The organism is Hamadaea tsunoensis DSM 44101 (assembly GCF_000428945.1).
GTDB lineage: Bacteria > Actinomycetota > Actinomycetes > Mycobacteriales > Micromonosporaceae > Hamadaea > Hamadaea tsunoensis.
Genome location: NZ_AUAX01000026.1, coordinates 1 through 57,671, shown reverse-complemented (window position 1 = coordinate 57,671; position 57,671 = coordinate 1). Strand labels below are relative to the sequence as shown.

The window sequence follows — 57,671 nt, the reverse complement described above, 5'->3', positions numbered from 1 at the left end:
TGACGGCGTACCACGGACAGGGCGACCGGGTCGCCGGCGTCGGCGGCGGCGAACAGCAGCGGGGTCAGCTCGTTCACCCGGTCCCCGGCCAGTTCGCCGAAGTGCAGCGCCAGGCCGACCGCTTCCACCGTGGGCAGCCCGAAGTGCCCGGCGACCGAGGTCTGCAGGGCCGTGGCCGGTCCGCGGCGGTCCTCGCCGCGCGCGGCGTGCCACAGCGTCAGGCTGGCCAGATGGTGCCCGCCGCCCCAGTCGCCGGTGATCGGCCCGAGGGCGGGAAAGCGCGCGGTCTGCCCGGCCGCGTTGCGCCCGACGCAGTTGATGCCCGCGCCGCAGACGACCGCGATCGCGTCCGGCTCGTCGGTGCCGGCCCGCATCAGCGCGAACGTGTCGTTGTCCACGCGGTGCTCGGCGGCCCACCCGGCCTCGGCCGCCGCGGCCATCAGGATGTCCACCTCGACCGGAAGGTCCGCCCCGGCGAGGTAGACCTCCGCCCGGGTCAGCTCCAGATCGGCCGGCAGGCCCGCCTGGGCGCGGGCCTGCCGGATGAGGCCGTCGAGCAGCGCGATCGAGCCCGGCACGCCGAGCAGGTGGGGCGACGACGCCGGACCGCGCACGCTCGCCAGGACGGCGCCGTCGGCGTCGGCGAGCACCACGTCGGTCTTCGAGTTGCCGCCGTCCGCGGCGACCAGGATCGCCGCGCTCACGGCAGGAACGCCTTGTTCGCCGCGAGCAGGCGGTCCGCGAGCCCTGCCGCGACGTCGCCCTGGCCGGTGGTCGGGTGGGCCAGCAGCGCGCGGTAGACCCGCTCACGCCCGCCGTGCAGGGCCGCCTCCAGAGCCAGTTCCTCGTACGCGCTGACGTGTGCGATCAGACCCCGGATCGCAGGGTCGAGATACCCGGCGGGCGCCGGGTGCGGCCCGGTCGCGTCGACGTCGGCGCAGACCTCGATGACCGCGTCGTCCGGCAGGAACGGGAAGGTGCCCCGGTTGCGGACGTTGACCGAGTGGTAGCCCGGCTCGCCGTACAGCGACCGGAGCAGGCCCACGGCCGCCTCGGAGTAGAACGCCCCGCCCCGCTTGCCCAGCAGTTCCGGCTTCGTGTCCTGGGTCGGGTCCGCGTAGATCTCCAGCAGCTGCCGCTCGATGTCCGCGACGGCCTGACCTCGGGTGGGCGTACCGCGCTCCTCGGCGACGACCTCGTCGTGGCAGTAGAAGTACCGCAGGTAGTAGGACGGGATCGCCTGCTGGGACAGGAGGATCGCCGGCGGCAGCACCACCCCGGCGGCCAGCTCCTCGACGTGCTTGTCCAGCATCTCCGGCAGGTGGTCGACGCCGTTCACGCGTACGCCGCGCTCCCAGGTCAGGTGGTTGAGGCCGACGTGGTCGAGGCGTACCTGCTCGGGCTGGACCCCCAGTTCGGCGGCGAACCGGCGCTGGAACCCGATCGCCACGTTGCACAGCCCGATCGCGCGGTGCCCGGCGTCCAGCAGGGCCCGGGTCATGATGCCGACCGGGTTGGTGAAGTTGATGATCCAGGCGTCCGGCTTCGCGAGACGGCGTACCTGCTCGGCGATGTCCAGCACGACCGGCACCGTACGCATCGCCTTGGCGAGACCGCCCGCGCCGGTGGTCTCCTGGCCGATCCGGCCGAACTCCAGCGGGAAGGTCTCGTCGCTGATCCGCGCGGCCTGGCCGCCCACCCGCAACTGGATGAGGACCACGTCCGCGCCGTCGAGGCCCTCGGCGAGCGTCGAGGTCCAGGTGACCAGGCCGGAACCGCCGTAGCGGCCGAAGATCCGGGCGGAGAACCCGCCCACGACCGCCAGCCGCTGCGCCGCCGGGTCGATCAGCGCCAGCTCGGACACGGGCAGTCCGAGCCGGGCGATGCCGTCGACCAGCTCCGGTGTGTAGGTCGAAGCTCCGCCGACCACTGCGATTTTCATGGCTAACCCTTTACTCCGGTGAGCGTCACGCCCTGAACGAAAGCCTTCTGGGCGAGGAAGAACAGCGTGATCACGGGCACCATCGTGATCAGGGTGGCGGCGCTGACGAGGTGCCATTCGACGTGGTGCAGGGAGCGGAACGAGGCCAGCGCCAGCGAGATCGTCCAGTGATCGTCGTTCTCGCTCGTGTACAGCAGCGGCCCGTAGTAGTCGTTCCACGCGAAGAAGAAGCTGAACATCGCCGTCGCGGCGATGCCCGGCCGGGCCATGGGCAGCACGACGCGCAGCAGGGTCCGCCATTCCCCGCACCCGTCCATCCGGGCGGCGTCGAGATAGTCGTCCGGGATGGTCACCAGGAACTGGCGCAGCAGGAAGATCGAGAACGCGTCCCCGCACAGCATCGGCAGGATCAGCGGCCAGAGCGTACCGGTGAGGTGGGCGCTGGCCCAGAGCATGTAGAGCGGCACGGTCGTCACCTGCGCCGGCAGCATCATCATGCAGATGATCAGCGTCATCGTCAGGCCCCGGCCCCGCCAGCGCAGCTTCGCCAGCCCGTACGCGGCCGGGATGCTCGACAGCAGCATGAACCCGGTCGACAGGCAGGCGTACAGGACGGTGTTCCCGAGGTACTTGAGCAGCGGCGTCTTGGCGAAGACGGCCGCGTAGTTCTCCGGATGCCAGCTGTGCGGCCAGAGATCCGAGGTGAAGGTCTGGTCGCTGGTCATGAAGGACGTCAACAGGAGGAACAGCACCGGCGCCAGGAACATGAACGCCAGCGCGATCGCGATGGCGTGCCGGGCGACGAACACGAGGAACCGCTTCGGCTGCGTACGCTGCGTGTTCACCGGTCACCGCCGATGAACGTCCGGAAGCGCTTGAGCAGGACCACCGTCACCGTCATCGAGACCACGAACAGGACGACGGCCATGACGTTCGCGTACCCGAAGAGGTTGTAGCGGAAGCCCTCGGTGTAGAGCCACATGGGGTAGGTGAGCATGGAGTTCTCCGGATAGCCGAAGGTGCCGGAGACGCCGCCACCGCCGGTGACCTGATTGGACGCGACGCTCGCGGCCACCGCGGCCTGGGTGAAGTACTGCAGGGTGCCGATGACGCCGGTGATCGCGGCGAAGACGATGACCGGGTTGATCGCCGGCAGGGTGACGTAGCGGAAGCGCTGGAACGCGTTCGCCCCGTCGAGCGCGGCCGCCTCGTGCTGCTCGACCGGTACGTCCAGCAGCGCGGCCACGAAGATGATCATCAGGTCGCCGACGCCCCAGAGGGCCAGCAGCACCAGCGCAGGCTTGGCCCAGGCCGGATCGTTGAACCACCGCGGCCCGTCGATGCCCAGCGTACGCAGGAAAGCGTCCACCGGCCCGGTCTGCGGCTTGAGCAGCAGGACGAAGGCGATGGTGGAGGTGACCGGCGGGGCGAGGGCGGGCAGGTAGAACAGCACGCGGTAGAGGCCGCGGGCGCGCTTCATCGCGTTGAGCAGCATCGCGGTGAGCAGCGCGGCGAGCATGCGGGCCGGGACCATGACGACCGTCAGCCACAGGGTGTTGTATGCGGCCTGCCCCACCAGCGGGTCCGAGAACAGGTACTTCCAGTTGTCGAGGCCGACGAACTCGGGCGGGTTGAGCAGTGAGAAGCGGGTGAAGGAGAAGTACACGGCGGCCGCGAGGGGATAGCCCAGGAAGACCGCCAGCCCGATCAGGGCGGGCGCCATGAAGGACAGCACGACGAGGCGGGAGCGCCAGGAGCGGTGGCGCGAGCCCCGCCGGAGGACCGGGCGTACGCGGTCCCCCGTCAAGGTGATCGAGGACATGGCTCAGCCGGCCAGCTTGATGAGCTGGTTGACCTGCTTGTCGACATCGGACAGTCCGGCGGCCAGGTCGGTCTTCTTGCCGGACTGGTAGGAGTCCAGGAACGTCTGGAACGTCTCCTGGTACGCCGGCCCGACCGCGCTCGGCGGCGTCGTGCCGCTCTGCGGGTTGGCGAAGATGTCGAGGAACGTCTTGAACTCGGGGTCGGCGGTCAGATCCGGCGACGTCAGCGCCGAGGTGACCGTCGGGACGTTCCGGATGCCGTTGGACAGCTTGACCTGCGCCTGCGTGTCCATCGTCAGGTACTTCACGAGCGCCCAGGCGGCCTCGGGATTCTTCGCCGTACGCGACACCCCGATGACGTTGCCCGTGATGTAACCGGCGCCGTACCGGCTCGCGTCGCTGACCGGCAGCGGAGCCACGCCGAAGTCCAGGGTGGGCGCCTGGCCGCGAAGGAACGCCTGCGACATCCGCCATTCGCCGTCGACGGCCATCGCGACCTGGCCCTTCTGGAAAGCGTTGTCGGCCGACCATTCGTCACCCAGCGTCGCCCGGAACTTGTCCAGCTGTGCGTAGCCGTACCAGTCGACGAGATCCTTCTGCCACTTCAGCAGGGTCTGCCAGGCCGGGTCGCTGCCGACCGCCGAGGTGCCGTCGCCGTTGAGCCACTTCGCGCCCACCATGGGCCCGAAGTGCGCGGGGGAGTTCTCGTAGAAGCCCCACAGCGGCAGGAATCCGGCCCGCTGGATGGTGCCGTCCGGCTTGCGTACGGTGAGCTTCTTGGCCATGTCGGTGAGCTCGTCGAGGGTCTTCGGCGGTGCCGTGAACCCGGCGTCCGACAGCAGCTTCTTGTTGTAGTAGAAGCCGTACGCGTCCGCGAGGAACGGCATCGCGCAGCGCTTGCCCCGGAACTCCGTGTAGGAGCGGACGACGGGCGGCATGGCGTCGAGGTTCACTTTGTCCCGTTCGATGTACGGGGTGAGGTCGATCCAGCCGCCGGTGGCGCAGAACTTGCCGACGATGTCGGTGGAGTAGCTGATGGCGACGTCGGGGCCGGTCCCCGCGCCGATGGCCTGGACGACCTTCGTGTCGTCCTCGCCACCCTTGATCTTCACATGGACCTTGGGGTACTTGGCCTCGAAATCGGCGATGATCGCGTCGACCGTCTTCGCCTCGTTCTCGGTGAAGAAGTGCCACAGCTCCACGTCGCCACTGGGCTCGACACCGGGGCTGGCGACGGGGGCGGGGGCCGGGGCGGGCGTACAGGCGGCGGTCACGCTGAGCGCGACGGCCAGGCCGGTCAGCACGACCGGAAGGCGGCGCGGGGTACGCAGCATCGAAGGTGCTCCTCTCGGATGACCTTGCAGGGTTTCGGTAACGGGGGATATGAGCTGATAAAACGGGTGCACCAAGCCACGGCGCCGTCGGCGCCGTTCGTGGTGGTGTTTCTCCGGTGGGATGCGGGGGGTGTGGCGGCCTTAGGCGGCCGGCACGTTGGTGCGCAGTGCGTTGATCAAGCTGTCGCGCACTGTGCGCAGCCCGGCATCGAGCGCGCCGAGCAGGACCGCGTCATCGGTGATGCCGGTGACCGCGATCGTGATGTCGAGCGGGGTGGTGGCGGAGATGGCCGCGCGTACGCGCTGCGCCAGCTCCTCGCTGCCGGCCTGGGCGACCTCGCCCGCCAGCACGATCAGGGGTGGGTCGAGCACGCCGGCCACGGCCGCGACGCACTGCGCGACCCGGGCGGCGAGCTCGTCCAGGAAGGCCGCCGCGGTCTTGGCCGACGACGCGACGGCGGCCGCCACGACCTCGCCGGGGCTCGCCGCGGCCGCGCCCTTCGTCAGGCCGAAGCCGGCGGCGAGCTCCACGACGGCCGGGCCGCCGACGAGCTCCTGCAGGTCCCGCGGGCCCTCGCCGGCGCGGCCGACGGGGACGTAGCCGATCTCGCCGGCCCCGCCCCGGGCGCCGCGCAGCAGCGAGCCGCCGAGGTCGATGGCCAGGCCGAGGCCCTCGCCGAACCAGACGAGCGCGAAGCTGCCGCCCTCGGCCGCGACGCCCCGGCTGCGCTCCGCGATGGCCGCCAGGTTGACGTCGTTCTCGACCTCCACCGAGGCGTCCAGCCGCTCGGCCAGCCCCTCGACCAGGCCGGGCCGGGCGAAGCCGGCGACGTCGATATGCCGGATGACACCGGCGCCCGCGTCGTACGAGCCGGGGACGCCGAGGTGTACATGCGACACCTTCCCCCGCTCCAGGCCTGCCTCGTCGGCCAGCCGCTCGACCATGCCCGCGATGACGCCCAGCGGGTCGGTCTTGGACAGGTCGACAGGTTCCTGCCGGCGGGCGTGGACGGTGCCGGCCAGATCCACCAGCGCGGCGGTCAGCTCGGGCCGGTGCAGGTCGGTCGTCTCCCGGACCGACACCGCCACCGCGTACGCCGCCGCGGGATTGGCCGCGTAGATCTCGGCGTTCGGCCCCGGCCCGCCGCGGGTGTGCCCGACCACGATGGCCAGTCCGGCGTCGGTCAGTCGGCGTAGGACGTCGGATGTGGTGGGTTTGGACAAACCGGTCAGCTCGCGCAGGTCTCCCCGCGTCAGCGTGCCGCGGTCGAGCAGGTGGGCGAGGGTCGCGCTCTCGTTCATGGCGCGCAACAGTTTGGACGAACCGGCCAAACGGCCTGCGGACGGCGTCCGCGCCTGGTGGCGCAGCATGCGCGGCCCCCTCGCTCGTGGTGGACGCCGGGCTGGCGTACCCGCTTGGTGATCGTAGTGGATCGGGACTGTTAGGCAAACTGACTAACTAAAATCGGAGGGTAAACGAGCAGGAGGAAGCCGTCAAGAGGATAAACCGGACAGCTACTCGTCGTTATCCTCCGACCGTCTGGTCCGCCCTGGACTGTCTCCGCAAGACAGTGCACAGTGGAATGAGCGGAAATAGTGGACAGAGGACCGACAAAGTGGCAGCGTAGAGGCATGGCGGAAGCAGGAATCAACGCAACCGCGGCAGCCGTTCTCGGCTTGCTGCATGAAGGACCCATGACAGGCGGCCAGCTCATGGCCGCTGCGGACCGGCGCCTCGGGGCGTACTGGTCGATGACTCGCAGCCAGGTCTACCGCGAGCTGCCCGCGCTCGCCGAGCTTGGCTACGTCAAGCTGGGCAAGCCCGGACCCCGGGCGAGCCAGCCGTACGCGATCACCGCCGCCGGAAAGCGCGCGTTCAGCCGATGGCTGGGCGAGGCGCCCGGCCGCGACCTGGTGCGCAACCCCACGGCCCTGCGGGTCGCGTTCGGTGCGCAGCACGGCGCGGGTCAGCTCAAGGACCTGGTCGCCCGGGCGAACGAGTACCACAACGAGGCACTCGTGACCGCTCGCGAACAGGCGAAGGAAGCCAAGAAGGAGGGGGACGACTACGGCGCCGCGGCGCTCGACTTCGCCGTCTCCTACCACAAGGCCGCTCTCGCCTGGCTGAAGACCGCACCGGCCAAGTAGGGCCGAGCCGGTCATCCGGGTCTGTACCACCCGCGAGGGCGCCGGGGGCACACGGCGTCACATCTCGCACCCGTTTGACTAAGTAAATACGGTTAACCGCCTGGGCGGCCGGTTCCCTTTCGAGGACCGGCCGCCCACGCCGTTCCGCCCGGCGGTATCCGCGTAGTCTTTATGGACGTGACCGCCGCTGATTACGCCGACCAGTTCAAACACCTCGATGCCACGCTGCGCAACGTCGAGACGGTGCTCGACCTCGACCGGCTGCGCCGGGAGAAGGCGGATCTGGAGGAGCAGGCGTCCGCGCCGGACCTGTGGGACGACCAGGCCCATGCGCAGGTGGTGACGTCCAAGCTGTCCTACGTCGGCGGGGAGATCAGCAAGCTGGAGAAGCTGCGCTCCCGGCTCGACGACGCCCAGGTCCTGCTGGAGCTGGCCGAGGCAGAGGGCGACCCGGCCTCGCTGGCGGAGGTCGGCACCGAGCTGACCGGCCTGGCCAAGGCGATCGAGGACGTCGAGGTCCGGACCCTCCTGTCCGGCGAGTACGACTCCCGGGAGGCCCTGGTCAACATCCGGGCCGGCGCCGGCGGGGTCGACGCCGCCGACTTCGCCGAGATGCTCCTGCGCATGTACCTGCGCTGGGCCGAGCGGCACGGCTTCCCGACCGAGGTCTACGACACGTCCTACGCCGAGGAGGCAGGCCTGAAGTCTGCCACTTTCGCTGTGAAGTCGCCCTACGCGTACGGCACGCTGAGTGTCGAGGCTGGTACGCACCGCCTCGTTCGCATCAGCCCGTTTGACAACCAGGGCCGTCGTCAGACCTCCTTCGCGGGCGTCGAGGTGCTCCCGGTCGTGGAGCAGACCGACCACATCGAGATCCCCGAGAACGAGATGCGGGTCGACGTCTACCGGTCGTCCGGGCCGGGCGGGCAGTCCGTCAACACCACCGACTCCGCCGTACGCATCACGCACATCCCCACTGGCATCGTCGTGACCTGCCAGAACGAGAAGTCGCAGCTGCAGAACAAGGCGTCCGCGCTGCGCGTACTCCAGGCCCGGCTGCTGGAGCGCAAGCGGCAGGAGGAGCAGGCGAAGCTGGAGGGCCTGAAGGCCGACGCGGCCGGCTCCTGGGGCGACCAAATGCGCAACTACGTCCTGCACCCCTACCAGCTGGTCAAGGACCTGCGTACGGAGCAGGAGAGCGGCAACCCGTCCGCGGTCTTCGACGGCGAGCTCGACCAGTTCGTCGACGCCGGCATCCGCTGGCGCAAGCAGCGTCAGCTGGCGCCCGACGAGGACTGATCGGCCGGGCCGGGTGGTGGCCGCGAAGCCGCCGGCCACCACGGTCGGTAAGCGATCTGAGGCGCAGAGCACACGGTCAGCCGAACGGCCAGTTCTTACCGTGCGAAAGAGTGAAGCCCAGGCCCCGCCGCACCGGACTTGGACGGTGCACGTCGAGAAGAACCGGCTAGACTCCCGGTCGTGATTCGCCTAGAGCATGTGACCAAGACCTATCCGAAGGCGTCCCGACCCTCGCTGGACGACGTGTCGGTCTCGATCGAGAAGGGGGAGTTCGTCTTCTTCATCGGTCCGTCCGGCTCCGGCAAGTCGTCGATCATCAAGCTGTTGCTGCACGAGATGGCGCCCAACCGGGGCAAGGTCGTCGTCAACAACAAGGACGTCACCTCCATCCGCGGCTGGAGCATCTCCAAGTTCCGCCGCACCATCGGCTGCGTGTTCCAGGACTTCCGGCTGCTGCCCAACCGCACCGCGTACGAGAACGTCGCGTTCGCGCTCGAGGTCATCGGCAAGTCGAAGGCCGTGGCGCGCCGGGTCGTCCCGGAGGTCCTGGAGCTGGTCGGTCTGGGCGGCAAGGAGCACCGCTACCCCCACGAGCTGTCCGGTGGCGAGCAGCAGCGTGTGGCCGTCGCCCGCGCGTTCGTCAACCGGCCGCTGATCCTGCTGGCCGACGAGCCGACCGGAAACCTCGACCCCGACACCTCCATCGAGATCATGCGGCTGCTGGACCGGATCAACCGGACCGGCACGACCGTCGTCATGGTCACCCATGACTCCAACATCGTGAACCAGATGCGCCGCCGCGTGATCGAGATCGAAGGCGGCCGGATCGTCCGGGACCAGGCGCGTGGCGTCTACGGCTGAGCCGGCGTACCCCGCCGGGCCGACCCGTACCCGACTGATCTGAAGCCCCCTTCCTCCGGAGGAACTCCCGATGCGTGCCAAATACGTCCTGACCGAGGTCTTCGTCGGCCTGTGGCGCAACGTCACGATGACGATCGCCATGATCATCACGATGGCGGTCTCGTTGACGATGCTGGGTGCCAGCCTCATGCTCTACCTGCAGGTGGGCGACATGAAGGACTGGTACTACGACAAGGTCCAGGTCTCCGTCTTCCTCACCAGCGACATCTCCGACCAGCAGCGCGCGGACCTGAAGACCCGGCTGGAGACGGACCCCGCCGTCCAGAAGGTCTTCTGGGAGAGCAAGGAACAGGCGTACGAGCGCTTCAAGCAGCAGTTCCGCGACCTTCCCGACCTGGTGAAGTCGATCGGCCCCGACTCGCTGCCGGAGTCCTTCCGCGTCACGCTGAAGGACCCGAACCAGTCGACCGCCTTCAAGACGGCGCTGGAGAAGGCGGCCGGCCTCGACACCACCGCGACCACCGACGACGGCACCGCGGCGTCACCGTCGGCGGATCCGAGCGCCTCACCGAGCGGAGGCACCGGCACCACCACCGCGACCACGGCGGCCGGTGACACCAAACCCATCGCCGGCATCAAACAGGTGGTCGACCAGAAGAAGCTGCTGGAGAAGATCTTCAGCATCATCGGGTCGGTGCAGAGCATGGCCCTCATCGTCTCGGTGGCGATGGGTATCGCCGCCCTGCTGCTCGTCGCGAACACGATCCAGGTCGCGGCGTACAGCAAGCGGCGTGAGGTCGCGGTCATGAAGCTGGTCGGCGCGTCGAACTGGTTCATCCAGGCGCCGTTCGTGCTCGAGGCCGTGTTCGCCGCCCTGCTCGGATCGGTGCTGGCCTTCCTGGCCCTGGTCGCCGGCAAGGTCTTCCTCATGGACGGCTCGCTCAGCGACCTCAACCAGATCCTCACCCCGCTCAGCTGGGGCCGGGTCCTGCTGATGCTGCCCATCATCGCCCTCATCGGCGGTCTGATCAGCTCGATCACCGGTTGGGTGACGCTCCGGGCGTACATCAAGAAGTAATCCCCTTTGGGGCATTTCAGCCGTACAGGCGGTGCATGTCGGTAAGCTGCCGATATGCACCGCCTCGTCGGTTTGTTGGGCCCGCTTCTCCTCGCCGTCGCCCTGGTGCCCGCGCCGGCCGCCGCAGGATCGGGTGGCCTCGCCGGCGGCAGGCTGTCGGCGATCAGCCGGCCCGACGACCCGCACGACGACTACAAGCGGGCGCAAGCGCAGCTCAAGCAGGCTGGAGCCGCTCTCGACGGGGCCACCAAGAAGGCAGCGGACGCGGTCGCCCGCTATCAGGCCACCGCCGCCCGGCTGCCCGCCGCTCAGGATCGCGTCGCCCAGGCTCAGGGAGCGGTGGTCGCGGCGGGCGTACAGGCCGACACCGCCCGGCGTACCGCCGACTCGGCGACCCTGGCGCAGCACGAGGCCGAGAACACCGTCGCGCAGCGCAACGACCAGGTCGCCGCGGCCCGCGGCCGGCTCAGCTCGTTCGCGGTCGCCGCGTACACGGGAAGTGCCGTCGCGGAGTTCAACATGCTGCTGGAGGTACGCGACCCCGGCGACATGGTGCAGCGGATCGGCTACCTGCAGCGGATCACCGAGACGGAGCGGTCCGCGATCGACCGGGCGCGCGCGGCGCGGCTAGCCGCCCAGGCCGCTGCGAACTCCGCCGAGCTGGCGCGGCGCCGGGCCGTCGACGCGCAGGCCGCGGCGCGGGAGCGACTCGCCGACGCCCAGGCGGCGCAGGACGAGGCCACCGCGGCGGTGAGCGCCCTGGCCCAGCTGGTGACCGACCAGAAGGCGGCGGCCGCCGCGGCTGACGCGCAGCGGGCGGCAGTGCTCCAACAGTACAACGAGCAGAAGGCCGAGTCCGAGCGGATCGCGGCGGACCTGCGGGCCTGGGAGCGGGCGCACGCGGCCACGCCGGCCCCGGTCCTGCAGCCCGGGGCGCGGCTGCTGACACCGGTCGCGGGCTGGAAGAGCAGCGACTTCGGCATGCGTTACGACCCCTACTACCACGTCTGGCAGCTGCACGCCGGCGTCGATCTCGCGGCCGACGAAGGTACGCCGATCTACGCCGCCGCCGCCGGAACGGTCACGTACGCGGGTTGGGCCGGCGGTTACGGCAACTACACGTGCGTCCGGCACGGGCTGTATCGGGGCCGGACGATGAGCACCTGCTACGGCCACCAGTCCCGCATCCTCGTCGACGTCGGGCAGCGCGTACGCCAGGGGCAGCTCATCGGACGGGTCGGGACGACGGGCGCGTCGACGGGCGACCACCTGCACTTCGAGGTGCGCTTCGACGGGGACCCCGTCAATCCGCTGCCGTACCTGCCGTCCTGCCTCTGCTAGGGCGCGACCGGGACGCGGTCGGGGCGCGGTCGGGGCCAAACCCGTTGGGCGCGATCTTGTGCGGCGGGTAGACTTGCCCGGCTCCCACGACCGACGAAGGAGGGTGAGTCATGCCGCGCGAAAAGGGCCGCAAGGTGGTCGCGTCCAACCGCAAGGCGCGCCACGACTACGCCATCCTGGAGACGGTCGAGGCCGGCATGGTGCTGACCGGCACCGAGGTCAAGTCGCTGCGGATGGGCCGGGCGTCGCTGGTGGACGCGTTCGCCCAGGAGCGCGACGGCGAGCTGTACCTGCACCAGCTGCACATCCCCGAGTACACGCAGGGCACGTGGACCAACCATGAGCCCCGGCGTACGCGCAAGCTGCTGCTCAACCGCGGCGAACTCGACAAGCTGATCGGCAAGCTGCACGAGTCGGGCCTGACCCTGGTGCCGCTGTCGCTGTACTTCTCCGACGGCTGGGCAAAGGTCGAGCTGGGCCTGGCCCGCGGCAAGAAGTCGTACGACAAGCGGCAGGACATGGCCGAGCGCGACGCCAACAAGGAGATCCACCGCGCGCTGGGCCGCCGCAACAAGGGGATGGACTAGTACCCGACCGGCCCACGCCGCTTACCCCCGCGGGGCGGTATCGTGCGACTCGCTCATGTTCGCCCGCCGAACCCCCGGCGTGGTCGCGAGTTTGGGGAGGAACAGTCGGGTGGCCAGGCATCGCCGCGATGATGAACCCTTCGGTCCGAACACGGCCTCGACGGACGTCATGCCGGCAGTGGTCTCGTCGAGCCGGTGGAACCGCCGCAGCGCGAGCCCGCTGCTCATCACGGCCGGCGCGATCGCCCTGACCCTGGTCCTGTCGGTGGGCGCGTGGGCGCTCGCGGGCGGCGGGTCCAAGGACAACCCGCTCGTGTTCCCCTGGAGCTCCGGCAAGCCGGGCGAGATCAACGTGTCTGTGAGCATGCAGCCGACCGACGAGCCCAGCGACGAGCCCGCACCGTCGCCATCGGACTCCCTGTCGCCCTCGGCCCATCCGATCAGGAGCAGGTCGGCCTCGCCGTCGGCCACCCCGTCGGCCACGACGACCGCTGCCGCCGCGCCGAGTGCGCCGGGCGGGTCGCCGTCGACCGGAGCAGGCATGATCACCGTCGGCTGCGCGAACCAGGGCTGGTCCGACGGGCGTACCGGGTATGTCAAGGTGAACGCCGAGATCACCAACGGCGGCACCGCACCGATCGCCGTCACGGCGGCCTTCGCCTTCGACCGCCGGGTGACCCTCATCCAGGTATGGAACTCCAGCTCCAGCGTGAACGCGGCGGACCGGTTCGTGCTGGCCGGCGATCGCCAGCTGAGCGCCGGCCGGCAGGTGGACATCGGCGGCATCGTGGTCGGCACGAGCAAGATTCCCGACAGTGTCGTGGTCAACGGCCAGACTTTCAGCTGTTCGACCAGGTGAGGCAGCTGAACTGAGGGCGGCGGTCACCCAGGGTTCGCGATATCGTCCTGCCCGTGAGCGAGATTGTCCTCGATGTCGATCTGCCCCACCCGCCGGAGCGCGTGTGGCGCGCGCTGACCGATCCCGACGTGCTCGCGGGCTGGTTCATGTCGACCGATCTGGTCGCGCGGACCGGCGGGCGGCACCAGGCGTACCCGGCCGGCACGCCGGGGTTCACGGGCCCCTTCGACATCGAGGTCGATGAAGTCATCCCGGTCGAGCGGCTGGCGATGCGGTGGACCGGCGATCAGCTGCACGCCCAGGTCGTCTGGGAACTCGAGCGCACCGGCGCCGGCTGCCGCCTGCACGTCGCCCAGAGCGGCTTCCTGGGCGTGAACGGGACGGTGCGGCGACGGGAGCTGCGCCGCGCGTACGCCGAGATGTTCGAGGACCGGCTGCCCCGCGAGCTGGACCGCCTCGCTCAGCGGGAGATTCCGCGGCAGCGCGGTCCGGAGCTGATGCCCGCGGGCCGGGCGAACGCCGGCGAGCATCACATGGACAACGAGCTGCCGTCGGCCGCGTCGCCGGTACACCCCTCGGATCTGCGCGACCCCTCGGACCCCTGGGCGCTGAGCGACCCCGGCGTCTCCGCGGGGGTCGGGCTCGAGCCCGTGGGCGGCCCGATCGACGAGTCCACCACCCCGCCCGAGCACGGCGACCGCCGCCGGCGTCCGGGTGCTTTCGGTGCCCAGGAACGCGTACGCGTCGTGGCGATCGCGGTGACCGTGGCGATGGCCGTGGTGACGGTGGGCTGGCTGTGGCTGACCAGGCCGGTGCACCACGACGCTCCACCCGGGACGGCGACCTCGCCGGCCGCGACCGGTGTGGCGGGGTTCGGTGACCAGCCCGCGCTGCAGTCGCCCACGCCGGGCGCGAGCGGTTCGCTCGGGGGTGGCGTGCAGCCGTCGGGATCGGCGAACCCGGGTACCAGTGGCGACCCCGCGACCCAGACCAGCGGGAGCGCCGCTCCTTCGCCTGCCGGTTCGGCGGAAGCCACCCCCGGTACGCCGGAAGGCCAGCCCGCCCTCACCGCCGAGTACGCGACGCAGTCGTCGACGGGCCTGCTCGGCTACACGGTGGCCGTGACGGTCACCATCCACAACCGAGGTACGCAGGCCCGGCCCGACTGGAAGCTGGTGCTGACCGTGCCGTCCGGGGCCAACCTGGACTCGTTCTCCAGTTCGGTCTCGGCCAAGAAGGACGGTGGGACCGTGACGGTCACCCCCCGCGTGGGCGAGCTGGGCGCGGGCAGCGACACGGCGTTCTCGCTGACGTTCTCGGGCGGCTCGCTGCTCGGCATCGGCAGCGGCGGCGTCACCGGTTGCACGATCGACGGCGTGGCCTGCTCGAAGGCGTAGGGCTGTACCGAACGGTACACATGGGTGTACCGTTCGGTACATGAGGCTCACTGCGTCTACCGACACCCACGCCGATCCGCGTACGGCGTGGGAGGCACTGGTCGATGTCGGCACCTGGCCGCGCTGGACGGCCTCGATGACGACGGTCGAACGGCTCGACAGCGGCCCCTTGCGGGTCGGCAGCCGGGCGAGGATCAAGCAGCCCGGTTTCCCCACGCTCGTCTGGGAGGTCGACGAACTGCGCGAGGGCTCCGAGTTCACCTGGTCCACCCGATCGCCCGGCGTGCGTACGCGTGGGCGGCACGTGCTGACCGCCAATCCGGACGGGGGCACGAGGATCACCCTCGAACTGGAGCAGACGGGAGCGCTGGGGGTGGTCGTGGGCGCGCTCACGGGCGCGAAGACCCGGCGCTTCCTTCAGCTGGAAGCAGCCGGCCTGCGAGCGGCTTCCGAAGCAGCTTCCCCCGCTTCCCCGGCATCCCCCGCATCATCGGCTTCCCCGGCTTCCTCGGCCGGGGCGGCCGCGGTCGAATCCGCCGGCGTGCCCCGCCCGGCCGGCGAGGGACTGTGACCGCCGCCCGGGAGGCGCTCCTGGACCGGTGCATCGAGGTCCTGCACGCCCAGGGCTTCGGCGATCTCTCGCTGCGGGAGATCGCCGCGGCCGCCGGCACCAGCCACCGGATGCTCAACTACCACTTCGGCTCCCGGGACGGCCTGCTCGCCGCGGTCGTCGGGCGGATCGAGGCGACCCAGCGCGCCGCGCTCGCCGCGCTGACGGCCGGGGAAGGCGACGAACTGCGGGCGGGCGCGACCGCGTACTGGCGGCAGCTGAAGGAGCCGGGACTGGCCCCGGCGGAGCGGCTGTTCTTCGAGATCTACGCGCACGCGCTGCACGGTCGGGAGTGGACGGAGTCGTTCCGCGCGGCGGTGATCGGCGCGTGGGAAGCGCCGCTGGTCGAACTGCTGGGCCGGGTCGTCGGCCCCGGGGACGCGCGGGCGGCGGCGCGGCTGTCGCTGGCGGTCACCCGGGGGCTGCTCCTCGACCTGCTGCTGACGAAGGAGGACGAGGTGCTCGACGAGGCGATGGAGCTGTTCGGCCGGCTCCTCCTCGGGCGGCCCGCGTAGCGCCGCGCCGCGCTCCGTGGCGCCGCACGACACGCGGTCGTCCACATGCGATCAGTGCGGCCCGGCGCTGATAGGCTCCGCGCATACCTGCAAGATCACTGCATCGGTGCACTTCGGCGAGGTATACGCAACAGTACTCATCGATCAAACGCGCCTGGATCGGCCGGCCTGACGCCGGCTCGGCCAGGCGCCACATTGTGCGCTCATTCTACGGGGGATGATCACATTGCTCCTCAACGACGAGGAGACCTTCGCGCTGGCCGACCTGCATCGGTTGCGGCGTACGGTCGACAAGGCCAGGCACGCGCTCTCCGAGCCGCCCGGCGCGCTCCTGCCCCGGCGGGCGGACACGGCCCGAGCGGCCCGGCTGGTGGACGAGCACTGCGTCTTCGCGCACTGCGCGGTCCTGCTCTTTCCGGTCTCCATGGACGCCGCGCTGCGGTACTTCACCGAATGCGGCCTGCCCGCCCAGCCCGCCACGCCCAGCGTCGTCGTCCGTCACCGGCTGGCCGTCCGCCATGGGCTCGCGTACGGGGACTGCGAAATGTGGGTGACGCGGCTCTACGTGGAGGAACGCGGTCGCGCGTACCCGGCGGTGGAGGCTTTCCTGTTCCCGCAGCCGTCGGTCGCGGAGACGCCGATGAGCCGGGCCGAGCGCGCCTACGGCTACGAGGACCACGTCGCGCTCCAGCTCGTCGATCCGCAGCGGCCGGTCGTGGAGCAGCTGATGGCGGCGCTGGGCACCGAGGCCGGCCTGATCTGGGAGGGCGGCGGCTACACCCCGCACGACGGCCCGCGTGGCAGCACCGTTCTGTACTACGTCCGGGACGGACTCGCCGCGGTGGACGGGCCGACCCGATGGGAGCTGAACTGCCCCGGCGATTTCAGTGATCTCGTCCAACGGCATCCCGTGGACGCCGCCGCCGTGGCCCGCGCGTACGCGTCCTGGCCGGCCACGCCGCCCAGCCTGACCACGCCGCCCAGCCTGACCAGCCTGCCCGGCCTTGGCGGGCAACGTCGAGAGGTTCTGTGATAACCCAGACCGTCCCGGTCAAGAACACCGTTCTGACGCCCGAGCTGCACTCCTATGTGCTCTCGCACTGCCTGACCCCCGATCCGCTGCTCGACGATCTGGCGGCGCAGACGCGTACGCTGATTCCGGGGCAGGCGCACATGATGGTCGCGCCGGAGCAGGGCGCCCTGCTGACCCTGCTCGTCCGCCTGCTCCAGGCCCGGGCCGTGGTCGAGGTCGGGACGTTCACCGGCTATTCCAGCCTGTGCCTGGCCCGCGGGCTGCCCCTCGGCGGCACGCTCACCACCTGCGAGCTGTCCGCCGATTACGCCGCCGTCGCGCGGGCGTACTGGGAGCGGGCCGGGGTCGACGACCGGATCAGCCTGCGGGTCGGGCCCGCCCTGGACTCGTTGCGGGCGCTGCCTTCCGTCCCGCACGTGGACCTCGCGTTCATCGACGCCGACAAGCCGGGCTACATCGCGTACTGGGAGGAGCTCGTGCCCCGCATGGTCCCGGGCGGCCTGATCATCGTCGACAACACCCTGTTCAACGGCGAGGTCCTCGACGCCGATCCGGCGCCCAAACCGGCCGCGGTCGCCGCGTTCAACCGGCACGCCCTGGCGGATCCCCGGGTCGAGCGGGTCATGCTGCCCATCGCGGACGGCGTCCTGCTGGCCCGCCGGCTCTCCTACGCCGACCGGCCGCTGTGACCGCGCTGTCCACCCAGGTCTGCGTCGCCGGGGCGGGGCCCGCCGGCCTCGTCCTGGCCATCGCCCTCGGCCGGGCCGGCATCGACTGCACCGTCGTCGAGCGCCGGCCGCGCGCGTACCTCGAACAGCAGGCCCGGGCCGGGTTCCTGGAGCACCGGGTCGTCGCGTACCTGCGGGAACAGGGGGTCGCGCCCGGCCTCGACCAGGGGATGAGCCATGCCCGCTGCGAGTTCCGACTGCCGGACCGCCGGTTCTGCCTGCCCTACGGCGAGCTCGCCGGCGGCTTCGCGCACACCGTCTACCCCCAGCACCTCCTGGTGGCCGACCTGATCGCCACGCTCCTCGCCGAGGGCGGAAAGATCCTTTTCGAGTACGCGATCACCGGCGTCACGGGCCTGGACGGCGACCGCCCGAAGGTGACCTGCCGGGCCGATCAGGGACCGCCGGTCGACATCGCCTGCGACCTGGTCGCCGGCTGCGACGGGTGGCGCGGGGTCACGCGTACGGCGGTGCCGGCGGGCCCGCGTACCGTGGCCGTGCGGTATCCGTTCAACTGGCTCACCCTCCTGGCCGAGGTCCCGCCGGACGCCGACCAGGTCGTGTACGCCTTGCACGACAACGGCTTCGCCGGGCAGATGCCGCGTACGCCGAAAGTCAGCCGCTTCTACCTCGCCTGCCCGCCGGAGTCCGCAGTGGCGGACTGGCCGGACGACCGGGTGTGGAAGGAACTGGGGGAGCGGCTGTCGACGGGCGGGGCGCCCGCGCCCCGGCCGGGCCCGATCCTGGACAAGGGCATGCTCGCGATGCGCAGTGCGGTGACCGAGCCGATGCAGTACGGCCGCCTGTTCCTGGCCGGGGACAGCGCGCACCCGCTGACTCCGGTCGGCGCGAAGGGGATGAACCTCGCGATCGCCGATGCGGCCCACCTGGCCGGGGCGATGACCGCGTACTACCGGGACGGCGACGAGAGCCGGTTGCGGGGTTACAGCGACAGCCGCCTGCCGCTGGTGTGGCGCGCCCACGAGTTCTCCGACCGCTTCCTGCGCATGCTGCACCCCGCGGGCTCCGACTACGAGGACGCCCTGGGCAGATCGCGGTGGGATCAGCTCGAACGGAATTCGGCGGCGGCCCGGGTGTTCGCCGCCGAATACGTCGGTAGCGGCCCGCTCATCGCGTGAACGTGCCCATGCCCTGGTCGTCGAAGTATTCGAGGTTGAGGCGGTTGCCGCTGAACGTCGCCTTCGAGACCGACCCCGGTGGAGCGTTCTCGGTGTCGAGGTCGAACGCGAACGTGTCCCCGTCCCAGTGCTTCAGCGGGAAGTTCTTGCCCAGCCCCAGCGTCAGCACGAGCGCGCCCTTCTGCTCACTGATCTTCGCGGCGCCGTAGTAGTCGTTCGCGTACGTCCCGGCGTACTCCGCGAGCGGCTTCGCGGCGGCCGGGTTCGTGGGCGCGGGCTTGCCGACCAGCGATCCGACCGGCTCGATCAGCGGCGCGATCGCCTTGCCGACGAGGTCCAGGTAGTCGAACTTGACCTCGCCGAACTGCACGAGATCGGTGAAGCTGTCGTTGACCGCCTCCGGTACGCCGATCGGCCACGCGTTGGTCAGCGTCACGATCCCGACGTCGGCGGACGGCAGCACCGAGATGTTCGTGGCCCCGCCGGAGACGAACGCCCCCGAATGATTGAACCCGGTACGCCCCGACTGCGACGTGGTCACGTTGAACCCGTACCCGTAGAAACCCGCCCGCGCGTCCATCTGCCGCGGCTTGCCGGACACGATCTGCGCCGTGATCGCCGGCTGGAAGTCCGCCGGATCGTAGATCTTCCTACCCTCGAAGGTCCCGTCGCCGAGCACCATCCGCAGCCATTTCGCCATGTCGTTCACCGACGAGCTGACCCCGCCCGCCGGGTCCTGCTGATCCGGATCGCGTACCAGGCCGGGCACGAACCTGCCGTCGATCTTCTGGTGCAGCGTCGCCTTGTCCGTACGCTTCACGAAGTCGTTGTACCAGGAACTGGTCGACGTCATGCCGAGCGGCTTGTAGACCGCGTCCGCCGCCAGATCGGCCCACGCCATCCCGGACTTGCGCGCCACCGCCTCCGCTCCCGCGGTCAGGCCGTAGTTCGCGTACGCGTAACTGATCCGGAACGGGCTCAGCTTGTGCAGGTGCAGATGATCGAGAATGTACTGCCGGTCGTAGCCCAGATCCTCCAGCTTGTCCCCGGCCGCCGGCGGAAGCCCGGTCCGGTGCGAGAACGCGTCGCCGACGGTCACATGCCCCGAGACCCACGGGTCGGCCAGCTTGAAGCCCGGCATCGCCTCCGCCAGAGGCATGTCCCACGAGGCGACACCCTTCGTGGCCGCCGCCGCGACGACCGTCGCCGACACCGACTTCGAGACCGAGGCGACCTGGAAGACCGTGTCGGGATCCACCTTCGCGCCCGTGCCGACGTCGCGTACGCCGAAGCCCTTCGCGTACACGACCTTGTCGCCGTGCACGACGGCGACGGCGGCGCCGGGGATCCCGGACCTCTTCATGACATCGTCAACGATGCCGTCGAGCTTGGCCACGGCCTTGTTGACGGCGTCCTCCGGCAGCGGGATGCCGGCCTGGACGTTCGGCGGCTCGGCCGAGGCAGTCGGCGCGGTGGTGGCCAGGAACGCGTCGGTCGACCCGGAGGTGCACCCGAAAGCGGACCCGGCCGTGGCGAGCAGAACGGCGGCGACGCCGAGCCGGCGGTACCGCCGCAGATGGGTGTCGGCACGGCTGGATTTCATCAGGCCCCCCGAAAGCTCGCAAAACCGGCAAATCAGCCGTGAGCCTAACCCCCACCGGTACGCATACCCAGTCCATGACCCGCATGGCGAATCCAGGCTTGAGTCCACCGCGCGGCCGCGTCGTGGGGTATCGCTTACACATAGCCGTAGTGTGTATACAATTTCCTACGTGAGTTCTGGTGCTGACGGCCTCCGGCCCGCCAGGGTGCTCCGCGAACTGCCGGCCGTGTTCACATATAGCCAGGCGCGGGCGCTCGGCGTCCCCGAACGTGAGCTGTATTGGTTGCGCGACAAGGGCTTCATCGAGTCGATCGCCCGAGGTATGTATCGGCGCCACGACCTCGATCCAGCGAACATCGACCTCGTGGAGGTCGTGCTCAGAGCGCCCGCCGCGACTCTGTGCCTCACCACCGCCCTGGCCCGGCACCAGCTGACCGACGCCATTCCAGCGTCCATCGACGTCGCCCTGCCGCGCGGTCAGCGCCACCCGTCCACGATCGCCCCCGTTTCCTGGAGATCCTTCGATTCGGCCACCTTCGAGATCGGCCGCGACATCGAACCACTCGACGATGACGTCGGCATCGGAATCTACGGGCCCGAACGCAGCATCATCGACGCCTTCCGCCTACGCCACCTCGAAGGCCCGGAGTTGGGCAACGACGCGCTCCGACGCTGGCTACGCCGCAGAGGCAGCTCTCCTGCCCGGCTGCTCGCCATGGCCCGCCGCTTCCCCCGAGCCGAACGACCACTACACGCCGCGCTGGAGATCTTGTTGTGACTGTCCGCCCCACACGCGCGACCACCGGCGGACGCGCCTACCTGGATCTCCAAAATCTCGCTCGCCGCACGACCCGCCCCACCGACGAACTGCATCAGCTGTACGCCCTGGAGGGCTTCCTCGCCCGGCTGGCGGACTCGCCGTACGCCGAGAAGCTCGTTCTCAAAGGCGGCGTGCTGCTGGCCGCCTACGACACCCGGCGGCCGACCCGTGACGTCGATCTGCAAGGCCAGAACCTGCCCAACGACACCGGGCATGTGCTCGGCATCATCCGCCAGGTGGCGGCGATGGACCTGGACGACGGCCTGGCCTTCGACGCCGATGAAGCGATCGCGGAGACCATCCGCGACGAGGACGACTACACCGGCGTACGCGTGAGCCTCACCGGCCAGCTGTCCGCGGCCCGTCTGAGCCTGCATGTCGATGTCAGCGTCGGGGATCCGATCCGGCCCGCGCCCACTGCCGTCACGTTGCCGCGGCTGCTCGAAGGCGAGATCACACTGATCGGCTATCCGTTGCCCATGGTCCTGGCCGAGAAGCTCGTGACCGCCGTCCAGCGCGGCACGGCGAACACCAGATGGCGCGACTACGCGGACGTCTACCTGCTGACCCGCCGCCATGACGTCGACGGTCGAGATCTGCGGACAGCCGTCGAGACGGTCGCCGAATACCGCGACGTCCGCCTCATTCCGCTGGCCGAGGTGCTCGACGGTTACGCAGCGCTCGCGCAGAACCGATGGGCGGCATGGCGACGCAAGACCCGCGTCGACGACCGGCTCCCGGCGGATTTCGGCGAGGTCGTGCGAGCGGCAAGCGACTTCCTCGATCCGATCCTGCCGTCGGGCAGTTCCCTACGGAAGTGGATCGCGAGTGCCCGTGCCTGGACGACGCCCTAGCCATGAGGTTCGCCTACCGGCCGCGCCTGGTCCGGAATGCAGATCACCCCGGACCATCTGGTCCGGGGTGATGTTGTCCGAAGACGCTTTCACTTTGTAGCGGGGACAGGATTTGAACCTGCGACCTCTGGGTTATGAGCCCAGCGAGCTACCGAGCTGCTCCACCCCGCGTCGGCTTCATCAGTCTAGCCTGGCTGCCCCTCCCACCGCGAATCCAGTGGGAGCCCCATGGCGGATCCGGATATCGGCTTCACTTTGAGCGCGATGACCAGCCCATCCTCGCGCTTGAAGATCGCGTATTTTCCGCATCTGCAGAGATTGTTTTCCGCGTTTGCAGGCGCTGGATTCCGCATCTGCGGGGCGCCGCGGAAATCCATGACGAGAGCCGAGGGCCAGACAGCAAAACACCCCGAACCAATGGTTCGGGGTGGCGCTTGTCCGAAGACTTCTTCACTTTGTAGCGGGGACAGGATTTGAACCTGCGACCTCTGGGTTATGAGCCCAGCGAGCTACCGAGCTGCTCCACCCCGCGTCGGCTTCTAAAGGTTACCCCAGGGCGTCGGCCCCGCCAAATCCATATCGCTCGCGGTCCTGTCACTCCCGTCACATCCGGCAAGAGGGACGATCCCCACCAGGACGGACGCTCAGTTCAGCGACGGGTCGGACGGGTAGTGGGCGATCGCCGACAGCAGGCCGCCCTGGCGCCGCCAGACCATCGCCCAGAGGTCGTCGGGCCGGGCGGAGAACGCGTCGGAGGGCAGCGAGTGGCAGACGTGCCAGGAGCCGCTGTCGATCTCCGCTTCCAGCTGGCCGGGGGACCAGCCGCTGTAGCCGGCGAAGACGCGTACGGTCTCGATGCGTTCGCGCATGCCGGCCGGATCTCGCGACAGGTCGACCGTGCCGATCTGGCCGACGACCCGGCTGAAGCCGAGGAAGCCGGCGACGCCGTGGCGGGCCCGGGCCACGCAGATCGCGGAGTCCGGCTGGACGGGACCGCCTTCGAACAGGACCGCCGGTTCGGGGGCCATGGTCTCCCAGCCGGGCAGGACTTCGCGTACGGCGGTGCCGGTCGCTCGGTTGAGGACGACACCGAGCGCGCCGGAGTTCTCGTGGCCGAGCACGAGCACGACGCTGCGCTCGAAGTTGGGGTCACGCAGATTGGGCGTGGCCACCAGCAGTTGCCCCGTCAGCTCCACGCGCTCCACGCCCGATGTCATGGGTTGCACCATATCCGTCCTCACCCGCTGCCGATAAGGTCTGCTTCATGAGCCGCAGCGCAGACCTCGCAGTGATCGGTGGATCGGGACTCTATGCGCTGTTGGAGGACGCGGTCGAGCAGAAAGTCGACACACCCTTCGGCGACCCCTCGGACGTGGTCACCATGGCCACGGTGGGTGGTCGTGACGTGGCGTTCCTGCCCCGGCATGGAAGAGATCATCGATTTCCGCCGCATCGGATCAACTATCGCGCCAACCTCTGGGCGCTGCGGTCGCTGGGCGTACGCCAGATCCTCGCGCCCTGTGCCGTCGGCGGCCTGCGACCGGAGCTGGGGCCGGGCACTTTCGTGCTGCCGGACCAGGTTCTGGACCGGACGACGTCGCGCGTACGCACCTTCTACGACACCGGTGCCGTCCATCTGACGTACGCCGACCCCTACTGCCCGGCCGGGCGGGACGCGGTCCGGGTGACCGCTGCCGAGCAGGGGCAGGAGATCGTGGACGGCGGGACCATGGTCGTCATCGAGGGGCCGCGTTTCTCCAGCCGGGCCGAGTCCCGCAGCTACACCGCGGCCGGTGGGGCGGTGGTGAACATGACCGGTGAGCCGGAGGCGACGCTGGCCCGGGAACTGGGGCTCTGCTACACGTCGATCGCGCTCGTCACCGATCTGGACGCCGGCGTCGAGGGCGATCACGGCGTGACGCAGGAAGAAGTGTTCCGCGTGTTCGGGGAGAACACCGAACGCCTCCGCGCGCTCCTGCTCGCCGCGATCGGTCGGTTGCCGGAGACGCGTACGTGCCCCTGTTCGTCCAGTTTGGACGGACTGGCGCTGCCGATCGAGCTGCCCTGAGTCAGCCCGGTTCGCCGATGTCGATCAGGTACGCCTCGTAGACGAGATTCGCTCCGCGCTGCCGGTGCGAGCTGACGTCCGCCAGGAGGCAGGCCGCCCAGTCGCGCCACCGTTCGAGGTCCACGACGGCCGACGGCGGCGCGTCGAGGGCGGCGAGGATGGCTCGGTGGTCGTCGACCAGGGCCCGGATGCCGGGTTCGAGGCGGGGCGCGTCGCGCAGCAGCCTCGCGTAGGTGCCGGCGGGGCCTTCGGTCGCGCGGACGTGCTCGCTCATCTCCTCACGGAGCGCACGCAGGCTGTCGGACAGGGACTTCTCCCAGTGCGGCCCGGCGGGCGGCAGTGCCACCGTGCGGGCGAGACCACGGATCGCGTGCGGAAGATCCATCGCGCACCTCCGGCCAGAGAGGGGCATTGTCCGTCCCTCGATGGTGCGCCCGCGGAGAAGGCCCTGTCCAGAGGGCCGGCACGACAACCTCGGCCGACCGTGTGGCCGGTGATGCGGCCGGCCGGATCCCGATCACGAAAACGCCCGTGGACCACCAGGCCCACGGGCGTCCCCACGCGATCGGACGAACTACATCTTGGCGACCGGGTTCTCGCCGGTGGCGTACCCGAGGGGGCCCGCCGTCCAGCCGCCGACCTGCGCGTCCACCCCCGCCTGCGCCACGGCGCCGACGAGCAGGACGGTGTCGACCGACGCGGACGAGTCCTGCAGCCACTGCTGGGCGTCGGCGTCCACCTTGCCCGACGACACCGGCACGACCGCCGAGCCGAACCCGTGGGCCAGCGAGGCCGCGATCGCCGCGGTGAGCTGGTCGGCCGGGTCCACCAGGACCGCGACGTCGGGGCTGGCCGTGAACGTCGTGGCCACCACCGTCGCCAGGGAGCCCCCGGTCAGCGGCTTCACCTTCAGCTTGGCGTTCTTGCCCGGCCAGGTCGCGGCGACGGCCTGCTGCGCCTTGTCGCCGATCGGGTAGACCACGCCGTCGGCGTACAGCTTGTTGAGGTACTTCTGCGCCGCGTCGGGCAGGGTCGCGCCGTTCGCGTACAGGACGGTGACACCCTCCAGAGTGGAGGCCTCGGCGATGGCGGCGGTGTCGTCGGAGGAGACCACGGCCACCGCGGCGGCGCTCTCCGCCGGGACGCTCGCGGTCGCGGCCGCGGCAGCCAGCGCCGCGGCATCCTTCCCCGACACCCGCTGGACCTGGTAGTGCAGCGCCTTCAGGTCCTTGTCCACCTGCGCCGAGAGCACGTCGGTGCCGCCGACCACGAAGATCGTGGGCTGACCGTACGCGTCCTTCACCTTCCCGAGTACGCGCTGCAGCTCGGCCTTGACCGCGGCGTCGAGCGTGGTGCCCGAGGTGAGCAGCAGCGGGCCGTGCGCCGCGCCGGTGAGCTGGGCGGCGGCCAGGGCCAGCTCGGGCTTGGCCGCGGAGGCGATGACGACGCTGCCGGCCGGCCGGGTGTCCTGGGTCTGCATGAACTCGGTGACCTTGGGCCAGCGCGCCTGCGAGGCCGAGATCGAAAGGGCCACCGGGTCCGCGCCGGTGACGCGGTCGACGCGGTCGACGGCGGCGGGCAGGAAGCTGGGCACGCCCGGCGTGGACGCGACCGACTGCGGCTTGTTCTCCTTGGCCCCGGCCGGGATCTTCGCGGCGATGCTCTCGACACCGGTCTTGGTCGCGTACGCGATCGACTTGCCGTCCGGCGTCCAGGTGAGGTGCGTCGGGGACGCGGCGCCGAAGGAGATCTGGGTCGGCTTGGCCTTGTCCTGGTTGGCGATGACCGAGATCTGCCCGTTCTTCGCCACGTACGCGACGGCCTTGCCGTCCGGCGAGACGGCGGGCTCGGTGCCGTCGGCGGCCTTGAGGCCCCACGGCTCGCGCTGGTTGACGTCGAGCACCCACACCTCGGGGCCCTTCGACCCGGCGTGCTGGAACGCGATCTCGCCGGTGCCCGCGAACAGGCCGGTGTTGCTCATCGCGCTCGGCGAGGAGTTGCCCGACTCGGGCGAGTCCGAGCCCAGTACGCCGTTGTAGACGGCGGTGTCGCGCCAGCGGTCGGTGTGGCCGTTGGCGGAGGTCTGCATGACGTTGACGGCCTTGGCCGTCTTCTCCGTGAACAGCACCGAGCCCGAGAACCAGGCCGGGTGCGAGCGCGTGACGCCGTCCTTCTTCTCGGTCAGGACGAGGACGCCGGTGCCGTCCGGCCGGGCGGTCGCGACGTTGCCGTCCCCGTCGATGTACGCGATGCGGCTGCCGTCGGGCGACCACACGGCGTCGGTGACCGTCGACGGGAAGGTCACCGTCCGGGTGCCGATGCGCACGTTGGCGGTGCCGTCCGACAGCAGCAGATCGCCGGCGGCGTACGCGACGGCCGGCGAGGCGCCCGCGGACGGGCTCGAGGACGCCGACGGGGTGGAGGGGTTGCATGCCGCGAGGACGGCGGCCGATGCCACGACTACGGCGGTGGTCGCGGCCCGCTGGCGCGCGAGCTGGGTACGCATCTTGAGTGCTCCGAGAATCCTGTGAGGAGGTGACGCAGTGGCACGAAGGTAGCGGAGATCCGCAACCGTCGGCAGGATCTCAGGATGTGAGGTAGGACGCGAACCGCGCGTCGGCGGCTTCCTCATCGGACAGCAGGTAGGCCGGACATGGCGTGACCTGCGTGGACTCCCCGGCGACCGCGGCGATCAAGCGCGGTAGCTGCTCCTCGCCGTTCTCGTGGCGCAGAAACTCGACAACTTTGCCGAACCGAAACATCATGACGTCGGCGTACCGGTGGTCCATCTCGGCGAAGCCGACGACCGCCCCGCCGAGCCCGCGCTTGTCGCCTCTGGCCGCTTCGACGACCGACGCGTCGGCACCCCGGCGAGCCGTCGGCCGGGCCAGATACGGGCAGGTCACGGCGGCGTACAACATGCAGGAGCGGTGGCCCGGGGCCTCGACGGTCGGCGCCGCGTTGCGGAAGCCGGGCCCGGCCGCCTCGATCGCGTCGGCCTCCGCCCCGGCGACCACCCGCCAGACCGGGCCGGGCGCCATCGGCGTACCGCAGATGGAGCAGAGCCTTTCCACAGCGCAGATGAAGGTACGCGCGGTGCCGGTGCTCGCGAAGCGGGGAACGCCGTCCACCCACGGCGTGATCGCGAGGACGGGGTAGCCGCGCTCGTCGCGGGGGCGGGCGGCGACCAGTGGGGGCATGGGGATGTCCGAGACGCGCACGCCCCCACGGTAGCCGTCAGGCGGTGGTGCGCAGCGGCGCGGTGATCGACCAGGCTTCGGCGATGCGGCCGTCCACGATGCGCAGCACGTCGTGCCCGTGGGCGCGCCAGCTTCCGGTCTCGTCGGTGCCGTCGGCGTACCAGCGGGCCGCGAGGAACTCGCCGTCGCCGAACGGGCCGATCTCGGTTCCATAGCGCAGATGGGCGAAACCGGCCCGGAAACCGCCGATGAGTTCCGCCATCGCCAGGCCGTCGCGTACCTGGTCGGCACCGGGCACCTCACGGCCGAAGCGGACCCGGAACTCCGGGGTGAAGATCTTCGCGCCGAGCGCGAGGTCGCCGTTCCAGAGGGCGGCCCAGCCGTCCCACAGTTCCTCGTTCGTCATGTGCTCGGCGGTCATGTGCTCGGCGGTCATGTGTTCGTTCGTCATGCCGGTAAGCCTCGGGGGCTAGCGCGACACCGTCCTGTCGGTGTTCGCCATCACATCCAGCTCCAGACCGAGGGCCTCGATCTCGGCGAGGTCGATGTCGCGTACCGGCGCGGCCTCGTCGGTGGCCTCGGCCCGCGCGATCCGGTCCAGCCGGAAGCCCCGCACACCGTCGCGCAGCCGGCACCAGCCGAGCAGGTACCAGGCCCGCGCGCCCAGGAACCCCAACGGTTCCACCAGGCGCGTCGTGCTCCTGCCCGCACTGTCCGTGTACGCGATCCGCAGCACCCGGTGCTCGTCCAGCGCGTCGCGCAGCGCCTCCGGCACGGAAGGCGGCAACGGCTCGCGGACGAAGACGATGCGCCGGGCCCGCTCGTCGGCCGCTTCGCGCAGGGTGGGCGGCATGACCGCGCGTACCTTGTCCAGGGCCGTGCGGGCGGCCTCGGCGAACGGGGTGCCGGCCAGGCCGCGCAGCGCCACGGCGAGGGCGGTCGCCTCGGCCGGGGTGACCGTCAGCGGGGGCAGCGTCTGCGCCTTGTCCAGCACGTAGCCGCCCGCTCGGCCGGGTTCGGCATAGATCGGTACGCCGGCCTGCTGCAGCGCGGACAGGTCCCGCTCGACGGTCCGGGCGCTGACCTCGAAGCGCGCCGCCAGCCAGCGGGCGCTGCGGGGCCGGGGCGACACCGCGCGCAGCTCTTCGACCAGCGCGTACAGCCGGTCGGTGCGGTTCACGGCGCGGGCTCGGCGAACCGCTGGAGCCCGGCGGCGATCGCGGCCAGGTCCAGCTCGCCGGTCACCACCGAGATCACGAAGGCCTCGGCCGCGTCCTCGTCGAGCGCCTCCCCGAGCGGATGGCCGTTGATGCCGAGGAAGAACCAGGTCGCCGTCCACGCCAGCCGCTTGTTGCCGTCGATCAGCGCGTGATTGCGGCCGAGCGACTCCATCAGGGCGGCCGCCTTCGTCCACACGTCCGGATAGGCGTCCTGCCCGAACAGCGACGTACGCGGCCGCGCGGCGGCCGAGGCGAGCAGGCCGGCATCGCGTACGCCGGTGCCGGGGGCGACCCGGTCGGCGACCATGAGCAGGTCCTCGACGGACAGGTAGTCGATCATGATTACTGGGCGAGGCGCCGGTTCAGACCCTCGCTGATCCGCAGGACGCGATCCAGCGTGTCCCGCCGGCGGTGGGCCCGCGCGGACACGGCCTCCATGAGGGTGTCGTGCGCGTATTCCTGAAGAGTGCGGCCCTCGCTCTCGGCCTGGGCCCGGATCTCCTCGATCTCGGACTCCTCGAACCGCACGGGCAGCATCTTCTTCACGTTCCCCACGACCTCATGCTAGCTCGTGATATCAGTGGCTGTCAGGTGAGTCACAGGGGTATCCCGGATGACGAAGGGCCGCTCGAGACGTTAACCTTGACGAGTCGTCCACTCCGGGCGGCCTCCTTCGGGGGTGACAGGTTTCGACCGCGTACGTTGCGGTAGGGGAAGCGAGCCGAGGAAGTCGACGTCGTCTCGTAAATCGTCGTCGAAAACCAATAAGCGCCAACGTTAAGCGCGCTGACCTCGCTCTCGCCGCCTGAGGCGAGTAGTGGGTCTGTCGGTCTGGACGTGCCTACGGTCCAATAACCGGCATCAGTAAGTAGGCTGGCCAATCCGGTCCTGTCGCGGGGCTGGGGCGGTGAGATCAATCGCGACTGGGCCCGTCACACCGACTCGCTCGCGTGATCGGTGGGGCCGAGAGAGGCACAGCGAGCTGCGCTCGGAGAAGTCCTGCCAAACCGGCGAGGGACCGGGGTTCGATTCCCCGCACCTCCACCGAAGATCAGCGCCCCACCCGCTCGGGTGGGGCGCTTCTTCATGTGATCCACCGGAAGTACGGGCGATCTACCAGGCGTACGGGCCGAACCGTCCCCAGGCGACGACTGCGGCCAGGATCAGCAGGATCCCGGCCACCACCACGCCGCGCGTCTCCTTGCGGCGGATGTGGAGCAGCACGCCCAGCAGCATCATCAGCGCCAGGCCAGCCGCCGCCACCGCCGTCAGGACCGGGACGATCCCGGTCGCCCCGGGGAGGATCAAACCGACCGCCCCGAGCACCTCCATCAGGCCGATGAATTTCACCGTGTTGTCGGAGAAGTCCGTCATCCACGGGTACTGGGCCGCGAGGCGGGTCCGAGGCTGGAACAGCTTGCCCAGCCCGGACAGGCCGAACATGATCGCGAGTACTGCCTGAAGAATCCAGAGCGCGATGTTCATTCGGCCAGCCCGATCTGCCGCAGCTGCGCGTACACGTCCACGACGCCCCAGATCTCCGCGGCGAGCCCGTCCGCGTACCGGACGATGAACATCTCGTCGTACGCGACGCGCCGCCCGGTCGGTTCCGCGCCGCGGTACTCGCCCAGGTGGGTGCCGGTGACCCGGCTCCGGTACGCGACCTTGTCGCCCTCGGCAATGATGTCCTCGATCGTGACGCGGATGTCGGGGAAGGCGCGCAGCAGCACGATCCACACGTTCTTCATCGCCTGTACGCCGCTCATCCCCGACGGCATCGGGGCGTGGAAGATGACGTCCGGGGCGATGACCTCGTCGATCGCCTTCTCGATGGCGGCCTGGTCGCGGGTCTCGATGGCCTGGTGGATACGGATGAAGACCTTGGTGTTGTCGTCGTTCATGCCCAGGCCACGAACGGCGGACAGGCCGGGGGACAGCCGCCGTCAGTGATCTTCCAGTCGCCGGCTCAGGAATCGCCGTTCCGGGGTCGTCGTGGCCAGGTCGAGCGCCTGCGCGTACGCCGCCTGGGCTTCTTCGAGCCGACCGAGACGGCGCAGGAGCTCGCCGCGGGTGGAGTGGAAGTAGAGGTAGCCGTCGAGGTCGAGGCGGTCGACGGCGGCCAGGGCACCGGCCGGGTCGCCGGCCAGCGCGACGGCGGCGGCGCGGTTGAGCTCGACCACGGGTGAGCCGGTGACCTCGGCGAGCCGGCCGTAGAGTTCGGCGATCCGGGCCCAGTCGACCTCGTCGCGCGTCTGGAGCGAGGCGATCGCGGCCTGCAGCACGTACGCCCCCCGCCCGCCCAGCCCGGACGCGTGGTCGAGCGCGGCCCGGCCCTCGGCGAGGAGCTCGGCGTCCCAGAGCGTGCGGTCCTGGTCTTCGAGCAGCACGAGGTCGTCGCCGGCGAAGCGGGCCCGGCGGCGGGCGTGGTGGATGGTCATGAGGGCCAGCAGCCCGAGCGGTTCCGGCTGGTCCGGCAGCAGCCCCACGAGGACGCGGCCCAGCCGGATCGCCTCGGCCCCGAGGTCGACGCGGCCGCGGTAGCCCTCGTTGAAGATCAGGTAGAGCACGGCGAGCACGGCGTCCACCCGGTCGGGCAGCACCTGGGCGCCGGGTACGCCGAACGGGATGCCGGTCGCCCTGATCTTGTTCTTGGCCCGGGTGATGCGCCGCTTCATCGTCTCCTCGGAGACCAGGAAGGCCCGGGCGATCTCGGCCGTCTCCAGGCCGCCGAGGGCTCTCAGGGTCAGCGCCACCTGCCCGTCCAGGGCCAGCGCCGGATGGCAGCAGGTGAAGATCAGTTCCAGCCGTTCGTCCTTGATCACGGCGTCGTCGAGGATCTCGTCGAATTCGTCCATCGTGGCCTCGGGCACCGGTAGCAGGTGGATCTTCTGGGCGAGGGTCCGCTCCCGGCGGATGCGGTCGATCGCCCGGTTGCGGGCGGTCGTGACCAGCCACGCGCCCGGGTTGGGCGGCGTACCCGCGGACGGCCAGCGCTGCGCCGCGATCGCGAACGCCTCCTGTGCCGCCTCCTCGGCCCGGTCGAAGTCGCCGAGGTACCCGACCAGCGAGGCCAGCACCCGGCCCCACTCGTCCCGGAAGATCTCCTCCAGCGTGCTCAGCGCGGCACCACCGGCCAGACCTCCACCACGCCGCCGTAGCGGGCGGCGGGGATGGCGGCGGCCATTTCCAGCGCCTCGTCCAGGTTCGCGGCCTCGATGAGGCAGAGCCCGCCGAGCACCTCCTTGGTGTCGGCGAACGGGCCGTCGGTCACCAGGGTCCGGCCACCGCGTACGCGTACCGAGGTGGCGGTCTCGGCCGGTTGGAGCTGGGCGGCGGCCACGCATCGCCGATCGAGTTCGAGGGCCTGGTACTCGGCGTACGCGGCCTCGAACTCGGCCGGCGGCACCTTGTCCCGCTCGGCCGGGTCGTTGTAGACCATCAGGGCGTACTGCATGGGCGACCTCCGCTTCCTCGGTTCCATCATTCCGACGAACCATCATTCCGACGAACGGGGACGGCCGTCGGGGACAACCGCTTCGTACGCGTCCCGGGCCCGCTGCTCGTCGAAGGGGCGGCCGAGGTCGCGGGCAAGTTCGATCATGCGCGCGTACAGGGCCCGGGCCTCGTCGGGGTGGCCGGCGACGCGCTGGGTCTCGGCGTACGTGGCCAGGAAGTCGATCTCCCATTGCGGCTCGCCGAGCAGGTCGATCAGCTCGAACGCCCGCCGGTGGTGCGCCAGCGCCGGGCCGGGCTCGCCGATGATCCGCAGCGCGACGCCGAGGTAGTTGTGGCACCACGCCTGGTTGTGCAGGTGGTCGTCGGCCTCGGCCAGCCGCAGGGCGTCGCCCAGGACCGCCAGCGCCTCGGCCGGTTGCGTTCCGGCGAGCGCGACGCCGAGCGTGACCAGGCCGGTGATCTGCGGCGGCCCGTCGGCCAGCGCGATCGACTCCCGCGCCAGCCCGGCGGCCTCGGCGTCCTCGCCGAGATGCAGCGTCGCCCAGCCGTCGAAGGCCAGCGCCTGCGACTGCCCGGCCCGGTGCCCGGCCTCGGCGAACAGCGCCCGCGCGCGACGGAACTGGGTCCGTGCCTCGGCCAGCTCGCCGAGGTCCAGCCGTAGATAGCCGATGCGCAACGCCAGATCGGGTCGTTCCGGGCCCGCGGCCTGCGCCCGCTCATAGGTCGCGAGCGCGTCCGCCGGGCGGCCCGCGGCGGCCAGCGCGAAGCCGAGATCGGTCAGCAGGGCCGCCCGCCGCGGCCGGTCGCCGAGCCGCTCGGCCGCGGCCACCGCCGCCTCGAACAGCCTGACCTTCTCGTCGGTCCCGCGCCGCCGGAAGAACCAGGCCAGCATCGCCGGCGGCAGCGCGGTCACGACGTCGTCCGCGCCGGTCCGCAGCGCCGCCTCGAAGCAGGAGAGCAGGTTCGCGTACTCCGCGTCGAACCAGGCCATCGCCGTCGCCGGGTCGCCCTCGGCCGGCCGGTCGCGCTCCACGAAGGGCAGCATCCGGTCGTACGCGACGGCGCGTCCGACGTAGTGGTCCAGCACCCGGCGTACGGCCGCCTCCCGCTGGGGCTCCTCGTCGGCGGCGAGGTCCGACGCGTACCGGCGGATCAGGTCGTGCTGGCGGAAGCGCCCGGGGGAGGGTTCCTGGACGAGGTGGGCGTCCACCAGTTCGTCCAGCACCTCGCCGACGCGGCCCGGCGGTAGGCCGGTGAGCGCCGCCACGACCGCCGCGTCGAAGTCCTCCCCGGGGACGACCCCCAGCAGCCGGAACGTACGCCGTTGCTCGGTGTCCAGCTGGTGCAGGGACATGCCGAAGACGGCGTCGAAGCGGCCCGGTGTGTCCCGGAGTCGCTCGGCGAGTACCGCGACCGTCCATCCGGGACGGTGCCGGAGCCGGGCGCCCGCCATACGCAGGGCGAGCGGGAGTCCGCCGCACTGCCCGAGTACCTGGGCGATGGCGTCGTCGGCGGCCGGCGCGACCCCGGCGGCCCGGCCGAACAGTGCCACGGAGTCCTCCGCGGACAGCGGTGCGAGTGACAACGGCGGCACGGTGTCCAGGCTCACCAGGCGGTTGCGGCTCGTGACGATGACCGCGGACTTGCCGGCGCCCGGCAGCAGGGGACGGACCTGACCGGCGTCGGCCGCGTTGTCCAGCACGATCAGGGCGCGCCGGCCGGACAGCTCCGAACGCCACAGGGCGGCGCGGTCGGCGGGATCGCCGGGCAGCCGGTCCACGCCGAGCGCCGCCAGCAGCCGCGCGAGGGCCGTCGCGGGTTCCAGCGGATCGTGTCCCGGGGTGAACCCGTGCAGGTCGAGATAGATCCCGCCGTCCGGGTACGCCGCCGCCAGCCGGTGGGCGACGTGCACCGCCAGCGCGGTCTTGCCTACGCCCGCCATTCCGTCGACCGCGACCGCCCCGGAGTTCCGAACGAGCTCCTCGGCCCGGGCGATCTCCCGCTCGCGCGCGGTGAAGTCGGCGACGTCCGCCGGAAGGTCGTTGCGGCGCGGCGCGGGCGCCGGTGCCGTCTGGCTCGCCTCCGCCCAGAGTGGGCGCAGCGGCCGCGGATCGCGTCCGACCACGCGGCACAGGGCGACGACGGCGTCCCACGGTGGGACGAGCCGGCCGGTGAGGTAACGGGAGAGCGACGAGCTGCTCAGCCCGGCCTTCTGGGCGAGGGCACGCAGGCTGAGCCCGCTCAGCTCCCTGATCCTCAGCAGCTGGGCGAGCAGCCGTTCCCGGCCGTCCGACACGGCCCACACGGTACCCGTCCCACCCGGCGACTCCGGAACACCGGCATGTTTACGCAGGTCAAGGCGCTGGCGAGTGTCCCACGGTGTCCCACGGGCGGCGCGTACCGGACCGCCGCGCTGGTCCTATGAACGGGCACACGCCGTGCCACGACAAAGCCGCACCACGACAAAGCCGCACCACGACAGAGGAGTACGAGATGTCCACCGAGCGTATGCCGAACCCGGCCACCCTGATCCCGGACGCGATGCAGGCGCTGATCGGCGTCACGAAGGCGATCCACCGCACCGGCCTGGACCCGAAGCTGCTGGCCCTCAGCCACCTGCGGGCCAGCCAGATCAACGGCTGCGCCCCCTGCGTCGCGGGCGGCGCGACGCAGGCCCGCAAGAGCGGCCTGACCGACGAGCAGATCTTCGCCACCCCCGCGTGGCGGGAGACCCCGTGGTTCAGCGAGGCCGAACAGGCCGCGCTGGCCCTGACGGAGTCCGTCACGCGTCTCGCCGACAGCGCCGACCCGGTTCCCGACCAGGTCTGGGACACGGCCGCGAAGCACTTCGACCACGACGAGCTGGCGGCGCTGCTGCTCAACATCGCCGTCACCAACGCCTTCAACCGGCTCAACGCCCCGACCCGCCAGCAGGCGGGCCAGGCGTGGTGAGCCCCCTCACGACAGGAGCAGGACGATGACCACCACTTTCGAGGGATTCACCGCCGAGGAACGCGCCGCGATGAAGGACCACGCGGCGGAGCTCAAGACCGCCGCCCGGCGCGGCGCGAACAAGGCCGCCGAAGCGGAACAGGAGGTGCTGGCGAAGATCGCCGAGTTCCCCGGCCCCGACCGGGAGCTGGCCGAACGGATCCACGCGATCGTCACCGCCGCCGCGCCTTCGTTGACGCCCCGGCTCTGGTACGGGCAGCCGGCGTACGCGAAGGACGGCAAGGTGCTCTGCTTCTTCCAGCCCGCCTCGAAATTCAAGACCCGGTACGCGACCCTCGGCTTCAGCGACGTCGCCGGCCTCGACGACGGGGCCATGTGGCCGACCTCGTACGCGCTGACGACACCGACCGCCGCCGACGCCGACCGGATCGCCGAACTGATCAAGCAAGCAGCTCAGAACGCCTGACAACGGGGACGCGGGGCGGCGACTGTCGCCCCGCCTCCGTACGATCGACGGGTGCTGGACAGCGATGCGAACCCCGGCCAGGCCCTGGAAGTACTCGGCAAGGTCTTCGGCTACGACTCCTTCCGCGGCGACCAGAGCGAGATCATCGACCACGTGGTGGCCGGCGGCGACGCGCTGGTGCTCATGCCGACCGGCGGCGGCAAGTCGCTCTGCTACCAGATCCCGGCCCTGGTCCGGCCCGGTGTCGGCGTGGTGGTCTCCCCGCTCATCGCCCTCATGCAGGACCAGGTCGACGCGCTGACCGCACTGGGCATCCGGGCGGCGTTCCTCAACTCGACGCAGGACTTCGAGACGCGGCGCGAGGTCGAGGCGGCCTTCCTCGCCGGCGAGCTCGACCTGCTGTATCTCGCCCCGGAGGCCCTCAGCGGCGGTTCCGCGATGCGCCTGCTGGAGCGCGGCCGGATCGCGCTGTTCGCGATCGACGAGGCGCACTGCGTCTCGCAGTGGGGCCACGACTTCCGCCCCGACTACCTGGCCCTGTCGGTGCTGCACGAGAAGTGGCCGGACGTGCCCCGGATCGCGCTGACCGCCACGGCCACCACCGCCACCCGCAAGGAGATCGCGACCCGGCTGAACCTGACCGGGGCGCGGCTGTTCGTCTCCAGCTTCGACCGCCCCAACATCCAGTACCGGATCGTGCCCAAGGCCGAGCCGCGCAAGCAGCTGCTGGACCTCCTCCGCCGGGAGCACGCGGGCGACGCGGGGATCGTCTACTGCCTGTCCCGGGCCTCGGTCGAGAAGACCGCCGACTTCCTGGTCGACAACGGCATCCCCGCGCTGCCGTACCACGCGGGGCTGGACGCGCGTACGCGGGCCGGGAACCAGGGGCGGTTCCTGCGCGAGGACGGCCTGGTCATGGTCGCCACGATCGCGTTCGGCATGGGCATCGACAAACCCGACGTCCGCTTCGTCGCCCATCTCGACCTGCCGAAGTCCGTCGAGGGCTACTACCAGGAGACCGGTCGCGCCGGCCGGGACGGGCAGCCGTCGACCGCCTGGCTGGCGTACGGGCTGCAGGACGTGGTGCAGCAGCGCAAGATGATCGACACGTCCGAGGGCGACGCCGCGTACCGCCGGGGTCTCGCGGCCCACCTCGACGCGATGCTCGCCCTCTGCGAAACCACCGAATGCCGCCGGTCGCAGCTCCTCGCGTACTTCGGGGAGCAGGGTGACCGCTGCGGCAACTGCGACACCTGCCTCGAACCGCCGCAGTCCTGGGACGGGACCGTCCCCGCGCAGAAGCTGCTGTCGACCGTCCTGCGGCTGCAGCGCGAGCGCAACCAGAAGTTCGGGGCCGGCCAGTCCATCGACATCCTGCTCGGCCGCAAGACCGACAAGGTCGCGCAGTTCCGCCACGACGAGTTGAGCGTCTTCGGCATCGGCACCGAGCTGCAGGAGTCCGAGTGGCGCGCGGTCGTGCGGCAGCTGCTGGCCCAGGGCCTGCTCGCGGTCGAGGGCGACTACGGCACCCTCGTCCTCACCGACGGCAGCTCCGCCGTGCTCGGCCGGCAACGGCAGGTCATGATGCGCAAGGAGCCCGAACGCGTACGCCGGTCGGGCGGCTCCGGCACCGCCAAGAAGTCCGCGACCGTGGCGGCTGACCTGTCCGGCGAGGCCGCCGAGCTGTTCGAGAAGCTGCGCGCCTGGCGGGCGGCGACCGCGAAGGAACAGGGCGTCCCGGCGTACGTGGTCTTCCACGACGCGACCCTGCGCCAGATCGCGACCGAGGCACCGGGGTCGCTGGCGGCACTGGGAACGGTCAGCGGAGTGGGCGAGAACAAGCTGGCCAAGTACGGCGACCAGATCATCGCCACCATCGCCGGCTGAGTTACATGATCAAGGCCGACGCGCGAACGTCCGGGTCCTCACGGTCAGCGGATGTCTCACCCCGCATACGGGCTGGTTCGGACCGGTTCGGCCCGGCCTGGGCGGACTTTGTCGCGACTGTCCGATGTGGGCGGCGGGAGCATCCCCGACGGCGTGATCGAGTAACGCTATTCCGGCAACGAGGGCCCGCTGGCCTTGAACATGTAACGCCATTTCGGCAGGAGAGCGCTTTCTTGCCGAAATGGCGTTACGCGATCAAGGGGATCGCCGCGATCATGCCAAGGCCGCGGTCGGCCCACTGGGCTTTGTCCCGACTGTCCGATACGGGGTTTGGTTGGGCCGGCACGCCGGTGATCGTTCGCGGCTGGGATGTAGTTTTCGAGCCACCAGCGAGCCCGCATATCGGACAGTCGCGACAAAGGCCAGCCAAGCCGGGGTCGAACGGTGGGGCTGATCGCCCCGGAGCGCGGCGGAGGGGCCGGAACGGTCTCCCGCGCGAGGAGCGGAGGTGAGATCGACGAACCCGGGACCAGAATTCGATCTTTGATTTGGGCCCTGCGACCAGCTATGACCGGCACACTCCTGTGGACTGACGAATCACCAGGTCGGTGGCCAGTTCGATGTGCAGGGCGTCGAGCCGGTGCCCCTCCAGGAGTCGCACGAGCAGGCCGACCGCCATGCGTCCCATCTCCTCCAAAGGCTGGCGCACGGTGGTGAGTCCGGTCGCGTCGGCCAGGTCGAGGTCGTCGAAGCCGGTCACCGAGAGATCGGCGGGTACGCGTACACCCCGATCCGTCGCGGCGGCGAGGACCCCGACCGCGACCTTGTCGTTGAAGCCGACGATGGCGGTCGGGGGATCGGGGAGCGCGAGCAGTTCCGCGGCGGCGGTGTGGCCGAATTCGGTGGTGGGTTCGGCGGCGCGGACCAGGGCGGGGTCGGCGAGGAGGCCGATGTCGGCGAGGGCTGAGGTGTGCCCGGCGAGGCGGGCCTTGCCCGCGAGCCAGTTCTGCGGTCCGGCCAGGACGCCGATCCGCCGGTGCCCGAGTTCGAGCAGGTGTTCGGTGAGGGCGCGGGCGCCCGCGAAGTGGGCCGCGGAGACGGCCGGGATGTCGCGCGGCGGCGTGGTACGCGGGTCGACGACGACGAACGGGAAGCCGCGGTCGCGGAGGTTTTCGAGGCTGCGACCGGGTTCCGGCGGCAGGATGAGGATGGCGCCGCCGAGGCCGGGGCGGTCGGCGAGGGTGGGCAGGACGGTCTCGTTCTGCGCGATCCGGCCGGCGTCGAGGATGATGTGCCGCCCGTGCAGGTGCAGGGTTTCGGCGATGGACGAGACGATCAGTCCGAAGTAGTCGGTCAGCACGTACGGGCAGCGCACGAACACGGCTGGCGGGCTGGGATCGCGCGGCGGCGCGGTACGCGGCAGCGGGGCGTGCGGGCCGAGCCGGTCGACCGCCTGCCGGATGAGGTCGCGGGTGTGCTCGGCCACGTGCGGATGTCCATTGAGGACGCGGGAGACGGTGGCGATCGACAGGCCGGTCTCGGCGGCGATGTCGCGCACGGTGACCCGCCGGGCCGGTCTCGACATGTCGCGCAGCATAGCGCCTGTTACCGATCTTGTTACAGCTGTGGAAGGGCTTGACTTCGCATCGACCCAGTGGTTAGGTCTCTGGCCGGATCGATGTTTCAGAATCGTTACATTTGTTTCAGGGCCCGTTCCGTGGAGCTGCGACGCTACTGGAGGGAAGCGATGAGAAGACGACCGATCCTCGCCGGTGCCACCGCCGTCCTGGCGGCCACGTTCGGCCTGCCGGGGGCGAGCGGAGCCGCGGCGTCCGACCGTCCCGTGCCGGTACGCGTATTCCTTACCACAGTGGACAGAGCGCAACTGTTGCAGGAGAACGCCTCCCTGCAGTTCCAGCCCGGCAGCTCGACCGACCCGACGATCGTGGTCGACCCGGACACCTCCTACCAGCGGATGGACGGGTTCGGGGCCTCGCTCACGGACTCCTCGGCCGCCGTGCTCTACCGGCTCGCGCCGGGCGCCCGGGACGCGGCGATGCGGCAGCTGTTCGATCCGCGTACGGGGATCGGGGTCGGTTTCCTGCGGCAGCCGGTCGGCTCGTCCGACTTCACGGCCGCCGCCGAGCACTACACCTACGACGACGTGCCCGCCGGGCAGACCGACTACGCGCTGCGGCACTTCAGCGTCGCCCACGACCAGGCCCGGGTCCTGCCCCTGCTGCGCCAGGCCAAGCGCCTCAATCCCCAGCTCACCGTCATGGCCACGCCGTGGAGCCCGCCCGCGTGGATGAAGACCTCCGGCTCGCTGGTCGGCGGCCGGCTCGTCGACGATCCGAAGATCTATGACGCGTACGCGCGCTACCTGCTCAAGTTCGTCCAGGCGTACGCGGCGGCGGGCGTACCGGTGGACTACCTGTCGCTGCAGAACGAACCGCAGAACCGGGCACCGTCGGGCTACCCCGGCACCGATCTGCCTGTGCGGCAGGAGGAGCAGGTCATCCTCCGGCTCGGTCCGCTGCTCGCCCGGTACAGCCCGGGGACGAGGATCCTCGCGTACGACCACAACTGGCAGACGCACCCGAACGACGTGGCCACCACGCCGCCCGGGGAGGACCCGCAGACCGACTACCCCTACGAGATCCTCGCCGGGCCGGCCGCCCGCTGGGTCGCGGGGACGGCGTACCACTGCTACTACGGGGATCCGAGCGCGCAGACGGCGCTGCACGACGCGTACCCGGACAAGGGGATCTGGTTCACCGAGTGCTCCGGTTCGCACGGTCCGACCGACCCGCCGGCCAAGTTCTTCCGGGACACGCTGGTCTGGCACGCGCGTACGCTGACCATCGGCACGACCCGCAACTGGGCGAAGTCGGTCGTGAACTGGAACCTGGCGCTCGACGGGACCAACGGGCCGCACCTCGGCGGCTGTGACACCTGCACCGGTCTCGTCACGGTGAACGCCGACGGCACCGTCACGACGGACGCCGAGTACTACACGATCGGGCACCTGTCGAAGTTCGTCCGCCCCGGCGCCGTACGCATCGCCAGCACCAGCTTCGGCACGGTCGGCTGGAACGGCCAGATCACCGACGTGGCCTTCCGCAACCCGGACGGCTCGACGGCTCTCGTGGTGCACAACGAGAACGACGATCCGCGCTCGTTCGCCGTCTCCGTGAACGGGCAGATGTTCGCGTACACGCTGCCGGGTGGTGCGCTCGCGACCTTCACCTGGCCGCGCGACCCGCGCGGTGAGCACCTGCGCGCGGTCGACCTGGCCGGTGCCACCGCCACCGCGGACCCGGCGGGCGAGACCCCGTCGGCCGCCGTCGACGGCGACGCCTCGACCCGGTGGTCCAGCGGCGCCGGCCAGGCGCCCGGGCAGTTCCTCCAGGTGGACCTGGGCGGCGTACGCGCGTTCCGGCGGGTCGCGATCGACAGCGGCGGCAACCTGGGCGACTACGCCCGGGGCTGGCAGCTGTCGGTCGGCGACGACGGCACGGCGTGGCGCGCGGTGGCGAGCGGTGCCGGAGTGGGGCAACTGACCACTGTGGACCTGCCGCCGACGCGGGCGCGCTACCTGAAGATCGAGAGCACGGCGACCGCCGGCAACTGGTGGAGCATCGCCGACGTCCGCCTCTACCGCTAGGGCCTGTCTCCCGGATCTCGTGGTCCGGTGGCGAGTCTCAGGCGGCGATTCGGCAAGCTTGATCTTCGTCGTCAGGCTGGTGGCCTGTCGGCGAAGATCAAGCGCTGCCGATCGTCGTCTGAGGCCGCCAACGGGCCGCGAACGATCCGGGAGACAGGCCCTAGGTCTCGCTCCCCACGCCCGAGCCCGCGGTCCGCGGTCCCGCAGCCCCAAGATCCGGTTTGGATCAGGTTTTCGCACGTGATCATGGCCCATGATTCGGGTGATTTCCCTGATCCAAACGGGATCTTGGGGGCGGGGCGGGGCCGGGGGGGGGCGGGGTGTGGGGGTGAGGCTCACGGGGAGACGGGAGAGTGCCGGGGCGCCCCGCCCGCGTGCCGGCACTCTCCCGTTCGTCTGCGTACTCCCTTCGTCTGGGCGCTCTTCGTTCAGGCGGTCGCGCGGAAGAAGCGCCAGAAAGGGTGCTCGATGCCGATGTCGGCGACCTCGCGGAAGCCCGCCCCCTCGGCCAGCGCGACCACCTTCGCCGGGCGGATCATGGTGCCGACCGGGTGCGCCCCCGTGCCGATGCGGCCCTGCGGCAGGCACCACAGTGGACTGCACGCCGCGAAGAAGCGCTGCACCGGGTCCTCGGTCGTGGCCATCGCCTCGTCCGCGCGCTCCTCCATGATCAGGAGTGTGCCGCCGGGCGCCATCTGGGCGCGGGTGGTGGCGAGCACGCCGTCCGGGTCGGCCATGTCGTGCAGGCATTCGAACATCAGCGCGATCTCGTAGCGCGGCTTGTCCTCGTCGGTCGACGACAGATCGCAGACCTCGAAATGTACGCGGTCGGCCACGCCGGCCGCCAGCGCACCGGTGCGCGCCTGCATGATCGACGCCTCGTCCGCGTCGTAGCCGTCGACCTTCAGGTGACCGAACGCCTTGGCCAGCTCGATCGAGGCCCAGCCGGCCCCGCAGCCCAGGTCCGCGACCGCCGGCGGGCGCTGCGCGTCGGCCAGCCGGGCAGCGACGTCCGGCACCGCGGGCAGCCATTCCGCCACCAGCTGATGGGTGTACGCCGGCCGGTTGAGCGCCGCCTGCGCCGAGACCGCCCCCAGCCCGTACGCGGCGTACGGGACGCCGTCACCGGTGCGGAACGCTTCGACGAGAGCGGGGAACACCGTCCCGACGGCCGCGAGCGCCGCTCCCAGCGGGGCCAGGTACGCCGGCGACAGCTCGTCGAGCAGCACCTCGGCCAGGCCGGGCGTGCCCGCGTACCGGGCGGTCGCGGGGTCCTGTCCGTCGGCGGTGAGCAGCCCGGCGGTCGCCTGGCCGAGGCACCATTCGCGGACGTAGCGCTCGTCGCAGCCGGTGGCCGCGGCCAGTTGCGCGCTGGTGACCGGGCCCGCCGCGACGACCTCCCGGTACAGGCCGAGCGTGACGCCGAGCTGGACGTTGAACAGTTCCAGGGCGCCGACGGACGAGGTGAACAGGCGGCCGGCGAGCTGCTCGACCGCGGCCGCGGTGTCGATCGTGGCGGTGTCGGCGGTGTCGATGGTGGTCATGATCCTGTCCCTTCGGTGAGTGCCTTCACCCCTCACGGCGCCAGGAACGGCCTGACGATGTCAGGCCGCCCGTCAGCCGGTCCGCCAGACCACCGTGGTCTCCGGCCGGTACGCGCAGAACCGGCCCGTCTCGATCGAGCGGTCGAGGTGCCGGCCGAGGACGGGGTGTTCGGCGGCGAGTGTCCGGATCGTGGCGCGCAGCCGCATGGTGACCGCTTTGCGGGCCCGCTCCGCGGCGTCGGCCGCGGCCGGCCGGTCCCGCCCGTGCAGCCCGAGCGCCCCGGCCAGCTCGGCGAGGATGAACTCCTGCTCGGTACGCAGCCGCGCGGCCTTCTCGGTGTCCCCGTCGGCCTCGGCGTCGGCCGTCTGCTCGCCGAGTTCCGTGATCCGCGCCCGGTACGCCGAGCGGGCCCGCCCGTCGAGCACGGGTCCGGCGTCCCCGGCGGTCGTCCGGGCGGTTCCGGTCGGGTCGGCCAGGTCGAGCACGTGGACCTCGCGGCCGGGCCGGTCGAGCAGCGTACGCAGATCGTGCAGGCCCTTGGCGTCGGGCAGGCTGACCGAGCGGCCGCGGAAGGTGACGTGCCACAGCCGGCCGTCGCGGACGAGAGCGGCATGTTCCACTGTGGATGGCGTCGGCGCGGCCGGTCCCGGATCGGGCAGGGCGGCCGCCAGCAGCGGAGTCTGCGCTTCCCGGTACGCGTCGCGGGCCTGCGCGTACCAGGTGGCGGCTTCGACCGGGTCGCCGAGCGCGGTCGCGAGGCGGCCCAGCTGGTCGCTGACCACACCCCACACGGCGCCGCCGATGCCGTCGACCGCCCAGAGGCCGGCGTACGGGCGGAGGGCCGCATAGGTCGCGGCGATCCCCTCCGGCAGCTCGTACGCGATCGCCGCCTGGCCGAGACTCCATACCGTCTCCAGCCATTCCGAGTCCCGCGGGATCTCGCCGACCGCCTGGAGAGCCGCCGTGACCAGGGCCCGGGCCCGGACCGGCGGCAGGAACTCCCAGCCTCCGGCGGCGGCCATGGCCGGGGCCACGCCGGAGTCGATGAGCGGCTCCATGAGCGCCCGCACCTCCGCGGCGTACGAGCCCGTCGTGCCGGCCGTCCGATGGGCGGCCGCCCGCAACGCGAACACCATGAACGTCGCGTTCATCGAGTCGGCGCGTACGCCCAGATCCTCGGCCCGGTCGGCGGCGGCGAACGCGGCCGGCACATCGCCGCGGAGCAGTGCCCGCATGCCTCGCCAGATGTGCGGCAGCCACGTGTACAGCGGGACGCCGAGCGTTTCGGCCAGCCGGGCGTACTCGGCGATCTCCTGGTCGGCGGCCTGGAACTCGCCGCCCTCGCACAGCGCGACCACCCGGAGCCGGCCGGCGAGCAGCGTGCCCGCCGTGTCCCCGACTGACTCGGCCAGTACGCGCATCCGGGTCGCGGCGTCCAGGCGTTCCCGTCGATGCTCGGGCCCCGCGATCGCGTCGCAGTAGGCAGCCAGCACGCTCACACGTACCGGGACGTCCACACCGGACTCCGTGAGGTCGAGGGCCGTGCGGGCGATCCGGGCGCGCTCCTCCACCGGGGCGAACTCGGTGAGCGACACCGACAGCCGCGCCAGCAGCGCGGCCCGCTCGTCGACGGCGTCCGGCGGCAGCAGGTCCAATGCGGACCGCAGGACCCGGATCGCCTCGTGGTCGTAGAGGCGGATCTCGAAACCGGCCAGGCCGCCACCCACCCCGAGCGCCGCGCGGGCGAGCGCGCCGCTGTCACCTTCGGCCCGCGCCGCGGCCGCCGCGGTCAGGAAGGTGGTCCGGGCCTCGTCGGCGTCACCCGCGAACCATTGCGCCGCGCCCAGGTCGAGCAGCACCGCCGTCCGGTGGTCGATCGGCTGTTCCAGGGCCCGCCGGAAATGGCGCGCCGCCGCCTCGTAACCCAGCCGGGCGGCCGCCGCCCGACCGGCCGCCACCCACCACGGCCCGCTCCGCAGCTGTTCCGCCGGCTCCGCCGCGCGGCTCCAATGCTCCGCCACCACCACCGCGTACGCGTCGTCGTCCGCGGCCCTCGGCTCCAGCGCACGGGCGTACGCGGCGTGCAGCCCTCCCCGGTCCGCGCCGGGCAGCCCGATGCCGAGGACCTCGCGGACGAGTGCATGCGCGAAGGCGTACACGCCGGTGTCGTCGGTGCGCAGGAGACCGGCCACGACCGCCTCGTCGAGAACGGCGCGGGTCTCGGCGGCCGAACCGGTCCCCGCCACGGACACCAGGAGCGGCACGTCGACGACGTCCGTGCCGCCGAGCGCCGCGACCTGCAGGAGCCGGTGGCAGTCCTGGCTGAGCCGGGCCAGCCGGCGTTCGAGCACCTCGCGGACGCCGACCGGGACGGCTCCGCGTACACCCTGGTGGTGGAGAAGGCGGGCCACCTCTCGCACGAAGAACGGATTGCCGCCGGTGCGCGCGCAGACCTCGTTCACGACCTCGGCCGGCGGCGGTGCCGCCAGCACCTCGGTGAGCAGTACGCCGACGTCGGCCGCGGTGAGGCCGGCGAGCGGGAGGCGGAGCGCGTGGGTGGGCAGCGCGGCGAGCCGTTCGGCGACGGCCGGACGCAGCTCGGGGTCGTCGCGGGCGGTGGCGACCAGCAGGAGCGGCATGGTGCGGCAGCGGGTGGCGAGGGCGTTCACCAGGTCGAGCGACGCCTCGTCGGCCCAGTGGAGGTCCTCGATGATCACGATGACCGGGCCGTCGCCGGCCAGGCGCTCGGCGACCGCGGACTGCAGGCGCAGCCGGGCGACGGCCGAAGCCCCCGTCGCGGGCCCGTCGAGCAGCCCCGCGTGCCCCAGGCCGCCCAGCACCGTACGCCACGGCAGGTAGACGGCCGGCTCGCCGGGCGCGCACCAGCCCCAGAGCGGGCGCAGGCCGAGTTCGGCGGCGGTGTCGGCGAGCGCCTCGACGATCGTGGACTTGCCGATGCCGGGTTCGCCCCGCACGAGCGCGACGCCACCGTGGCCGGTCCCCGCCCGCACGGCGAGCGCGGTCAACTCAGCCAGCGCGCCGGCCCGGCCGACCATGCCCATACCGCGATCGTAGGCGCGCCGCTGAGCTGCGCGTACCGGCTTCTCGCCGACTTCCCTGCGACGCATTGCCGACACGGCGCCGGACCTGTCGCCGAGCCGATTGCCGCCCGGCGGTTCCCCTGCCCTAATGAGCGCCACCGCCTGCGAGGAGGTACGCCATGCCCGGCTGGCTCAAAGGTCTGCTCACGGTCGTCCTGTTCTCCGTCGCGCCGCCCGCGTTCGTCGCGGGCCTGCTCAGCGCGGCCGGGAAGCTCGACGACTTCACCTGGCTGGTGGTGGCCACGGCCATCGCCGGCTTCCTCTACGGACTGGAGGCCGGGATCATGCTGATCTACGACCTCGGCGATCCCGTCGGCTGGGTCGCGCTCGTCGTCGACATGACGTGGAGCCTGCCCAACACGATCTGGGGCCTGTTCTGGGGGAACGTCATCTTCTGGTTCATCGGTACGCCGTCGCGTACGGCCTCGGAAGGGCAGACCTGGATCAGTTTCAGCGGCAGGCTCGGCAAGGGCACCCTGCAGACGCACGGCACGATCAATCTGGGGGGCGCCGGCCAGCACGAGAAGCTGCACCTGATGCAGGCGCGCGTCTTCGGGCCGCTGTTCCTGCCGCTCTACCTGGCCTTCTATGCGATCACGGCGGTCCTGCAAGTGCTCTGGTGCGCCCTGCCGGGCTGGATCGCGGTCGTCGCGGGCTGGCGGCAGAAGGTGCCGCTGCAGCCGCCCGCGGCCAGCGTGGTCGGCGGCTTCTTCGGCTGGATCTACTACGCGACCCTGTTCGAGCTGTGGGCGTACAACGCCGGGAACCCTTAACGGTTTCCTAGTAGGTCGGCAGCGGGTCCGGTTGACATGCAGCTGAACGGCTGCCTATCCTCGTGATAGGCAGCCAGTTGGCTGCATGATCAGCCCGAACCAGAATACGAACCATGGACGAGGTGTTCAAAGCGCTGGCCGACGAGTCCCGTCGGCGGCTGCTCGACCGGCTCAACGCCGCGAACGGGCAGACCCTGCGCGAGCTCTGTGCTGAGCTGGACATGGCCCGGCAGTCGGTCAGCAAGCATCTCGCCGTCCTGGAGTCGGCCAACCTGATCACCACCGTGTGGCGGGGCCGCGAGAAGTTCCACTACCTCAACGCGGAACCGATCAACGCCATCGCCGACCGGTGGATCCGGCAGTACGACCGGGGTCGCGTACAGGCCCTGGCCGACCTCAAGAGCGCATTGGAGAGCCACGCCATGCCCAACGACGCCTTCGTCTACACGACCTACATCGACACCACGCCGGAACTGCTCTGGCGGGCCCTCACCGATCCGGCATTCACCGGCCGCTACTGGGGCGCCACGTTCGACAGCGACTGGACGGCCGGCTCGCCGATGACCTGGCACTACGCGGGTGCCACGATGGCCGATCCGGCCCAGGTCGTGCTGGAGTCGGAGCCGTACAAGCGGCTCGCGTTCACCTGGCACGCCATCACCCCGGAGTTCGCGCAGGCGGTCGGCGGCGACCCGGAGGAGATCGCGCGGATGGCCGCGGAGCCGCGGTCGCGGGTCAGCTTCGAGATCGAGCAGACCGACGACGGCGTGCGGCTGACGGTGGTCCACGACGGCTTCGAGCCCGGCAGCGCCATCCGCGAGGGGATCTCGGGTGGCTGGCCGCAGCTCCTGTCCAAGCTCAAGACGCTGCTCGAACGAGATCTGGACCAGGTCGCGTCCGCATAAGCGCGCGTGGGGACCGCCCGGGCGGGTACAACGGAAGGGTGGCCGACCAGCAGCCGCCGCGGCGATTCGTCGTGCAGCGCCACCGGGCCCGCCGGCCGCACTACGATCTGCGGCTGGAGATCGGCGACGCCCTCGTGAGCTGGGCGGTCCCCAAGGGCCCGACCCTCGATCCCGGCGTACGCCGGGCGGCCTTCCATGTCGAGGACCATCCGCTCGACTACTTCGACTTCGAGGGCGTGATCCCCGGCGGCTACGGCCACGGCGACGTCATCGTCTGGGACGTCGGCACCTGGGTCCCGGCATCCGCCGATGAACCGGGTAGGTCCATTGAGGACGGCGAGCTCCATTTCGACCTGACCGGCGCCAAGCTGCGTGGCCGGTTCGTCCTGGTGCGCACCCGCCGGAACGCACGCGCCCAGGAGGAGTGGCTCCTGCTCCACAAGCACGACGAGTACGCGGTGGCCGGCTGGGACGCCGACGACCATCCTGCCTCGGTGCTGTCCGGCCGGACGAACGAGGAGGTCAAGGCCGACCCGGACCGTCTGTGGACCGATCACGGCGCGGTCTACCAGCGGGCCCTGGCCGCCGAGCTCGCGGCCCTGGACGAGCTGAAGGATCAGGGTGTCTGGCCGGTCTTCGGCCGGGAGCTCAAGGTCACCAACCTCGACAAGGTGCTCTTCGAGGGCCGCCCTGGCGAGGAACCGGTCACCAAGCGGGACTTCCTGCGCTACAGCGCGCACATCGCGCCGGCCCTCGTCCCGTACCTGAGCGGCCGCGCGCTCAACATGCACCGGTTCCCGAACGGCACGCAGTCGAAAGGCTTCTGGCACAAGCAATTGCCCGACCACGCGCCCGACTGGCTGCCGCGCTGGGAGAATCCGGCCGCCGAGAACGGCGAGTCCCGCACGTACCTGGTGGTCGACGAGCCCGCGGCACTGGTGTGGGCGGCCAATTTCGGGGCGCTGGAATGGCACGCTTGGACGTCTACGACAGACAGTCCGGACGAGCCGAGCTACGCGCTCATCGACCTCGACCCAGGCGAGACCACGGACTGGGAGGACCTGCTGGATCTGGCCCGCCTGCACCGCACCGCGCTCGACCACCTCAAGGTGACGGCCCGCGCGAAGGTGACCGGCCGGCGCGGCATCCAGATCTGGATCCCCGTGCGCGCCGGCTACACCTTCGCGGAGACGCGTACGTGGGTGGAGCAGCTGTCCCGGGCGATCGGCGCGGTCCTGCCCGAACTGGTCAGCTTCAAATGGCAGCGGGACGAGCGGCGGGGGCTCGCCCGGCTCGACTACACGCAGAACGCGGCCAACAAGACCCTCGTCGCGCCCTACAGCCCGCGGCCCGCACCGGGAGCGCCCGTGTCGGCGCCGATCGGCTGGGACGAGCTCGACGATCCCGGGCTGCGTCCGGACGGCTTCACCATCCGGACGCTGCCCGAGCGGCTGGCCGCCCGCGGCGACCTGTTCCGCCCGATCCTCGACACGCCCCAGACCCTCCCACCCGTCTCCTAGGCCGTCGCGCCCACCTGGGCCCGGTAGTGGGTGGCGATCTCGTCGCTGGTCGTCAACCACACGTCCGGCTGCGCCGCGAGGAACGCGAAGGCCTGGTCGACGTACTTCGCCCGGAAGGGCTGGCCGGTCACGAACGGATGCAGCGCCAGCGCCAGCACCCGGCCGCTGTCCTGCGAGTCGGCGAGCAGCTGCTCGTACTGATCCTGGACGATGCGTACGAACTCGGGCCCGCTGGTGCCCTTGCCGAACAGGCCGAGATCGTTCAGCTCGACCGAGTAGGGCACGCTGATCAGCCCGGGCCGGCGCAGCGGGTAGGGCTGGTCGTCGTTGGTCCAGTCGAGCACGTAGTCCAGCCCCAGTTCGGCGAGCAGCCGGGGCGTCTCGAAGGTCTCGGTCAGGGCCGGCCCCATCCAGCCCCGGGGCCGCTGCCCGGTCGCCGCCTCGATGGTGTCGACGATCTCGGTCAGGACCGCCTTCTCCTCGTCGGGGTCAAGGCTGGCATGCAGGATCGAATTGGTACGCCCGTGGGCCAACCAGGCCCAGTCGCGCCGCCGGCCGGCCTCGATGATCTGCGGGTAATGCCGGGCGACGTCGGAGTTCAGCAGGACGCTGGCCCGGATGCCGTGCCGGTCCAGGCTCTCGATCGTGCGCCAGACACCGACGCGTACGCCGTAGTCGCGCCAGCCGTAGTTGAGGGCGTCCGGCACGAGGTCGACGGTTCCCGGCCAGATACTGGCCGACGGCCGGTCGACGAGGAAGTGCTCGATGTTGAGCCCGACGTACGCGGCGACCTTCTTCCCGCCCGGCCAGGTGATGGGCGGCCGCTCGGTGATCGGGCTGTAGTCGAAGGGGACGAGGTCCGCACTGGTGTCCGTCATGAAAGAACGGTAGGACCTGACATTGATGTCAGGTTCAAGGAGCTGTTCGCCGCGGGACTGCACAGTCGCAAGATCGCACAGTTGCCGGCCGTCATCGACGCGGCCGCTCAGGCCTGATCCTCGCCGCCGCCGAGGCGCGCGGCGGCGATGTGGTCGCGGTACCAGGCGTACGAGGATTTCGGCGTACGCGTGCCGGTGGGGAAGTCCACGTGGACCAGGCCGAAGCGCTGGGCATAGCCCTCGGCCCATTCGAAGTTGTCGAGCAGGGACCAGACGAAGTAGCCGCGTACGTCCACTCCGGACGCCCGGACCCGGTCCAGCACGGCGATGTGGTCGCGCAGGTATTCGACGCGGCGCCGGTCGTCGGGGCTCTCGGCGTACGAGCAGCCTGACTCGGTCACGTAGAGGGGCAGCCGGTAGTCGGTGTGCAGCCGGGTCAGCAGGTCGCCGAGTCCGTCCGGCACCACGGGCCAGCCGAAGTCGGTACGCGCGTACCCGTCGAGCTCCACGGTCTCGAACGGAAGGCCGGTCTCGTCGGACTGGGGTGCGCGTACGCCGGTGGGGTTGTAGTAGTTGACGCCCAGCGCGTCGATCGGCGTGGCGATGATGTCGAGATCGCCCTCCTCCACCGGGAACTCGAAGCCCGGCGGGTAGCCGCGGCCCAGGAGCGGTTCGGTGAAGAGCCGGTTGTGCAGGGCGTCGTACGCGTACGCGGCGGCCTGGTCCGCGTCGGTCTCTCCACAAAGGACGACGGGGGAGTAGTTGTTCGCGATGGAGATCGGCGAGCCGGTCCGCGAGCGCAGCGCGCGGACGGCGAGGCCGTGGCCGAGCAGCTGGTGGTGGATGGTCGGGAAGGACTCGAAGCCGAGGGTGAGCCCCGGCGCGTGCGTCCCGTACGCGTGCCCCATGACCGTGTGCACGAACGGCTCGTTGAGCGTGATCCACATGCGTACGCGGTCGCCCAGCGCGTCGGCCACGACGGCGGCGTAGTCCGCGAACCGGTACGCGGTGTCGCGGTCGAGCCAGCCGCCCTTGTCCTGCAACTCCTGCGGCAGGTCCCAGTGGAACAGCGTCGCCACCGGATCGATCCCGCGCTCCAGCAGCCCGTCGACGAGTCGCGAGTAGAAGTCGAGACCCTTGTGGTTGACCGTGCCGGCGCCGGTCGGCAGCACGCGCGGCCAGGCGATGGAGAACCGGTACGCGTCGACGCCGAGCCCCGCCATCAGCTCGACGTCCTCCGCGTACCGGTGGTAGTGGTCGCAGGCGACGTCGCCGGTGTCGCCGTTGGCGATCCGGCCCTCGGTGTGCGCGAAGGTGTCCCAGATGGACCGGCCGCGGCCGTCTTCCGCGACAGCGCCCTCGATCTGGTAGGAGGCGGTCGAGACGCCCCACAGGAAACGATCGCTCAGCACACCGCACCGCCCTTGATGAAAGTTCTTCGGATCTTAGGGGGCTGGTGAAGGGTGCGACAACAGCCCCTCCGGACCGATGATGGTAGACAAGCCGCCCGGCTGATCGCCGGGTTGACCGTTCTGCCTATGAATCAGTGTCTTGCGCAGACGCATGCAAAAACAGGCACTGTCATGTCTAGATATTGCGCTGAGGTGTCCCCGGGGTTACGGTCCCAGTAGCACATCCACCCCCGCAATTGCCCGAACATCAGCCCCGACTCCGCATATGCCCATGCCGAGAAGGGGTTGATGTGCCGTGCCCCCGTTCCGCACCCCCAGTTCAAGGGAGCACTCCCATGTCTCTGTCCCTGTACGCGAGTCGCAAGGCTCGCGTCGGCGCCCTCGTGGCCAGCATGGCGCTGGTCTCGACGGGCGTTCTGGCGTTGTCCGCCAGTCCGGCCGCGGCGGCCGCGACCGGCGGCGTCGGGGCGACGCTGCCCTACGTCGAACTCCAGGCCGAGAACGCCTCGACCAATGGAACGATCATCGGCCCGAGCGCGGTGTACAACACGCTGCCCGCCGAGGCCAGCTACCGCAAGGCGGTGACGCTCACGGGGACCGGCAAGTACGTCGAGTTCACGACGACCGCGCCGACGAACTCGATCGTGTTCCGGTACAGCATCCCGGACACCGGCAGCGGCTCGGTCTACACGGCGCCGATCTCCCTGTACATCGACGGAACCCGGCAGTCCGACTTCACGCTGACGAACGCGTACAGCTGGTACTACGGCGGATACCCGTTCACGAACTCGCCCAGCGGCAACGCCCACCACTTCTACGACGAGGTGCACCGCCTCTTCACGAGCACCTACCCGGTGGGCACGAAGTTCCGCCTCCAGGTGGACACGGCCGGTGCCTCGGCGTACACCATCGACTTCGCGGACTTCGAGAACGTGGCGGGCGCGCTGTCGCAGCCGGCCGGCTCCGTCTCGGTGACCAGCAAGGGCGCCGACCCGACCGGCGCGGCCGACTCGACCGCCGCGTTCAACTCGGCGATCGCGGCCGCCGGCGCGGGCGGCACCGTCTGGATTCCCGAGGGCACGTTCAAGATCCCGGGCAGCGGCCCCGGCTGCAGCAACAGTTGCAGCCACCTGATCCTGAACAACGTCACCATCAAGGGTGCCGGCATGTGGCGCTCGACGATCACCGGCAACGCGCCCGGCCTCTACGGCAACTACGCGCCGAACCCCAGCACCAACGTGCACCTGTCGGACTTCGCCATCTTCGGCAACGTCCAGGAGCGCAACGACGGTGACCAGGTCAACGGCATCGGCGGCGCGCTGACGAACTCCACCGTGGACCGGGTGTGGATCGAGCACACCAAGGTCGGTGCCTGGATGGACGGCCCGTTCGACAACCTGGTCTTCTCGGGCATGCGGCTGCGCAACTACACCGCGGACGGCGTGAACTTCCACAACGGCGTCACCAACTCGAAGGTCACCAACAGCGACATCCGCAACACCGGTGACGACGGCCTCGCGACCTGGGCCGAGCAGAACGCCGACGTGAACGACTCGTTCGACCACAACACGGTGCAGTACCCGATCCTGGCCAACGGCATCGCGATCTACGGCGGCCACGACAACTTCGTCACCGACAACCGGGTCATCGACTCGGGCCTGGCCCAGGGCGGCGGCATCCACGTCGCGCAGCGGTTCGCCTCGACCACGCTGGGGCGTACGGACGTGCTGCGCAACACGATCATCCGGTCCGGCAGCCTCGACCCCAACTGGAACTTCGGGGTCGGCGCGCTCTGGTTCGACGCGCGTGACGGCGGCATGACCGGCCTCACCAACGTCGACAACATCCTGATCCAGCAGAGCCCGTTCGAGGCGATCCAGTTCGTCTCGGGCTCGAACATCACCAACGTGAAGATCAACAATGCCACGATCCAGAACACCGGCACCTACGTGGTGCAGGAGCAGGTCGGCGGCGCGGCGACGATCACGAACAGCACCGCCACCGGTACGCAGGCCCCGCAGCCGATCTACAACTGCGGCGTCGGCTTCACGCTGACCGACGGCGGCGGCAACTCCGGGATCTTCGGGACGACCGGCTGCTCCAACATCACCAGCCCGACCTTCCCGCCCTACCTGCCGGACAACGGCTCGAACATCACCATCAGCCCGAACCCGGTGGCGTTCGGCTCGGTCGCGACCGGCTCGTCGGCGAACCAGGCCGTCACGGTCACCAACGGCGGCTCCGCCGCGGCCGCGATCAGCAGCATCGCGACGACCGGCGACTTCAGCCAGACCAACACCTGCGGCAGCTCGCTCGCGGCCGGCGCGTCCTGCACCGTGACGGTCAAGTTCACCCCGACCGCGGCCGGTGCCCGCAGCGGCAACCTGACGATCACGGCGGCCGGCATCACCAACACCGTTCCGCTGTCCGGCACGGGCGTGGCGCCCGGCCCGGTGCTGAACGCCAACCCGACCGGCCTCACCTTCGCGGGCACGATCGTCGGCAGCTCGTCGGCGACCCAGACGGTGTCGGTCACCAACAGCGGCACCACGACGGCCACCGTCTCCGGCGTCTCGGCGACCGGCGACTTCAGCCAGACGAACAACTGCTCGTCGCTCGCGGTCGGCGCGTCCTGCACCGTGACCGTCAAGTTCACCCCGACCGCCTCCGGTACGCGTACCGGGTCGGTCACGGTCACCAGCAACGCCAACAACAGCCCGACCACGGTCTCGCTGACCGGATCCGGCATCGGCAGCACGACGAACATCGCGCTGCACCAGCCGGCCACCGCCAGCAGCTCGGTCAACGGCACCCAGGCGGCGACGACCGCGACCGACGGCGACGCGAGCACCTACTGGGAGAGCAACAACAACGCCTTCCCGCAGTGGCTGCAGGTCGACCTCGGGGCCACGTACAACGTCGGCCAGGTGACGCTGAAGCTGCCCCCGCTGTCCGCGTGGGGTACGCGTACGCAGACCCTGTCGGTGCAGACGAGCACGGACGGCACCAACTTCGCGACCGCGGTGGGTTCGGCGACCTACACGTTCACCTCGCCGACCAACGTCGTGAACATCACGGTGCCGGGCAACAGCGCCCGCTACGTCCGCGTCAACATCACCGCCAACTCCGGCTGGCCGGCCGGGCAGGTCTCGGAGTTCGAGGTCTACCCGAGCGGCGGGGGCACCACGCCCACGGCCTCGCTGAGCACCAACCCGTCGTCGCTGACGTTCGCCACCCAGGCGCTCAACACGACCTCGGCGGCGCAGTCGGTGACCGTCACCAACTCGGGCACGGCCGCGGCCGCGATCTCGGGCGTCAGCGTCTCGGGTGACTTCCAGCAGACCAACACCTGCGGTTCGTCCCTGGCGGCCGGCGCGTCGTGCTCGGTGAGCGTCACGTTCCGCCCGACGGCGTCCGGTACGCGTACCGGCGCGGTCACCATCACCAGCAACGCGACCAACAGCCCGACCACCATCGGGCTGACCGGCACCGGGCAGGGCTCGACGGCGACCAACCTGGCCGCCGGCAAACCCACCAGCGAGTCGAGCCACAACGACGTGTACCCGTCCAGCAACGTGACCGACGGAAACCAGGGCACGTACTGGGAGAGCGCCAACAACGCGTTCCCGCAATGGGTTCAGGTCGACCTCGGCTCGTCGCAGAGCGCCAGCAAGATCGTTCTGCAGCTGCCGGCCGGGTGGGGCGCGCGTACCGAGACGCTGACCGTCCAGGGCAGCACCAACGGCACGAGCTTCACCAACATCGTGGGCTCGGCCGGGTACGTCTTCAGCCCCGCCAGCAACAACACGGTCACCATCACGTTCACCGCGACGACCCAGCGCTACTTCCGGCTGAGCTTCACGGCGAACACCGGCTGGCCGGCCGGCCAGCTCAGCGAGTTCCAGGTGTGGAACCAGTAGTCCACGCTTGACCGCCTCGGCCCGGTCCCGCACCCGCGGGACCGGGCCAGTCCGTTTGGAGCCGTGTCTGCAACTACTTGCCACATTTCGCGCAAGAACTAGACGGAAATGCTGAATCAAAATGACGAAAGTGTTTCCTAGACCTTGTGGGATGACGCACAAGAGCTCTAATGTCAGCTCACTTCTCTTGGCGTCCGCTCCGCCTAGGGCGCCGGAAGGCGTTGCCCATTCCAGAGAAATGAGTCCCCCCGATGTCTGAGAACATCACTCGACCCGCGGCGAGGTGGTCCAGCAAGCGGTCGCGGTGGGCCGCGCTGAGCGTCGCGTCGACGGCTGCCGTCGCCCTGGGCGTCGGCACCGTGGCCGGGGCCACCCCGGCCGTCGCCGGCGGATCCCCGGCCCCGGCGGCTCCGGCCGCCACCCGGGCCGCGCTCGACCCGGCGCTCGTCGCGGGCCGGGGCGCGAACGTGGCCTTCTCCGAGCAGGAGGCGGAAAAGGCCGCGACCAACGGCACCGTCCTCGCGGGACGCGCCGCGTACACCCTGCCCGCCGAGGCGTCCGGCCGGTCGGCCGTCAGCCTCGCCCCCGGGCAGTACGTGGAGTTCACCCTGCCGAAGGCGGCCAACGCCATCACCGTGCGCTACAGCATTCCGGACGCGGCCAACGGCGGGGGCATCACCGCGCCGCTGAACGTCACGGTGAACGGCGGCGACCGCAAGACCCTGAGCCTCACGTCGCAGTACGCGTGGCTCTACAACCAGTACCCGTTCAGCAACGACCCGAACGCGGGCCTGCTGCACTCGGACTGGTGGATCACGGAGTGCGGCTGCGTGCCGAACTCGACGACGCCGCCGTTCCAGGTGTCGACGCCGTTCCGGCCGAACCACTTCTACGACGAGCAGCGCCTCCCGCTCGGCCGCACGTACGCGGCCGGCAGCCGGATCCGCCTGACGGCCCCGGCCGGCAGCAACGCTTCGGCGACCGTCATCGACCTGCTCGACTCGGAGCAGGTCGGCCTGCCGAAGATCGATCTGATCGCGGCGAACGTACTCGTCTTCGGGGCCGACCCGACAGGCCGGCGCGACTCCGCGGACGCGATCGACAAGGCGATCGCCTTCGCGAAGAAGGCGCACCTCAAGGTCTACATCCCGCCGGGCACGTACCAGGTCAACCGGCACATCGTCGTCGACGACGTGACGATCGAGGGCGCGGGCAACTGGTACACCGTCATCAAGGGCAAGGAAGTCGCCCTGAGCACCCCGGCCCCGGACGGCTCCGTCCACACGGGAGTCGGGTTCTACGGCAAGGACGCGTCCGCCGGCGGCAGCAGCAACGTCCACCTCTCGGGCTTCGCCATCGAGGGTGACGTACGCGAGCGCATCGACACCGACCAGGTGAACGGCATCGGCGGCGCGCTGAGCGACTCGACGATCGACGGCCTCTACATCCACCACACCAAGGTGGGCATGTGGTTCGACGGCCCGATGAACAACACGAAGATCACCGACAACATCATCGTGGACCAGATCGCCGACGGCCTCAACTTCCACACCGGCGTCACGAACTCGCTGGTGCAGAACAACTTCATCCGCAACTCGGGCGACGACGGCCTCGCGATGTGGTCGGAGAAGACCGAGGACGCGAACAACACGTTCGACCACAACACCGTGCAGACGCCGGTGCTGGCGAACGGCATCGCGATCTACGGCGGCACGGACAACACGGTCTCCAACAACCTGATCGCGGACCCGATCCGCGAGGGCAGCGGCATCCACGTCGGATCCCGCTTCGGTGCCGAGGCGTTCACGGGCCACCTGTGGATCACGAACAACACCACGGTCCGCGCCGGTACCTACGAGCTGAACTGGAACATCGGCCTCGGGGCCATCTGGTTCTTCGCGCTCGAGAAGGACATCAACGCCGACATCGAGGTGGTCGGGGACAACTTCCTCGACAGCACGTACAACGCGATCATGCTGGTCGCGGACTGGCCGGTGAAGGACCTGTACCACATCACGAACGTCCACTTCAAGGACGTCAAGATCGACGGTACCGGCACCTCGGTGGTCAGCGCCCGCGCCGGCGGCTCCGCCTCCTTCGAGAACGTGGACGCGCGCAACGTCGGTGCCGTCGGCATCAACAACTGCGGGCAGTTCAACTGGCTGCCGACGGGTTCGGAGTTCTCGTTCGAGGACCGCGGCGGCAACGACGGCGGCGGCACCACGGGCCCGTGGTTCGCGTCGTGGGAGCTGCCCAACACGATCACCTGCGACGACCGCCCGCCGGTCGTGGTCCCGCCGGCTCCGTCGGCTTGGTGATCATTTCTTGCTGCACCTCGAGGGCGTCCGGTTCTTCCGGGCGCCCTCGCCCATGTCCAAGATCAAATTCAAGATCGAATTCATGTCCCGGGTTCGTCGATCTCACTTCCGCTCCTCCCGCGGGAGACCGTTCCGCCCCTATCGCTGCGCTCCGGGGACTCCACTGCCAGGTTTCCGGGGCGAAGCATCATCCACCGTCGCCCGGTCACCGTTCACCCCCAACCCCCACCCGGACTTTGTCCCGACTATCCGACTTGCACCCGAAATGGTCGAGGATCTTGCGCGAATGTCTCGAATTTCGTCCGGTACACCCGGAATGCCCGGACATTCGTGCAAGATCGTCGACCATGGTGAGATCGGAGCCACCGTCCGACCCGGGCCGCTTCTGACTTTGTCGCGACTGTCCGATATG

At 70.5% G+C, this 57,671-nt stretch carries 50 protein-coding genes, 2 tRNA genes and 1 other RNA gene (1 of these 53 running past the window's edge); 26 read left to right on the top strand and 27 right to left on the bottom strand.

What is annotated here, in order from left to right; all coding sequences use genetic code 11:
- The 6 genes from G401_RS0130740 to G401_RS49560 form a co-directional block, all read right to left on the bottom strand.
- On the bottom strand, positions 1-704 hold the 5' portion of the coding sequence (locus tag G401_RS0130740; protein WP_027345506.1) for an N-acetylglucosamine kinase. It extends 286 nt beyond the left edge of the window; only the first 704 of its 990 coding nucleotides appear in the window; its start codon is at positions 702-704; its stop codon lies off the left edge, out of view.
- Positions 701-1,942, bottom strand: coding sequence for a 6-phospho-beta-glucosidase (locus tag G401_RS0130735; protein ID WP_027345505.1), 1,242 nt, complete (start codon positions 1,940-1,942; stop codon positions 701-703). The genes G401_RS0130740 and G401_RS0130735 overlap by 4 nt, the downstream gene beginning before the upstream one ends.
- 2 nt (positions 1,943-1,944) lie before the next feature.
- A complete protein-coding gene (locus G401_RS0130730) occupies positions 1,945-2,787 on the bottom strand; it encodes a carbohydrate ABC transporter permease (protein WP_027345504.1) in 843 nt (280 codons plus the stop codon).
- Positions 2,784-3,764, bottom strand: coding sequence for a carbohydrate ABC transporter permease (locus G401_RS0130725; RefSeq protein WP_027345503.1), 981 nt, complete (start codon positions 3,762-3,764; stop codon positions 2,784-2,786). The genes G401_RS0130730 and G401_RS0130725 overlap by 4 nt, the downstream gene beginning before the upstream one ends.
- A gap of 3 nt (positions 3,765-3,767) precedes the next feature.
- Entirely contained in the window at positions 3,768-5,099 is a 1,332-nt protein-coding gene (locus tag G401_RS0130720; protein WP_027345502.1) for an ABC transporter substrate-binding protein, read from the bottom strand.
- A 141-nt stretch (positions 5,100-5,240) separates the two neighbouring features.
- Positions 5,241-6,401: an ROK family transcriptional regulator gene (locus tag G401_RS49560; RefSeq protein WP_245601896.1), complete on the bottom strand. Its 1,161-nt coding sequence runs from the start codon at positions 6,399-6,401 to the stop codon at positions 5,241-5,243.
- A 330-nt stretch (positions 6,402-6,731) separates the two neighbouring features.
- On the opposite strand from G401_RS49560, the gene G401_RS0130710 reads away from it, so the two are divergent.
- From G401_RS0130710 to G401_RS49545, 13 genes are all read left to right on the top strand, one after another.
- Complete coding sequence (locus G401_RS0130710) at positions 6,732-7,247, top strand: helix-turn-helix transcriptional regulator (RefSeq protein WP_027345501.1); 516 nt, start codon at positions 6,732-6,734, stop codon at positions 7,245-7,247.
- Positions 7,248-7,424: 177 nt separating this feature from the next.
- Positions 7,425-8,546: a peptide chain release factor 2 gene (gene prfB, locus G401_RS0130705; RefSeq protein WP_027345500.1), complete on the top strand. Its 1,122-nt coding sequence runs from the start codon at positions 7,425-7,427 to the stop codon at positions 8,544-8,546.
- A gap of 180 nt (positions 8,547-8,726) precedes the next feature.
- Positions 8,727-9,407, top strand: a complete 681-nt coding sequence (ftsE, locus tag G401_RS0130700) for a cell division ATP-binding protein FtsE (RefSeq protein WP_027345499.1) — start codon at positions 8,727-8,729, stop codon at positions 9,405-9,407.
- Between the two features lie 70 nt (positions 9,408-9,477).
- Entirely contained in the window at positions 9,478-10,485 is a 1,008-nt protein-coding gene (locus G401_RS56280) for a permease-like cell division protein FtsX (protein WP_027345498.1), read from the top strand.
- Positions 10,486-10,539: 54 nt separating this feature from the next.
- The gene (locus G401_RS0130690; RefSeq protein ID WP_027345497.1) at positions 10,540-11,826 is read left to right on the top strand and encodes a peptidoglycan DD-metalloendopeptidase family protein; all 1,287 of its coding nucleotides are present in this window, start codon (positions 10,540-10,542) and stop codon (positions 11,824-11,826) included.
- A gap of 110 nt (positions 11,827-11,936) precedes the next feature.
- Positions 11,937-12,413 (top strand): SsrA-binding protein SmpB, encoded by a 477-nt coding sequence (gene smpB / locus G401_RS0130685; protein ID WP_027345496.1) that lies wholly within the window; start codon positions 11,937-11,939, stop codon positions 12,411-12,413.
- 109 nt (positions 12,414-12,522) lie between these two features.
- Positions 12,523-13,272 carry a hypothetical protein gene (locus G401_RS56275; RefSeq protein WP_211240888.1) on the top strand — a complete coding sequence of 250 codons (750 nt, stop codon included), beginning with the start codon at positions 12,523-12,525 and terminating at the stop codon, positions 13,270-13,272.
- Between the two features lie 53 nt (positions 13,273-13,325).
- Positions 13,326-14,669, top strand: coding sequence for an SRPBCC domain-containing protein (locus tag G401_RS53550; protein ID WP_051367378.1), 1,344 nt, complete (start codon positions 13,326-13,328; stop codon positions 14,667-14,669).
- Between the two features lie 40 nt (positions 14,670-14,709).
- Positions 14,710-15,240: an SRPBCC family protein gene (locus tag G401_RS49550; RefSeq protein WP_064741893.1), complete on the top strand. Its 531-nt coding sequence runs from the start codon at positions 14,710-14,712 to the stop codon at positions 15,238-15,240.
- Positions 15,237-15,794, top strand: a complete 558-nt coding sequence (locus G401_RS0130660) for a TetR/AcrR family transcriptional regulator (protein WP_027345493.1) — start codon at positions 15,237-15,239, stop codon at positions 15,792-15,794. The genes G401_RS49550 and G401_RS0130660 overlap by 4 nt, the downstream gene beginning before the upstream one ends.
- Positions 15,795-16,011: 217 nt before the next feature.
- Positions 16,012-16,827: a hypothetical protein gene (locus G401_RS0130655; RefSeq protein ID WP_157546593.1), complete on the top strand. Its 816-nt coding sequence runs from the start codon at positions 16,012-16,014 to the stop codon at positions 16,825-16,827.
- A complete protein-coding gene (locus G401_RS0130650) occupies positions 16,824-17,516 on the top strand; it encodes an O-methyltransferase (RefSeq protein WP_407636958.1) in 693 nt (230 codons plus the stop codon). Before G401_RS0130655 ends, G401_RS0130650 begins: the two co-directional genes overlap by 4 nt.
- Entirely contained in the window at positions 17,513-18,694 is a 1,182-nt protein-coding gene (locus G401_RS49545) for a 4-hydroxybenzoate 3-monooxygenase (protein WP_051367377.1), read from the top strand. The genes G401_RS0130650 and G401_RS49545 overlap by 4 nt, the downstream gene beginning before the upstream one ends.
- On the opposite strand, the gene G401_RS0130640 is transcribed toward G401_RS49545, so the two are convergent.
- Positions 18,684-20,297: a serine hydrolase gene (locus G401_RS0130640; RefSeq protein WP_157546591.1), complete on the bottom strand. Its 1,614-nt coding sequence runs from the start codon at positions 20,295-20,297 to the stop codon at positions 18,684-18,686. The two genes, G401_RS49545 and G401_RS0130640, sit on opposite strands and share 11 nt — an antisense overlap.
- 169 nt (positions 20,298-20,466) lie before the next feature.
- On the opposite strand from G401_RS0130640, the gene G401_RS0130635 reads away from it, so the two are divergent.
- Positions 20,467-21,075, top strand: a complete 609-nt coding sequence (locus G401_RS0130635) for a type IV toxin-antitoxin system AbiEi family antitoxin domain-containing protein (RefSeq protein ID WP_245601895.1) — start codon at positions 20,467-20,469, stop codon at positions 21,073-21,075.
- Positions 21,072-21,971 (top strand): nucleotidyl transferase AbiEii/AbiGii toxin family protein, encoded by a 900-nt coding sequence (locus G401_RS0130630; RefSeq protein ID WP_027345488.1) that lies wholly within the window; start codon positions 21,072-21,074, stop codon positions 21,969-21,971. The genes G401_RS0130635 and G401_RS0130630 overlap by 4 nt, the downstream gene beginning before the upstream one ends.
- 97 nt (positions 21,972-22,068) lie before the next feature.
- Here the strand turns inward: G401_RS0130630 and G401_RS0130625 are convergent.
- From G401_RS0130625 to G401_RS0130615, 3 genes are all read right to left on the bottom strand, one after another.
- A tRNA-Met gene (locus tag G401_RS0130625) sits at positions 22,069-22,142 on the bottom strand.
- 287 nt (positions 22,143-22,429) lie between these two features.
- A tRNA-Met gene (locus G401_RS0130620) sits at positions 22,430-22,503 on the bottom strand.
- Positions 22,504-22,615: 112 nt separating this feature from the next.
- Entirely contained in the window at positions 22,616-23,188 is a 573-nt protein-coding gene (locus tag G401_RS0130615; RefSeq protein ID WP_027345487.1) for a YqgE/AlgH family protein, read from the bottom strand.
- A gap of 47 nt (positions 23,189-23,235) precedes the next feature.
- Here G401_RS0130615 and G401_RS0130610 point away from each other — a divergent pair, with 47 nt between their 5' ends.
- Positions 23,236-24,039: an S-methyl-5'-thioadenosine phosphorylase gene (locus G401_RS0130610; RefSeq protein WP_027345486.1), complete on the top strand. Its 804-nt coding sequence runs from the start codon at positions 23,236-23,238 to the stop codon at positions 24,037-24,039.
- Position 24,040: 1 nt separating this feature from the next.
- Here G401_RS0130610 and G401_RS49540 read toward each other — a convergent pair whose 3' ends face one another.
- The 7 genes from G401_RS49540 to G401_RS0130575 form a co-directional block, all read right to left on the bottom strand.
- Positions 24,041-24,424: a hypothetical protein gene (locus G401_RS49540; RefSeq protein ID WP_051367375.1), complete on the bottom strand. Its 384-nt coding sequence runs from the start codon at positions 24,422-24,424 to the stop codon at positions 24,041-24,043.
- A 189-nt stretch (positions 24,425-24,613) separates the two neighbouring features.
- On the bottom strand, positions 24,614-26,545 hold the full coding sequence (locus G401_RS0130600) for a cell wall-binding repeat-containing protein (protein ID WP_027345485.1): 1,932 nt from the start codon (positions 26,543-26,545) through the stop codon (positions 24,614-24,616).
- Between the two features lie 79 nt (positions 26,546-26,624).
- A complete protein-coding gene (locus G401_RS49535) occupies positions 26,625-27,260 on the bottom strand; it encodes a hypothetical protein (RefSeq protein WP_064741891.1) in 636 nt (211 codons plus the stop codon).
- A gap of 16 nt (positions 27,261-27,276) precedes the next feature.
- Positions 27,277-27,690, bottom strand: coding sequence for a nuclear transport factor 2 family protein (locus tag G401_RS0130590; protein ID WP_051367374.1), 414 nt, complete (start codon positions 27,688-27,690; stop codon positions 27,277-27,279).
- Positions 27,691-27,708: 18 nt separating this feature from the next.
- Positions 27,709-28,419: a helix-turn-helix transcriptional regulator gene (locus G401_RS49530; protein WP_034593649.1), complete on the bottom strand. Its 711-nt coding sequence runs from the start codon at positions 28,417-28,419 to the stop codon at positions 27,709-27,711.
- Positions 28,416-28,799, bottom strand: a complete 384-nt coding sequence (locus tag G401_RS0130580) for a type II toxin-antitoxin system death-on-curing family toxin (protein ID WP_211240887.1) — start codon at positions 28,797-28,799, stop codon at positions 28,416-28,418. Before G401_RS0130580 ends, G401_RS49530 begins: the two co-directional genes overlap by 4 nt.
- Before the next feature lie 2 nt (positions 28,800-28,801).
- On the bottom strand, positions 28,802-29,014 hold the full coding sequence (locus G401_RS0130575; RefSeq protein ID WP_027345482.1) for a hypothetical protein: 213 nt from the start codon (positions 29,012-29,014) through the stop codon (positions 28,802-28,804).
- Positions 29,015-29,134: 120 nt separating this feature from the next.
- On the opposite strand from G401_RS0130575, the gene ssrA reads away from it, so the two are divergent.
- Positions 29,135-29,506, top strand: a transfer-messenger RNA (tmRNA) gene (gene ssrA, locus G401_RS54205).
- Positions 29,507-29,572: 66 nt separating this feature from the next.
- Here the strand turns inward: ssrA and G401_RS0130570 are convergent.
- From G401_RS0130570 to G401_RS49525, 5 genes are read right to left on the bottom strand one after another with little or no spacing between them, the layout of a single operon-like run.
- A complete protein-coding gene (locus tag G401_RS0130570; protein WP_027345481.1) occupies positions 29,573-29,944 on the bottom strand; it encodes a DoxX family protein in 372 nt (123 codons plus the stop codon).
- Positions 29,941-30,360 carry an ester cyclase gene (locus tag G401_RS0130565; RefSeq protein WP_027345480.1) on the bottom strand — a complete coding sequence of 140 codons (420 nt, stop codon included), beginning with the start codon at positions 30,358-30,360 and terminating at the stop codon, positions 29,941-29,943. The genes G401_RS0130570 and G401_RS0130565 overlap by 4 nt, the downstream gene beginning before the upstream one ends.
- A gap of 42 nt (positions 30,361-30,402) precedes the next feature.
- On the bottom strand, positions 30,403-31,536 hold the full coding sequence (locus tag G401_RS0130560; protein WP_245601894.1) for an RNA polymerase sigma factor: 1,134 nt from the start codon (positions 31,534-31,536) through the stop codon (positions 30,403-30,405).
- Between the two features lie 38 nt (positions 31,537-31,574).
- Positions 31,575-31,913 carry a YciI family protein gene (locus G401_RS57960; RefSeq protein ID WP_027345478.1) on the bottom strand — a complete coding sequence of 113 codons (339 nt, stop codon included), beginning with the start codon at positions 31,911-31,913 and terminating at the stop codon, positions 31,575-31,577.
- Positions 31,914-31,955: 42 nt separating this feature from the next.
- Entirely contained in the window at positions 31,956-34,211 is a 2,256-nt protein-coding gene (locus G401_RS49525) for an ATP-binding protein (RefSeq protein ID WP_034593664.1), read from the bottom strand.
- Between the two features lie 197 nt (positions 34,212-34,408).
- Here G401_RS49525 and G401_RS0130545 point away from each other — a divergent pair, with 197 nt between their 5' ends.
- The 3 genes from G401_RS0130545 to recQ are packed head-to-tail and all read left to right on the top strand — an operon-like array spanning position 34,409 to position 37,220.
- Positions 34,409-34,867: a carboxymuconolactone decarboxylase family protein gene (locus G401_RS0130545; protein WP_027345477.1), complete on the top strand. Its 459-nt coding sequence runs from the start codon at positions 34,409-34,411 to the stop codon at positions 34,865-34,867.
- Between the two features lie 25 nt (positions 34,868-34,892).
- Positions 34,893-35,333, top strand: coding sequence for an iron chaperone (locus tag G401_RS0130540; RefSeq protein ID WP_027345476.1), 441 nt, complete (start codon positions 34,893-34,895; stop codon positions 35,331-35,333).
- A gap of 51 nt (positions 35,334-35,384) precedes the next feature.
- Complete coding sequence (recQ, locus tag G401_RS0130535) at positions 35,385-37,220, top strand: DNA helicase RecQ (protein ID WP_027345475.1); 1,836 nt, start codon at positions 35,385-35,387, stop codon at positions 37,218-37,220.
- Between the two features lie 565 nt (positions 37,221-37,785).
- On the opposite strand, the gene G401_RS0130530 is transcribed toward recQ, so the two are convergent.
- Positions 37,786-38,805 carry a LacI family DNA-binding transcriptional regulator gene (locus G401_RS0130530; RefSeq protein ID WP_027345474.1) on the bottom strand — a complete coding sequence of 340 codons (1,020 nt, stop codon included), beginning with the start codon at positions 38,803-38,805 and terminating at the stop codon, positions 37,786-37,788.
- Between the two features lie 162 nt (positions 38,806-38,967).
- On the opposite strand from G401_RS0130530, the gene G401_RS0130525 reads away from it, so the two are divergent.
- Positions 38,968-40,887: a discoidin domain-containing protein gene (locus tag G401_RS0130525; protein WP_027345473.1), complete on the top strand. Its 1,920-nt coding sequence runs from the start codon at positions 38,968-38,970 to the stop codon at positions 40,885-40,887.
- Positions 40,888-41,315: 428 nt separating this feature from the next.
- Here G401_RS0130525 and G401_RS0130520 read toward each other — a convergent pair whose 3' ends face one another.
- Both G401_RS0130520 and G401_RS0130515 read right to left on the bottom strand, forming a co-directional pair.
- Complete coding sequence (locus G401_RS0130520; RefSeq protein WP_051367372.1) at positions 41,316-42,431, bottom strand: class I SAM-dependent methyltransferase; 1,116 nt, start codon at positions 42,429-42,431, stop codon at positions 41,316-41,318.
- A 72-nt stretch (positions 42,432-42,503) separates the two neighbouring features.
- The gene (locus G401_RS0130515; protein ID WP_027345471.1) at positions 42,504-45,494 is read right to left on the bottom strand and encodes an ATP-binding protein; all 2,991 of its coding nucleotides are present in this window, start codon (positions 45,492-45,494) and stop codon (positions 42,504-42,506) included.
- 158 nt (positions 45,495-45,652) lie between these two features.
- Between G401_RS0130515 and G401_RS0130510 the strand changes: the two genes are divergently transcribed.
- From G401_RS0130510 to ligD, 3 genes are all read left to right on the top strand, one after another.
- Entirely contained in the window at positions 45,653-46,306 is a 654-nt protein-coding gene (locus tag G401_RS0130510; protein ID WP_027345470.1) for a hypothetical protein, read from the top strand.
- Positions 46,307-46,419: 113 nt separating this feature from the next.
- Positions 46,420-47,211 (top strand): ArsR/SmtB family transcription factor, encoded by a 792-nt coding sequence (locus tag G401_RS0130505; protein ID WP_027345469.1) that lies wholly within the window; start codon positions 46,420-46,422, stop codon positions 47,209-47,211.
- Between the two features lie 38 nt (positions 47,212-47,249).
- The gene (gene ligD / locus G401_RS49520; protein WP_034593646.1) at positions 47,250-48,731 is read left to right on the top strand and encodes a DNA polymerase domain-containing protein; all 1,482 of its coding nucleotides are present in this window, start codon (positions 47,250-47,252) and stop codon (positions 48,729-48,731) included.
- On the opposite strand, the gene G401_RS0130495 is transcribed toward ligD, so the two are convergent.
- Together G401_RS0130495 and G401_RS0130490 are read right to left on the bottom strand one after the other, a co-directional pair.
- Positions 48,728-49,609 carry a polysaccharide deacetylase family protein gene (locus G401_RS0130495; RefSeq protein WP_027345468.1) on the bottom strand — a complete coding sequence of 294 codons (882 nt, stop codon included), beginning with the start codon at positions 49,607-49,609 and terminating at the stop codon, positions 48,728-48,730. The two genes, ligD and G401_RS0130495, sit on opposite strands and share 4 nt — an antisense overlap.
- A gap of 107 nt (positions 49,610-49,716) precedes the next feature.
- On the bottom strand, positions 49,717-51,021 hold the full coding sequence (locus tag G401_RS0130490) for a GH1 family beta-glucosidase (RefSeq protein WP_027345467.1): 1,305 nt from the start codon (positions 51,019-51,021) through the stop codon (positions 49,717-49,719).
- A gap of 335 nt (positions 51,022-51,356) precedes the next feature.
- Here G401_RS0130490 and G401_RS0130485 point away from each other — a divergent pair, with 335 nt between their 5' ends.
- Together G401_RS0130485 and G401_RS0130480 are read left to right on the top strand one after the other, a co-directional pair.
- Positions 51,357-54,941: a choice-of-anchor D domain-containing protein gene (locus tag G401_RS0130485; protein ID WP_027345466.1), complete on the top strand. Its 3,585-nt coding sequence runs from the start codon at positions 51,357-51,359 to the stop codon at positions 54,939-54,941.
- Positions 54,942-55,192: 251 nt separating this feature from the next.
- Positions 55,193-57,259, top strand: coding sequence for a glycosyl hydrolase family 28-related protein (locus G401_RS0130480; protein ID WP_027345465.1), 2,067 nt, complete (start codon positions 55,193-55,195; stop codon positions 57,257-57,259).
- Positions 57,260-57,671: the final 412 nt, after the last annotated feature.

What these genes read in the sequence shown, in the direction of transcription:
- G401_RS0130735 (WP_027345505.1), bottom strand. Translation starts at nt 1,942, where the DNA reads ATGAAAATCGCAGTGGTCGGCGGAGCTTCGACCTACACACCGGAGCTG.
- G401_RS0130725 (WP_027345503.1), bottom strand. Translation starts at nt 3,764, where the DNA reads ATGTCCTCGATCACCTTGACGGGGGACCGCGTACGCCCGGTCCTCCGG.
- G401_RS0130720 (WP_027345502.1), bottom strand. Translation starts at nt 5,099, where the DNA reads ATGCTGCGTACCCCGCGCCGCCTTCCGGTCGTGCTGACCGGCCTGGCC.
- G401_RS49560 (WP_245601896.1), bottom strand. Translation starts at nt 6,401, where the DNA reads ATGAACGAGAGCGCGACCCTCGCCCACCTGCTCGACCGCGGCACGCTG.
- G401_RS0130710 (WP_027345501.1), top strand. Translation starts at nt 6,732, where the DNA reads ATGGCGGAAGCAGGAATCAACGCAACCGCGGCAGCCGTTCTCGGCTTG.
- G401_RS56280 (WP_027345498.1), top strand. Translation starts at nt 9,478, where the DNA reads ATGCGTGCCAAATACGTCCTGACCGAGGTCTTCGTCGGCCTGTGGCGC.
- G401_RS0130690 (WP_027345497.1), top strand. Translation starts at nt 10,540, where the DNA reads ATGCACCGCCTCGTCGGTTTGTTGGGCCCGCTTCTCCTCGCCGTCGCC.
- smpB (WP_027345496.1), top strand. Translation starts at nt 11,937, where the DNA reads ATGCCGCGCGAAAAGGGCCGCAAGGTGGTCGCGTCCAACCGCAAGGCG.
- G401_RS49550 (WP_064741893.1), top strand. Translation starts at nt 14,710, where the DNA reads ATGAGGCTCACTGCGTCTACCGACACCCACGCCGATCCGCGTACGGCG.
- G401_RS0130655 (WP_157546593.1), top strand. Translation starts at nt 16,012, where the DNA reads ATGATCACATTGCTCCTCAACGACGAGGAGACCTTCGCGCTGGCCGAC.
- G401_RS0130640 (WP_157546591.1), bottom strand. Translation starts at nt 20,297, where the DNA reads ATGAAATCCAGCCGTGCCGACACCCATCTGCGGCGGTACCGCCGGCTC.
- G401_RS0130615 (WP_027345487.1), bottom strand. Translation starts at nt 23,188, where the DNA reads ATGACATCGGGCGTGGAGCGCGTGGAGCTGACGGGGCAACTGCTGGTG.
- G401_RS0130610 (WP_027345486.1), top strand. Translation starts at nt 23,236, where the DNA reads ATGAGCCGCAGCGCAGACCTCGCAGTGATCGGTGGATCGGGACTCTAT.
- G401_RS49540 (WP_051367375.1), bottom strand. Translation starts at nt 24,424, where the DNA reads ATGGATCTTCCGCACGCGATCCGTGGTCTCGCCCGCACGGTGGCACTG.
- G401_RS0130600 (WP_027345485.1), bottom strand. Translation starts at nt 26,545, where the DNA reads ATGCGTACCCAGCTCGCGCGCCAGCGGGCCGCGACCACCGCCGTAGTC.
- G401_RS0130590 (WP_051367374.1), bottom strand. Translation starts at nt 27,690, where the DNA reads ATGACGAACGAACACATGACCGCCGAGCACATGACCGCCGAGCACATG.
- G401_RS0130580 (WP_211240887.1), bottom strand. Translation starts at nt 28,799, where the DNA reads ATGATCGACTACCTGTCCGTCGAGGACCTGCTCATGGTCGCCGACCGG.
- G401_RS0130570 (WP_027345481.1), bottom strand. Translation starts at nt 29,944, where the DNA reads ATGAACATCGCGCTCTGGATTCTTCAGGCAGTACTCGCGATCATGTTC.
- G401_RS0130565 (WP_027345480.1), bottom strand. Translation starts at nt 30,360, where the DNA reads ATGAACGACGACAACACCAAGGTCTTCATCCGTATCCACCAGGCCATC.
- G401_RS57960 (WP_027345478.1), bottom strand. Translation starts at nt 31,913, where the DNA reads ATGCAGTACGCCCTGATGGTCTACAACGACCCGGCCGAGCGGGACAAG.
- G401_RS0130545 (WP_027345477.1), top strand. Translation starts at nt 34,409, where the DNA reads ATGTCCACCGAGCGTATGCCGAACCCGGCCACCCTGATCCCGGACGCG.
- G401_RS0130540 (WP_027345476.1), top strand. Translation starts at nt 34,893, where the DNA reads ATGACCACCACTTTCGAGGGATTCACCGCCGAGGAACGCGCCGCGATG.
- G401_RS0130530 (WP_027345474.1), bottom strand. Translation starts at nt 38,805, where the DNA reads ATGTCGAGACCGGCCCGGCGGGTCACCGTGCGCGACATCGCCGCCGAG.
- G401_RS0130525 (WP_027345473.1), top strand. Translation starts at nt 38,968, where the DNA reads ATGAGAAGACGACCGATCCTCGCCGGTGCCACCGCCGTCCTGGCGGCC.
- G401_RS0130520 (WP_051367372.1), bottom strand. Translation starts at nt 42,431, where the DNA reads ATGACCACCATCGACACCGCCGACACCGCCACGATCGACACCGCGGCC.
- G401_RS0130515 (WP_027345471.1), bottom strand. Translation starts at nt 45,494, where the DNA reads ATGGGCATGGTCGGCCGGGCCGGCGCGCTGGCTGAGTTGACCGCGCTC.
- G401_RS0130510 (WP_027345470.1), top strand. Translation starts at nt 45,653, where the DNA reads ATGCCCGGCTGGCTCAAAGGTCTGCTCACGGTCGTCCTGTTCTCCGTC.
- G401_RS0130505 (WP_027345469.1), top strand. Translation starts at nt 46,420, where the DNA reads ATGGACGAGGTGTTCAAAGCGCTGGCCGACGAGTCCCGTCGGCGGCTG.
- G401_RS0130495 (WP_027345468.1), bottom strand. Translation starts at nt 49,609, where the DNA reads ATGACGGACACCAGTGCGGACCTCGTCCCCTTCGACTACAGCCCGATC.
- G401_RS0130485 (WP_027345466.1), top strand. Translation starts at nt 51,357, where the DNA reads ATGTCTCTGTCCCTGTACGCGAGTCGCAAGGCTCGCGTCGGCGCCCTC.
- G401_RS0130480 (WP_027345465.1), top strand. Translation starts at nt 55,193, where the DNA reads ATGTCTGAGAACATCACTCGACCCGCGGCGAGGTGGTCCAGCAAGCGG.